Source organism: Collimonas antrihumi, assembly GCF_018304965.1.
Taxonomy (GTDB): domain Bacteria; phylum Pseudomonadota; class Gammaproteobacteria; order Burkholderiales; family Burkholderiaceae_D; genus Collimonas; species Collimonas antrihumi.
Genome location: NZ_JAGQED010000007.1, coordinates 115,344 through 173,014 on the forward strand (window position 1 = coordinate 115,344; position 57,671 = coordinate 173,014).

Annotated in this window: 53 protein-coding genes and 1 riboswitch (1 of these 54 only partly in view); of the genes, 31 read left to right on the forward strand and 22 right to left on the reverse strand. The window is 56.9% G+C overall.

Annotation, left to right across the window (positions count from 1 at the left end; genetic code table 11):
* The 3 genes from KHU29_RS09005 to gpmA form a co-directional block, all read right to left on the reverse strand.
* A protein-coding gene (locus KHU29_RS09005; protein ID WP_211452470.1) for a S41 family peptidase crosses the window boundary here: on the reverse strand, positions 1-1,429 show its 5' portion. It extends 83 nt beyond the left edge of the window; 1,429 of the gene's 1,512 nt are visible here — the first part of the coding sequence; it begins with the start codon at positions 1,427-1,429; its stop codon lies off the left edge, out of view.
* Positions 1,430-1,432: 3 nt separating this feature from the next.
* Complete coding sequence (locus KHU29_RS09010) at positions 1,433-2,881, reverse strand: murein hydrolase activator EnvC family protein (protein ID WP_211452530.1); 1,449 nt, start codon at positions 2,879-2,881, stop codon at positions 1,433-1,435.
* Between the two features lie 80 nt (positions 2,882-2,961).
* Positions 2,962-3,708 carry a 2,3-diphosphoglycerate-dependent phosphoglycerate mutase gene (gene gpmA / locus KHU29_RS09015; RefSeq protein WP_211452471.1) on the reverse strand — a complete coding sequence of 249 codons (747 nt, stop codon included), beginning with the start codon at positions 3,706-3,708 and terminating at the stop codon, positions 2,962-2,964.
* A 218-nt stretch (positions 3,709-3,926) separates the two neighbouring features.
* On the opposite strand from gpmA, the gene KHU29_RS09020 reads away from it, so the two are divergent.
* The 17 genes from KHU29_RS09020 (at position 3,927) to KHU29_RS09100 (ending at position 18,675) form a co-directional block, all read left to right on the forward strand.
* The gene (locus KHU29_RS09020; RefSeq protein ID WP_211452472.1) at positions 3,927-4,328 is read left to right on the forward strand and encodes a rhodanese-like domain-containing protein; all 402 of its coding nucleotides are present in this window, start codon (positions 3,927-3,929) and stop codon (positions 4,326-4,328) included.
* Between the two features lie 77 nt (positions 4,329-4,405).
* Entirely contained in the window at positions 4,406-4,669 is a 264-nt protein-coding gene (gene grxC / locus KHU29_RS09025) for a glutaredoxin 3 (RefSeq protein ID WP_211452473.1), read from the forward strand.
* 170 nt (positions 4,670-4,839) lie between these two features.
* Positions 4,840-5,349 (forward strand): protein-export chaperone SecB, encoded by a 510-nt coding sequence (secB, locus tag KHU29_RS09030; RefSeq protein WP_092433689.1) that lies wholly within the window; start codon positions 4,840-4,842, stop codon positions 5,347-5,349.
* Positions 5,350-5,469: 120 nt separating this feature from the next.
* Complete coding sequence (locus KHU29_RS09035; protein ID WP_211452474.1) at positions 5,470-5,928, forward strand: SH3 domain-containing protein; 459 nt, start codon at positions 5,470-5,472, stop codon at positions 5,926-5,928.
* A gap of 117 nt (positions 5,929-6,045) precedes the next feature.
* Positions 6,046-7,062: an NAD(P)H-dependent glycerol-3-phosphate dehydrogenase gene (locus KHU29_RS09040; RefSeq protein ID WP_211452531.1), complete on the forward strand. Its 1,017-nt coding sequence runs from the start codon at positions 6,046-6,048 to the stop codon at positions 7,060-7,062.
* Positions 7,063-7,337: 275 nt separating this feature from the next.
* The gene (gspG, locus tag KHU29_RS09045) at positions 7,338-7,802 is read left to right on the forward strand and encodes a type II secretion system major pseudopilin GspG (protein WP_246541732.1); all 465 of its coding nucleotides are present in this window, start codon (positions 7,338-7,340) and stop codon (positions 7,800-7,802) included.
* Between the two features lie 8 nt (positions 7,803-7,810).
* Entirely contained in the window at positions 7,811-8,326 is a 516-nt protein-coding gene (locus tag KHU29_RS09050; protein WP_211452533.1) for a GspH/FimT family pseudopilin, read from the forward strand.
* Positions 8,327-8,719: a type II secretion system minor pseudopilin GspI gene (gspI, locus tag KHU29_RS09055; protein ID WP_211452475.1), complete on the forward strand. Its 393-nt coding sequence runs from the start codon at positions 8,327-8,329 to the stop codon at positions 8,717-8,719. It begins immediately after the preceding gene.
* The gene (locus KHU29_RS09060; RefSeq protein ID WP_211452476.1) at positions 8,709-9,374 is read left to right on the forward strand and encodes a PulJ/GspJ family protein; all 666 of its coding nucleotides are present in this window, start codon (positions 8,709-8,711) and stop codon (positions 9,372-9,374) included. The genes gspI and KHU29_RS09060 overlap by 11 nt, the downstream gene beginning before the upstream one ends.
* On the forward strand, positions 9,371-10,354 hold the full coding sequence (gene gspK, locus KHU29_RS09065; RefSeq protein WP_246541734.1) for a type II secretion system minor pseudopilin GspK: 984 nt from the start codon (positions 9,371-9,373) through the stop codon (positions 10,352-10,354). The genes KHU29_RS09060 and gspK overlap by 4 nt, the downstream gene beginning before the upstream one ends.
* A 14-nt stretch (positions 10,355-10,368) precedes the next feature.
* The gene (gspL, locus tag KHU29_RS09070) at positions 10,369-11,679 is read left to right on the forward strand and encodes a type II secretion system protein GspL (protein WP_246541736.1); all 1,311 of its coding nucleotides are present in this window, start codon (positions 10,369-10,371) and stop codon (positions 11,677-11,679) included.
* Between the two features lie 8 nt (positions 11,680-11,687).
* On the forward strand, positions 11,688-12,227 hold the full coding sequence (gene gspM / locus KHU29_RS09075) for a type II secretion system protein GspM (protein ID WP_211452477.1): 540 nt from the start codon (positions 11,688-11,690) through the stop codon (positions 12,225-12,227).
* A gap of 81 nt (positions 12,228-12,308) precedes the next feature.
* Positions 12,309-13,088, forward strand: a complete 780-nt coding sequence (locus KHU29_RS09080; protein WP_425514460.1) for a type II secretion system protein N — start codon at positions 12,309-12,311, stop codon at positions 13,086-13,088.
* A complete protein-coding gene (gspD, locus tag KHU29_RS09085) occupies positions 13,085-15,397 on the forward strand; it encodes a type II secretion system secretin GspD (RefSeq protein ID WP_211452479.1) in 2,313 nt (770 codons plus the stop codon). Before KHU29_RS09080 ends, gspD begins: the two co-directional genes overlap by 4 nt.
* Positions 15,394-16,845: a type II secretion system ATPase GspE gene (gspE, locus tag KHU29_RS09090; RefSeq protein ID WP_211452480.1), complete on the forward strand. Its 1,452-nt coding sequence runs from the start codon at positions 15,394-15,396 to the stop codon at positions 16,843-16,845. The genes gspD and gspE overlap by 4 nt, the downstream gene beginning before the upstream one ends.
* 34 nt (positions 16,846-16,879) lie before the next feature.
* Complete coding sequence (gene gspF, locus KHU29_RS09095) at positions 16,880-18,100, forward strand: type II secretion system inner membrane protein GspF (RefSeq protein WP_211452481.1); 1,221 nt, start codon at positions 16,880-16,882, stop codon at positions 18,098-18,100.
* A gap of 20 nt (positions 18,101-18,120) precedes the next feature.
* On the forward strand, positions 18,121-18,675 hold the full coding sequence (locus tag KHU29_RS09100; RefSeq protein ID WP_211452482.1) for a type II secretion system protein N: 555 nt from the start codon (positions 18,121-18,123) through the stop codon (positions 18,673-18,675).
* Between the two features lie 111 nt (positions 18,676-18,786).
* Here KHU29_RS09100 and hslU read toward each other — a convergent pair whose 3' ends face one another.
* The 6 genes from hslU to dksA form a co-directional block, all read right to left on the reverse strand.
* Entirely contained in the window at positions 18,787-20,139 is a 1,353-nt protein-coding gene (gene hslU, locus KHU29_RS09105) for an ATP-dependent protease ATPase subunit HslU (protein WP_211452483.1), read from the reverse strand.
* A gap of 108 nt (positions 20,140-20,247) precedes the next feature.
* Positions 20,248-20,784, reverse strand: coding sequence for an ATP-dependent protease subunit HslV (gene hslV, locus KHU29_RS09110; protein WP_092433656.1), 537 nt, complete (start codon positions 20,782-20,784; stop codon positions 20,248-20,250).
* 271 nt (positions 20,785-21,055) lie between these two features.
* On the reverse strand, positions 21,056-22,447 hold the full coding sequence (locus tag KHU29_RS09115; protein ID WP_211452484.1) for an STAS domain-containing protein: 1,392 nt from the start codon (positions 22,445-22,447) through the stop codon (positions 21,056-21,058).
* Between the two features lie 462 nt (positions 22,448-22,909).
* Positions 22,910-24,937: a TonB-dependent receptor gene (locus KHU29_RS09120; protein WP_211452485.1), complete on the reverse strand. Its 2,028-nt coding sequence runs from the start codon at positions 24,935-24,937 to the stop codon at positions 22,910-22,912.
* A 201-nt stretch (positions 24,938-25,138) separates the two neighbouring features.
* Positions 25,139-25,519 (reverse strand): hypothetical protein, encoded by a 381-nt coding sequence (locus tag KHU29_RS09125; protein ID WP_211452486.1) that lies wholly within the window; start codon positions 25,517-25,519, stop codon positions 25,139-25,141.
* A gap of 174 nt (positions 25,520-25,693) precedes the next feature.
* Positions 25,694-26,098, reverse strand: a complete 405-nt coding sequence (dksA, locus tag KHU29_RS09130; protein ID WP_038497220.1) for an RNA polymerase-binding protein DksA — start codon at positions 26,096-26,098, stop codon at positions 25,694-25,696.
* 19 nt (positions 26,099-26,117) lie between these two features.
* Between dksA and KHU29_RS09135 the strand changes: the two genes are divergently transcribed.
* Entirely contained in the window at positions 26,118-26,702 is a 585-nt protein-coding gene (locus tag KHU29_RS09135) for a hypothetical protein (RefSeq protein ID WP_211452487.1), read from the forward strand.
* Positions 26,703-26,727: 25 nt separating this feature from the next.
* Here the strand turns inward: KHU29_RS09135 and KHU29_RS09140 are convergent, their stop codons facing one another.
* From KHU29_RS09140 to KHU29_RS09160, 5 genes are all read right to left on the reverse strand, one after another.
* Positions 26,728-27,780 carry a CobW family GTP-binding protein gene (locus KHU29_RS09140; RefSeq protein WP_211452488.1) on the reverse strand — a complete coding sequence of 351 codons (1,053 nt, stop codon included), beginning with the start codon at positions 27,778-27,780 and terminating at the stop codon, positions 26,728-26,730.
* Positions 27,781-27,876: 96 nt separating this feature from the next.
* Positions 27,877-28,473: a Fur family transcriptional regulator gene (locus KHU29_RS09145; RefSeq protein WP_211452489.1), complete on the reverse strand. Its 597-nt coding sequence runs from the start codon at positions 28,471-28,473 to the stop codon at positions 27,877-27,879.
* Between the two features lie 125 nt (positions 28,474-28,598).
* The gene (gene xerC / locus KHU29_RS09150; protein ID WP_211452490.1) at positions 28,599-29,582 is read right to left on the reverse strand and encodes a tyrosine recombinase XerC; all 984 of its coding nucleotides are present in this window, start codon (positions 29,580-29,582) and stop codon (positions 28,599-28,601) included.
* 19 nt (positions 29,583-29,601) lie between these two features.
* On the reverse strand, positions 29,602-30,276 hold the full coding sequence (locus KHU29_RS09155) for a DUF484 family protein (protein WP_211452491.1): 675 nt from the start codon (positions 30,274-30,276) through the stop codon (positions 29,602-29,604).
* 184 nt (positions 30,277-30,460) lie between these two features.
* Complete coding sequence (locus KHU29_RS09160) at positions 30,461-31,642, reverse strand: porin (RefSeq protein ID WP_211452492.1); 1,182 nt, start codon at positions 31,640-31,642, stop codon at positions 30,461-30,463.
* A gap of 655 nt (positions 31,643-32,297) precedes the next feature.
* Here KHU29_RS09160 and KHU29_RS09165 point away from each other — a divergent pair.
* Complete coding sequence (locus tag KHU29_RS09165; RefSeq protein WP_211452493.1) at positions 32,298-33,908, forward strand: tetratricopeptide repeat protein; 1,611 nt, start codon at positions 32,298-32,300, stop codon at positions 33,906-33,908.
* Between the two features lie 49 nt (positions 33,909-33,957).
* On the opposite strand, the gene dapF is transcribed toward KHU29_RS09165, so the two are convergent.
* From dapF to KHU29_RS09180, 3 genes are read right to left on the reverse strand one after another with little or no spacing between them, the layout of a single operon-like run.
* Complete coding sequence (dapF, locus tag KHU29_RS09170) at positions 33,958-34,812, reverse strand: diaminopimelate epimerase (protein ID WP_211452494.1); 855 nt, start codon at positions 34,810-34,812, stop codon at positions 33,958-33,960.
* Between the two features lie 24 nt (positions 34,813-34,836).
* Positions 34,837-35,745, reverse strand: a complete 909-nt coding sequence (locus KHU29_RS09175) for an LpxL/LpxP family acyltransferase (RefSeq protein ID WP_211452495.1) — start codon at positions 35,743-35,745, stop codon at positions 34,837-34,839.
* Positions 35,742-36,611, reverse strand: a complete 870-nt coding sequence (locus tag KHU29_RS09180) for a lysophospholipid acyltransferase family protein (protein ID WP_211452496.1) — start codon at positions 36,609-36,611, stop codon at positions 35,742-35,744. Before KHU29_RS09180 ends, KHU29_RS09175 begins: the two co-directional genes overlap by 4 nt.
* A 327-nt stretch (positions 36,612-36,938) precedes the next feature.
* Here KHU29_RS09180 and metK point away from each other — a divergent pair, with 327 nt between their 5' ends.
* The 5 genes from metK (at position 36,939) to metF (ending at position 42,359) form a co-directional block, all read left to right on the forward strand.
* Positions 36,939-38,099, forward strand: a complete 1,161-nt coding sequence (gene metK, locus KHU29_RS09185; RefSeq protein WP_092357785.1) for a methionine adenosyltransferase — start codon at positions 36,939-36,941, stop codon at positions 38,097-38,099.
* A 252-nt stretch (positions 38,100-38,351) separates the two neighbouring features.
* Complete coding sequence (locus KHU29_RS09190; protein ID WP_246541738.1) at positions 38,352-39,443, forward strand: AI-2E family transporter; 1,092 nt, start codon at positions 38,352-38,354, stop codon at positions 39,441-39,443.
* A gap of 88 nt (positions 39,444-39,531) precedes the next feature.
* Positions 39,532-39,606, forward strand: a riboswitch (S-adenosyl-L-homocysteine riboswitch).
* 26 nt (positions 39,607-39,632) lie between these two features.
* Positions 39,633-41,063: an adenosylhomocysteinase gene (gene ahcY, locus KHU29_RS09195; RefSeq protein WP_211452497.1), complete on the forward strand. Its 1,431-nt coding sequence runs from the start codon at positions 39,633-39,635 to the stop codon at positions 41,061-41,063.
* A gap of 84 nt (positions 41,064-41,147) precedes the next feature.
* On the forward strand, positions 41,148-41,492 hold the full coding sequence (locus KHU29_RS09200; RefSeq protein ID WP_041742591.1) for a phage holin family protein: 345 nt from the start codon (positions 41,148-41,150) through the stop codon (positions 41,490-41,492).
* Positions 41,493-41,516: 24 nt separating this feature from the next.
* On the forward strand, positions 41,517-42,359 hold the full coding sequence (gene metF, locus KHU29_RS09205; protein ID WP_211452498.1) for a methylenetetrahydrofolate reductase [NAD(P)H]: 843 nt from the start codon (positions 41,517-41,519) through the stop codon (positions 42,357-42,359).
* A 2-nt stretch (positions 42,360-42,361) separates the two neighbouring features.
* Here metF and KHU29_RS09210 read toward each other — a convergent pair whose 3' ends face one another.
* A complete protein-coding gene (locus tag KHU29_RS09210; RefSeq protein ID WP_343216042.1) occupies positions 42,362-42,973 on the reverse strand; it encodes a 5-formyltetrahydrofolate cyclo-ligase in 612 nt (203 codons plus the stop codon).
* Between the two features lie 31 nt (positions 42,974-43,004).
* On the opposite strand from KHU29_RS09210, the gene KHU29_RS09215 reads away from it, so the two are divergent.
* Genes KHU29_RS09215 through KHU29_RS09230 form a run of 4 tightly spaced genes read left to right on the forward strand, consistent with a single transcriptional unit; the run spans position 43,005 to position 47,723 of the window.
* On the forward strand, positions 43,005-44,993 hold the full coding sequence (locus KHU29_RS09215) for a lytic transglycosylase domain-containing protein (RefSeq protein ID WP_211452499.1): 1,989 nt from the start codon (positions 43,005-43,007) through the stop codon (positions 44,991-44,993).
* 32 nt (positions 44,994-45,025) lie between these two features.
* Entirely contained in the window at positions 45,026-45,721 is a 696-nt protein-coding gene (locus KHU29_RS09220; RefSeq protein WP_211452500.1) for a glutathione S-transferase family protein, read from the forward strand.
* 31 nt (positions 45,722-45,752) lie between these two features.
* Entirely contained in the window at positions 45,753-46,979 is a 1,227-nt protein-coding gene (locus KHU29_RS09225; RefSeq protein WP_211452501.1) for a multifunctional CCA addition/repair protein, read from the forward strand.
* A 33-nt stretch (positions 46,980-47,012) separates the two neighbouring features.
* A complete protein-coding gene (locus tag KHU29_RS09230) occupies positions 47,013-47,723 on the forward strand; it encodes a GNAT family N-acetyltransferase (protein ID WP_211452502.1) in 711 nt (236 codons plus the stop codon).
* A 39-nt stretch (positions 47,724-47,762) separates the two neighbouring features.
* Here the strand turns inward: KHU29_RS09230 and KHU29_RS09235 are convergent, their stop codons facing one another.
* Positions 47,763-48,287: an Lrp/AsnC family transcriptional regulator gene (locus tag KHU29_RS09235; protein ID WP_211452503.1), complete on the reverse strand. Its 525-nt coding sequence runs from the start codon at positions 48,285-48,287 to the stop codon at positions 47,763-47,765.
* A 143-nt stretch (positions 48,288-48,430) separates the two neighbouring features.
* On the opposite strand from KHU29_RS09235, the gene phhA reads away from it, so the two are divergent.
* Together phhA and KHU29_RS09245 are read left to right on the forward strand one after the other, a co-directional pair.
* On the forward strand, positions 48,431-49,351 hold the full coding sequence (gene phhA, locus KHU29_RS09240) for a phenylalanine 4-monooxygenase (protein ID WP_246541741.1): 921 nt from the start codon (positions 48,431-48,433) through the stop codon (positions 49,349-49,351).
* Between the two features lie 418 nt (positions 49,352-49,769).
* The gene (locus KHU29_RS09245) at positions 49,770-53,411 is read left to right on the forward strand and encodes an indolepyruvate ferredoxin oxidoreductase family protein (RefSeq protein WP_211452504.1); all 3,642 of its coding nucleotides are present in this window, start codon (positions 49,770-49,772) and stop codon (positions 53,409-53,411) included.
* A gap of 85 nt (positions 53,412-53,496) precedes the next feature.
* Here the strand turns inward: KHU29_RS09245 and queC are convergent, their stop codons facing one another.
* The 3 genes from queC to KHU29_RS09260 all read right to left on the reverse strand — a co-directional run bounded on the left by queC (position 53,497) and on the right by KHU29_RS09260 (position 56,237).
* A complete protein-coding gene (gene queC / locus KHU29_RS09250) occupies positions 53,497-54,207 on the reverse strand; it encodes a 7-cyano-7-deazaguanine synthase QueC (RefSeq protein ID WP_211452505.1) in 711 nt (236 codons plus the stop codon).
* A gap of 63 nt (positions 54,208-54,270) precedes the next feature.
* Positions 54,271-55,032: a DUF3108 domain-containing protein gene (locus KHU29_RS09255; protein ID WP_211452506.1), complete on the reverse strand. Its 762-nt coding sequence runs from the start codon at positions 55,030-55,032 to the stop codon at positions 54,271-54,273.
* 65 nt (positions 55,033-55,097) lie between these two features.
* A complete protein-coding gene (locus KHU29_RS09260) occupies positions 55,098-56,237 on the reverse strand; it encodes a DUF3108 domain-containing protein (RefSeq protein ID WP_211452507.1) in 1,140 nt (379 codons plus the stop codon).
* A gap of 114 nt (positions 56,238-56,351) precedes the next feature.
* Between KHU29_RS09260 and KHU29_RS09265 the strand changes: the two genes are divergently transcribed.
* The gene (locus tag KHU29_RS09265) at positions 56,352-57,647 is read left to right on the forward strand and encodes a branched-chain amino acid ABC transporter substrate-binding protein (protein WP_211452508.1); all 1,296 of its coding nucleotides are present in this window, start codon (positions 56,352-56,354) and stop codon (positions 57,645-57,647) included.
* Positions 57,648-57,671 lie beyond the last annotated feature (24 nt).

A 57,671-nucleotide genomic window follows, 5' to 3' on the forward strand; every position in this document is an offset into this window, starting at 1 on the left:
CGTCCTTGTCGGTTTCCGAGCGGATTTCCGGTTTCACCTTGGACACTTGCACCGGCAGGCCCTTCAACTGGTTCAGCGCCTGTGCCAGCTGGAAATCGTCCTTGCTACCGAATTCCAATGGCTTGCGCTTCTTTTCGGCTGCGGCAATGCGCTGCGCTTCTTCCAGTTCGTCGACCTTAGGCGTAGTCACTTCAGGGCGCTTGTCGGTATCGTTGCTCAGATGCTTGGTAAGGTCGGCTTCGCGCAGGCGCAGGCCGTTCAAGCCGTCACCGTCGGCATATTCATCCACCATCACATCCGGCACGATACCTCTGGCTTGAATCGAGCGGCCGTTCGGCGTGTAGTAACGGGCGGTGGTCAGCTTGACCGCGGTGTTGCGGTCCGGCGGCAAGGCGATTACCGACTGTACCGAGCCCTTGCCGAAGGTTTGCGTGCCCATGATGGTGGCGCGCTTATAGTCTTGCAAGGCGCCGGCCACGATTTCCGACGCCGAGGCGGAACCGGTGTTGACCAATACCACCATCGGTACTTTCTTCAACGCTTCAGGCAGGCGCGCCAGCGGGTCATTGCCGGGATTGGCGTAGTACTCGCGTTTGGCGTAGAACGAAGCCTTCGAGCTTGGCAACTGGCCGTTGGTGGTGACCACTACCGAATCCTTGGGCAGGAATGCGGCAGAAACGCCGATCGCGCCCGGCAATACGCCGCCCGGATCGTTACGCAGGTCCAGCACCAGACCCTTCAGGTTCGGTTCTTGCGCATAAATGGTGGCAATTTTCTTTGCCATGTCGTCGACCGTCGGTTCCTGAAACTGGGTCACGCGCAACCACGCGTAACCTGGTTCAATCACTTTCGCCTTCACGCTTTGGACGCGGATTTCCTGGCGCGTGATGCTGAAGATCAACGGCTTGTCTTCATTCTTGCGGGTGATGGTCAGGGTGATCTTGGTGTTAGGCTCGCCGCGCATGCGCTTGACCGCCTGGTCCAGCGTCAGGCCCTTGACCGGGGTAGCGTCGAGGCGGGTGATCAGATCGCCCGATTTGATGCCGGCGCGATAGGCCGGGGAATCCTCGATCGGCGTTACCACCTTGATGTAACCCTCTTCCATGCCGACTTCGATCCCCAAGCCTACAAATTTACCTTGGGTGCTTTCGCGCAACTCTTTGTAGGCCTTCTTGTCCAGATAGGCTGAATGCGGGTCGAGCGAGGCTACCATGCCGGAAATGGCTTCGGTCAGCAGTTTTTTGTCGTCGGCCGGTTCGACATAATCGGACTTGATCAGGCCGAAAACATCGGCCAGTTGCCGCAGTTCCTCCAGCGGCAATGGCGCCGCAGCGCTTTTTTGCGCAATCGCATCGAACTGGATGGAGGCGCCTATCCCTGCAATGACGCCTAAGCTGATTAGACCGATATTCTTGAGTTTACTGCCCATGTTTCACCTAGTAGTTACCCATCCGAGTGGGTCAAACGCACGGCCTTGATGCCGAATTTCAAAGTATAAACCTGATTGTTCATTGCCGCCGCTGTTGCCGGCGCTGGCAATCACGTCGCCGGTTTTGACCGCATCTCCGGGACGTTTCAATAATGCCTGATTATTACCGTAAATTGTCATGTACTGGTTGCCATGATCGACAATGATCAGGTTGCCGAAGCCGCGCAGCCAGTCGGCAAAGACTACCCGGCCGGCGGCAACCGCTTTCACTTCGCTACCTTCCGGGGTACGGATAAACAAGCCTTTCCAGCTCGGGCCGTCGCCTCGCTTGCTGCCAAAGCGTGCCATGACGTCGCCGCGCACCGGCAGCCTGAGCTGGCCGCGCAGGGAGTCGAACGGCTTGCCGTAGACGCTGTCGGCTTGCGGGGTCAGCTCGTTGCGGGCCAGCGGCGCCGGCGGCGTTGCTGCGGCCGGAGGCGGCTGATCGTCGTCGATTGCATCTGGATTCGGTACTTTCGGTGCGGCCGGGCCAGGTCCCGCCAGGTTAGGCTTCGCCTGGTTATCGGTGGCGGGTGGCTTCCTGGCTTGGGCCGCGCGTTGCTGCTCAAGCTGGCGCTGGCGTTCAAGCGCTGCCTGGGCCTTGGCTTGCGCCTGAGCCAGTTGCTGCTGACGCAATTTCTCGCGGGCCGCAGCCGCTGCTGCATCGGCTTTCTTTTGCGTTTCGATCAGTTGCGCCAGCTTGTCGACCAGGCCTGACAGGCGCTGATCGTCGCGTTGGATATTGCCGGCTTCCTTGCGCTGGCTGGCTAGTTTGCTGGAAAGCTGGGTCAGCAGGGTGGCGCGCTTGGCCTTTTCTTTTTCCAGCAGAGTCTTTTGATCGCGCTGCTCCTGGGCAATTTCGTCCAGGTCATCCTTGGCTTCCTGGGCCTCGGTCTGGTTGGCTTCCACTGCGGCAAGATTGGCACGTAGCGCTTCTAGCAGCTTGACTTGCGCCTGCGATACATAGCCCATGTATTGCAGATCGCGATTGATGCGATTCGGGTTGTCGCCCGACAGCAGCAGCTTGATGCGGTCTTCGTTGCCGGCAACGTATTGCTGGCGCAGCAAGTTAGCTAGCTGCGTTTGCTGCAAAGCCACGGTTTTGCTCAAGTCATCGTGCTGCTTCGCCAGTTTGGCCAGTCTGGCTTCGGTTTGCTGTTGTTCTGCGCCGAGATCGCGCAAAGAGCGGGTAGCCTTGGAGACCGCCGCTTCGGAGTCTGCCAAGGCGTCGCTGGCACTGTCTTTCTCGGTTTCAGTCTGGCTGATGTCGCGCTTGAGGTTGTCCAGTTTCTGGCGCAAGTCGGCGCGCTGCGCTTCGGCCGCTTGCTTTTGCTTGCTGCGTTCAGTGATTTTGGGGGCGGCGTTGGCGCCCGCCGGCAGCGCTGCAGCCAGCAAAAGCACCAGCGCCAACAGCCACGCTGATGGCGCTCGGCCAATGGCGTGACTGGATTTACTAAAGGTCAGGAGCTTCAGGAGCCTACCCAGCGAGATATTTATTTCGCTTTCCCCTGGCTGGCGACGGCGCTCATTGCCGCGGCTATCGCTGCCTGGTCGCCAAGGTAATAGCTCTTGATCGGCTTCAGATCGGCGTCCAGTTCATAGACCAGTGGCTGGCCGTTGGGAATGTTGAGGCCGACGATATCCTGGTCGCTGATGCCGTCCAGCATTTTGATCAGGGCGCGCAAGCTATTGCCGTGGGCCGAGATGATGATGCGCTTGCCGCTGCGGATGGCCGGTGCGATTTCATCATTCCAAAATGGCAACACGCGCGCCACCGTATCTTTCAGGCATTCGGTCAGCGGGATTTCTTCGCGCTTCAAGCCGGCATAGCGCGGATCGTTATAGGAAGTGCGCGGATCGTCTGCGTCCAGCGGCATCGGCGGCGTGTCGTAGCTGCGGCGCCACACCATGACCTGTTCATCACCATACTTGGCAGCGGTTTCCGCCTTGTTCAAGCCTTGCAGAGCGCCATAGTGGCGTTCGTTGAGGCGCCAGTGGTGCCGGACCGGCAGCCACATCAGGTCCATCTCGTCGAGCGTGCCCCACAGGGTGCGGATGGCACGCTTCAATACGGAAGTGTAAGCCAGGTCGAAAGTGAAGCCGGCTTGTTGCAGGAGCTGGCCGGCCTGACGGGCTTCGGCCACGCCTTTTTCGGTCAGGTCGACATCGACCCAGCCGGTGAAGCGGTTAGCCAGGTTCCAGGTGGATTCGCCGTGGCGCATTAGTACGATTTTGTACATGGTAAGTTTGCAATTTGCTAAGAGTGAGAAATCTGTTGTCCGCCATTGGAATTCAGCTAAGGGCTCCCCATTTACGCGACTCTGACGCGACTATAAGGTAAATGCGGGGCGCAAAGGTTTTAAAGGTTTTAAGTTTTTGTAAGGGACCTGATACGAATTGAATGGCGCCACAGCTTCTATTTTATAATGGCGGGATTAACTAATACCATTGGATCCCTGTGAAATTCTTGATTGATAACATTTTTCTGCTTGCAGTAGCAATTTTATCGGGTGGCGCGCTGCTGCTGCCTTTGTTGCAAAAGCGTGGTAACCGGGTCTCGACCTTGCAGGCTACCCAGCTGATTAACCAGGGTAAAACACTGGTGCTGGATGTCCGCGACAGCGCTGCTTTTGCCGCCGCTCACCTGATCGATGCCAAAAATATTCCCTTGAAAGACTTGCCGCAGCGCATGGCTGAGCTGGACAAGTTTAAAGCAAAGAACGTTTTGGTAGTGTGCCAGACCGGTAGCCAGTCGGCCAAAGCCGTTGCGCAACTGGGGCAGGCCGGCTTCACCCAGGCTTATAACCTGGAGGGCGGTATTGCCGCCTGGCAGACCCAGGGGTTGCCTACCGTCAAATGACGTAGCCGGGATCCATAGTCAAATAGTACAGCCGGGATCCATGGCAAGATCCGGCCAGTACAGTACAAGGAACAATCATGACCGCCCAAGTAGTAATGTATAGCACCGCTGTGTGCCCGTATTGCATTCGCGCCGAGCAATTGCTGAAGGCAAAAGGCGTGGAAAATATCGAAAAAATCCGGATTGATCTCGATCCGGCGCAGCGTGACACGATGATGCAAAAGACCGGACGCCGCACGGTGCCGCAAATTTATATCGGCGAAACCCATGTTGGCGGTTTTGACGACTTGCATGCGCTCGATCGTGATGGCAAGCTTGAGCCCCTGCTAGGAAGTGTCTGATAAGTGCCTGATTTTCGGCTGCCGGGTTTCCGCAACTAATCCTTGGCTACTGATTTTTGTCAATTCGCCCGCGATTCAGGTATTGTTGCAGACTGTCCTAGCGACCCTGAAAAACCGGCCAGATGGCAGTGTTTGTTATTTGGCTAATTTAAATTAACTGAAAGAGTGTCATGGCTGAAGAGAATCAACAAGTTGAACAACCACAACCGGTGTTCCAGATTCAACGCGTTTACCTGAAAGATTTGTCGCTTGAGCAACCGAATTCGCCGGCCATTTTCCTCGAGCAAGATGCTCCGCAAATCGAAGTAGCGGTTGATGTCGGCGCTGAAGCGCTGGCCGAAGGCATTTTCGAGTCGACCGTTACGGTTACCGTCACCGCCAAGGTGAAAGACAAGGTAGCGTTCCTGGTTGAAGGCAAGCAAGCCGGTATTTTCGAGTTGCGCAACATCCCGACCGAACAACTGGATCCATTGCTCGGCATCGGCTGCCCGAACATCGTTTATCCTTATCTGCGCGCCAATCTGGCAGACGCTATCACCCGTGCTGGTTTCCCGCCGATTCACCTGGCCGAAATCAACTTTGAAGTGTTCTACCAACAACGTCTGCAAGCACTGGCCGAGCAAGCGCAAAAGGGCAGTGGCGACAGCATCGCGGTTGACGGTACTACAGCGATTAATTAATTTCGCACAGCAAGCAGGGTGGATCGACGGTGTTTTGCCTTGCCTGGCGTCAAATAAATGGCGGCGGGCGTGAACGGCGCTGTCCACCCTGGACGTTTTACCGCAACTGGAGAGCAATAGATGAATTTTGCACGCGTAGCGGGTTCTACCGCTTTGTTGCTGGCAAGCTTGCTCGGTGTCGCCGGTTCTGCCCACGCACTTGACTTCAAGTCGGTCGGTGCGGCGCCGGTGGTGCTATACGATGCGCCATCTGAAAAAGGCCGGCGGGTAGCGGTTGCCCCGCGTGGCATGCCGGTCGAAGTAGTGTTGACTTACGGCGAATGGACCAAGGTGCGTGACGCCAGCGGCGATTTGTCGTGGTTGCAGTCCAAGGGCCTGGTCGCCAAGCGCAATCTGCAAGTCAGCGTCGCCAACGCCAAGATCCGGGCTAATCCGGACGATACATCTGCCGTCGCATTTACTGCCGACAAGGGTGTGTTGCTGGAACTGGTTGATCCGGTAGCATCGGGCTGGGCCAAGGTACGTCATCGCGATGGCCAGACCGGCTATGTGAAGGCGACCGAAGTATGGGGCGACTAAAAGGGCGACCAAGTTTTGCCTCGCCGATTTTTGTTTTACTCGTTTTTACACGTTTGATAGCCGCCTGTGCCCACTGAATCCACCGTCCCATCCATGCATTCATCCGTGCATCCAGCCATGAATGTCACCGTGCTCGGCGCCGGCGCCTGGGGTACCGCGCTGGCGATTGCATTGGCGCAGCGCCACAATGTGCTGCTATGGGGACGTAATCCGGAGACTATGGCAGCGGCAGCTGCGCAGCGCGAAAACGCTGCGTACCTCCCCGGTTTTGCCTTGCCCGACATGCTGACTGTCAGCGCCGATTTTGCGCAGGCAGTCGCACACGTGACTACCGAGGCCAAGGCGAGCCAGAGGGAAGCATTGCTGATTGTCGCTTCGTCAGTTGCGGGTTTGCGCGAACTGGCCCTGCAACTGAAGGCTTTCCCTATCCCGAATATCGTCTGGCTGTGCAAGGGTTTCGAAGAAAACACCCGTTTGCTGCCGCATCAGATTGTGCGCCAGGTGCTAGGCGATGCGATTCCGGCTGCGGCGTTGTCCGGTCCGTCTTTTGCGCAGGAGGTCGCGCGCGGCTTGCCTTGCGCCTTGTCGGTGGCCAGCGTTCACGCGGGACTGTGCGAGCAGGTGGTGGCAGCGGTTCACGGCGGTAATATCAGAGTTTATTCCACTGACGACCTGGTCGGCGTCGAAGTCGGCGGTGCGGTCAAGAATATCCTGGCGATTGCCACCGGCGTCGCCGACGGCCTTGGCCTCGGCTTGAATGCGCGGGCAGCCTTGATTACCCGCGGCCTGGCAGAAATTACCCGGCTTGGCGTCGCTCTCGGCGGCCGCAGCGAAACCTTCATGGGCTTATCCGGCGTCGGCGATTTGATCTTGACCTGTACCGGCGATCTGTCACGCAATCGCAGGGTAGGGTTAGGCCTGGCGCAAGGCAAACCGCTGGCCTCCATCGTGACTGAACTCGGCCATGTCGCCGAAGGAGTGCGTTGTGCCGCTGCCGTGCGCGCCTTGGCGCAGGAGTGCGGGGTTGAGATGCCGATCACTAACGCGGTGGCCGGGGTCTTGTTCGACGGTGATTCGCTGCGGACGGTGATGGAACTGCTGTTGTCGCGCAATCCGCGTGAAGAGGCTGTTTGAATCGGCTATCTGAATCATCCGATGGACCAACGCGGTCTGCAAGCTGTTTTATGCGTCGTTTGCAATCCATTCACGAATTAATCACGACGATGCAATGTTGTCTTACGTGTTTGAAGTAGTATCATTTCTTTGTGTCAAACCAGTGACAAAACCCGGATAAATACGCCAAACAGAATTAAGTGTGATTTTGTGTGTTTCTCATGCTTGTAAGCAAGGATTGCGGCATATAATCGCCCTTTCCAAAGATGCTCATGGTTTTTTTGATAAGGAAAGAAATGCATAGCCCAATGTTCCCTGCCGTTCGACGCCGCTCTGCGCTTGCCGTGCAACGCGGCTTCACGCTGATTGAAATCATGGTGGTGGTGGTGATCATGGGGATTCTGGCTGCTTTGGTAGTGCCCAAGCTGATGGGGCGTACCGACGATGCGCGGATTCAAGCGGCACGCCAGGACATCGGCACTCTGATGCAATCGCTCAAGCTCTACAAACTGGACAACCAGCGTTACCCGACCACCGAACAAGGTCTGCAAGCGCTGGTCACCAAACCGACCAGCGGCCCGGCCGCCAATGGCTGGAAAAGCGGTGGTTATATCGACAAACTGCCGAAAGATCCTTGGGGTAATCCATATCAATACCTGTCGCCCGGCATCAAGGGCGAAGTGGACGTATTCTCGTACGGTGCAGATGGTCAGCCGGGCGGTGAAGGCAACGACGCCGACATTGGCTCGTGGGATCTGTAATGTCTGCAATGGCGCATCGCAATTTGCTGCGCCAGCCCAGAGCCGCTGCCGTTGGTACCGTTACGCGCAATGGTTTTACCCTGCTGGAGTTGCTGGTAGTGATCGTCATCGCCGGCATCACCTTGGGTGTTGTCTCGCTCAACGCTTTTCATAGCGACCGCCAGGTAATACAGAACGACGCGCAACGGATCGCCTTGCTGCTGCAATTGACGCGCGAGGAAGCTATCTTGCGCAATCGTCCTACTGCTTTCGAAGCCGACGCCAATAGCTACCGTTTCCTGGTGCGTGAAGAAAACGGCTGGCAGCCTCTGGCCCAGGATGACATGTTGCGGCAGCGCGATTTCAAACGATCGCCGATGCAGCTTTCCATGAGTCCGGCACCGACCGAAACGGCAGCACCGAATACGCTGCGCATTACATTTGGCCGCGAGCCGGTCGACAAGCCATTTGCGTTGACCTTGGCCAGCGGCGACAACAGCGTCGTCATTCGTGCCGATGGCATCGGCCATTTCTCGGTCGAATAAATGCCTATCCTGCGCGTGCTTCCCCGTCGTCATAGTGCGGGTTTTACCTTGCTGGAAGTGCTGGTAGCGTTAGTTATCGTCGGCACTGCGCTGGGCGCCAGCTTGCGGGCGGTCGGCAGCCTGACGCAAAACAGCAGCGGCTTGCGCGCCGCCATGATGGCGAACTGGTCGGCAGAAAACCGGCTGACCCAAATCCGTCTCGGGCATGAATGGCCGACGATCGGCAATCGTTCCTTCGATTGCCCGCAAGGCGACTTGCCATTGCATTGCGAAGAACATGTCTCCGGTACGCCCAATCCTTACTTTCGGCGGGTTGAGGTATCGGTGTTCGATAATGCCAATTCGGAGCGACGCATAGTCAACCTGTCGCAGGTGGTGCCGAATGCGCGCTAGCAGCTTGTCGAAAAAAGATGCGTCCGGCTTCACTCTGGTCGAAATGATAATCGCGATCACCATCCTGGCGATGGTGGCGATACTTGGCTGGCGCGGGCTTGACGGCATTGTACGGTCGCGCGTCGCGTTGACTAATGAAATGGAACAAACGCGCGGCATGCAATTGACGTTTGCGCAACTGCAAAGCGATTGCGCGCAAATCGCGCCCGTCAGCCTGATGTCGGCACGTCCCACCCTGCTGGCATCATCGGGCCGTTTGTTGATGGTGCGGCTGGTGTTTGCGGAGCAGCAGCCGACGCGCGTCCAGATAGTCGATTACCGTTTGCGCAACGGCCAGCTAAGGCGGCAGGAATCGGCGCCGACGCGCGACTTGAATGTGCTCGACGCGATGTGGCAGAGCGCCCTCGATGACGCCGCTGACGGCAGCGGGAATAACCAGTCGGTGCTGTTGCAATCCGATATCGCCAGCATGCAGATGCAGTTGTGGGGCAGCGATGGCCGCGGCTGGCGGCCGTCAGCCGCGGCCAATGCCGGCAACCAGGACGCCAGCGGTGTCAACACCAGCGCCAACCATTGGACCGGCTTGCAAGTCGCCTTGCAACTGCGTGGCCACGACAACACCATGGCCAAGACTTTCCTGTTGGGGGCGTCATGAGCAAACCGCTACAGATGCGATGTGCGCAGCGCGGTGTCGCAGTGGTGACAGCCCTGTTGCTGACGACATTGGCGGTAACCATCGTCGCCAGTTTGTTTTGGCAACAGCAAGTGCAGGTGCGTTCGATTGAGAACCAGCGCCTGCAATTGCAGAAAGACTGGATCATGCGCGGCGCGCTGGATTGGGCCAGCATGATTTTGCGCGCCAGCGCCAGGCAGTTCAACTACGATCACCTGGGCCAGCCGTGGGCCACACCCCTGGCTGACACGCGCCTCGATCAATATGCAGAAGATGGCAAATCTGCCAGCGACGCCGGTGACGCCATTCTTTCCGGCAGCATTATCGATGCCCAGTCGCGCTATAACTTGAATAACCTGAGTCTCAACGGCAATCCGGTTGCGGATGAGGTGGCAGGGTTCAAACGCCTGCTAGGTTTTTTGCGGCTGCCGACTAGCCTGGCCACGGCCGCCGCACAAGCCATCGCAGACGGTCAACCCACCACGGCATCCACCACAGCGTCCACCGGGCCGCAGACTGTTGCCAAGCCCGGCAGCGGCACCTTGCCTATGCTGCAGGTGAACGACCTGCTGGCAGTACCTGGCTTCACGCCGGATATCGTACGTAAACTACAAGATTATGTCGTGGTCCTGCCTCCGGACGCCTCTGCTACCCCGATCAATGCCAATACAGCATCAGCGGAAGTGCTGGCGGCCTGTTTCGACAACTTATCGTTGGCTGAAGCCAATACGGTGGTGGAGATGCGGCGCACGGCGCCATTTCGGGACAATGTACAGGGGCGGATGGGAGAGCGGCTGAACAAAGCATTTTCGCCAACTGCAAAAATAGGGCCCGCCAGCAATTTTTTTTTGGTGTACGGCAAGATTCGCATGGGGCGCGCTGCACTTAATACCGTATCCTTGATACGTCGCCCTGCCAACAACCGCGCCGGCAGCGAAATCGTGTGGATTAGAGAACAATAAATGGAAGACGCGTTTTGAGTACCTTATTTATCCGCTTACCCGCCAGGGCCACGCTCGACAGCGCGGCGGCAGTTGCCATGCCCGATTGCCGCTTCGCGCTGGTAGCAGAGAGCGGCCGCATTGAACGGCAGGGAGTTGAACAATTATCCGGTCTGGCCGACGCCATCGCTGCCGCAGCGCGTGTGGTGTTGATACTGGCCGCTGCCGACGTTAATTTGTTGCAACTGCAAGTGCCGCCGCTATCCGACGCCAAGCTGAAAATGGCGTTGCCGAATCTGGTGGAAGAACAGTTGCTGGCCGATCCTTTCGACTGCGTGATCGTCGTCGGCCGCAAGCGCGACGGCGCTGCCGGCCTTGGCGCTGCGCAGGCGGCAAATAAGCTGCGCCTGATCGCTGTGGTGCAAAGAGACTGGCTGGAGTTGCTGGTCAAAACCTTGCTGGCGCTGGGCGCGCGCAATCTGCAAGCATGGCCGGCCCAACTGTGCCTACCCTTACGTGAAGCGGATACGGCAGTCGCCGCCATTACCGATCACGGCGGCGATATCGATGTCGCATTGCGCATCTCCGCAGAGCAGGGCATGGGCTGGTCCTTATCGCCGGCTTCGGGGCAGTCGGTAGCGCAGGAGGTGCTGGAGGGCATCGCGGCCATTCTGCCGCAGCAGCCAATCACCTTGTATGTACCGCAATCCAGCCTGGCGCTATATCAAAACCTTCTGGATCTTGAGCAAGGGCAAGGAATAATCACAGTGCTGGCTGACGACTGGCCGCACTGGATTGCCGGTGCACAGGAGCTGCCGCGTAGTGGCATGGATTTGATGAGCGGCCTGACGGCAAGCGCGGCTGGTACCGAGTTCAGCTGGCGCCGTTGGCGCTGGCCGTTGGGATTGGCGGCTGCTTTGTTATTGGTGAATATCGTCAGCTTGAATTACGACTGGTTGCGGATGCGGCACGAAGCCGCCAGCCTGCGGGCCGGCATGATGCAGAGTTATCGTGCGGCCTTTCCGAAAGAAACCGTGATCGTCGATCCGATCGCCCAGGCCAAGCAGAAAATCGCTGCCGCACAACGCGATGGCGGCCAGCTTGCGGCGGATGATTTCCTGGCGTTGTCAGCTGTCTTCGGCGCCGCCTGGGCCGGATCGCCGCAGAGTGCCGACAGCACGGCGATCAGCAGCCTGGAATATCGCGACCACCATTTGCTGGTGCGTTTGAAAAATGCCGCCGATGCCGACGGCGCGGAAGCGCAAGTCAAGAGTGCGCTGGAGAGCAGTCAACTAACGCTGAGCAAGCCGGCTACCGGCGTGTGGCAAATCGGAGGTCGTAAGTAATGAAAGTAATGTCGACAAGTAATCCGATACAGCAAACCTGGCAAAAAATCAGCACGCCAGCCAGCCTCTACTGGGCGCAGAGGAATCAACGCGAGCAGCGCTTGCTGGCTGCAGCCGGAGTATTGATTCTGATCACCGTGATTTATCTGCTCTTGCTGGATCCGGCGCTAAGCGGGCGTGCCCGCCTGCAAAAAGACTTGCCGGCACTGCGCCAGCAAGCCGCCGAATTGCAAGCCCTGACTGCCAAGGCAATTTCCTTGTCTGGCCAGCAGGCAGAGCGGCCAGCCTCGCAACTCAGCAAAGAGGCGGTTGAGACAGCATTGAAAAGCAAGGGTTTGAAACCGCAAAGCGTGGTGCTCAACGGCGATATGGTGAAGGTCCAGTTATCGGCGGTGGCGTTTGCCGGCTTGCTGGACTGGCTCGACGATGCGCAAAAAACCGCGCATTGGCAGGTCGTCGACGCCAATGTCACTGCACCGGGTGGAACCAATGCGCAACCGGGTATTGTCAATGCCACGGTCACCTTGTGGCAACAAAAGCATGAGTAATTGCTTCGCCAACGGCCTCGCCAACGGCCACGCGAATCGCCCCGCGCAGCAATCGCAACTTCGGGAAATTTGATGCGTGGTTTGAGCAGAGTGTTTATGTGGGCGGCAGCGGCGCTCTTGAGCGTGCTGATCACAATGTCGGCGTTTTTGCCGGCCGCGTGGCTGGCGCCGCTGGTGGAAAATCGTACCGGTGGCAGGCTCACGTTGGGCGATGCGCAAGGCTCGTTGTGGCGAGGTTCGGCCTTTATCGGGGCCGCGCCAAGCGGCAAAGATGCGGTGACGGCTTTGTTGCCGGGGCGGTTTGCCTGGCGGCTGTCGCCGCTGGTTTTATTAGGACGGGTCGAGGCGACACTGGAGAATGCGGAGGTGCTGTCGAACGCGGTCAGTATCCGCGGCAGCTGGCGTGCATGGACCATCAGTCCGTCCAGCATGGCTTTGCCGGCTGAGCGTTTGGCGGCGCTGGGTGCGCCTTTGAACACCGTGCAGCCGTCGGGCCAGATGAAGCTGGGCTGGCAGCAATTGACACTGGCTCGCAACAGTATCGGCGGCGTCGATTTAAACGGTGTCATGACACTCGACTTGCTAGCGATGGCATCGCGCTTGTCGCCGGTCAAGCCGCTCGGCAGTTATCGCATGCGGTTTGACTGGCAGGGCCGCCAGGCGAGCCTGACGCTGGCGACGCTGGACGGGGCGATGCTGTTAAACGGCAGCGGCAGATTGCAAGACGGTCATTTACAGTTTTCGGGTACCGCGGAAGCGGCAGCAGGGCAAGAGGAAAAGTTGGCGACTTTACTGAGTTTACTCGGGCAACGGCGCCAGATGAATGGCAGAAATGTTATCGGACTAGAGTTCAAATCATGAAAGATAAAATGTATTTCGCACCACTTTCAAGCACAAGCAACTGGCGCAGCGCTGCGGCGATCGCCCTGCTGACCTGCGCTACTGCCGCTGCGGGACAGCAAATGCAGCCGGTACAGCCAGTGCCGGGAAGCGGCACCAATGCCGCTGGCGGTGCGAGCGGCCAGGCCGTGATGAATTTCGTCGGCGCCGACATTGAGTCGGTGATCAAGGCTGTCGGCCAGTACACCAATACCACTTTCATCGTTGATCCGCGTGTCAAGGGCAGCATCAACCTGGTATCGGAAAAGCCGTTGAGTAAATCCCAGGCTTTCGATTTGCTGGCTTCGACGCTGCGTTTGCAAGGTTATGCGGTGGTACGCGGCGATGGTTTCGTCAAAGTAGTGCCGGAAGCGGATGCCAAATTGCAAGTGGCGCCGACCCGGCCGGCCAGCGTCAGGGGCGATCAGATTGCAACCCAGATCTTTTCGCTGAACTATGAGTCGGCGACCAATATCCTGCCGGTGCTGCGGCCGCTGATTTCGCCGAACAACACGATCAATGCCAACCCGGGCAATAACACGCTGGTGATCACCGATTACGCAGAAAACCTCCAACGCCTGGGGAAAATGATAGCAGCCCTCGATGTGCCGGCGATCAACGATCTGGACGTGATTCCAGTGCGTTACGCGGTCGCCAGCGATATCGCCGTGATGGCGAGCAAATTGCTGGATTCCGGTTCTGCCGCGCCCGGCGCCGGCGACAGCGCCCGCACCATGATCATGGCCGACTCCAGGACCAATTCGGTGATTGTCCGGGCGCCGTCCGCAGGCCGTGCAAACCTGGCCAAGTCACTGATCGCCAAGCTCGACCAGCCGACTGCCAATGCCGGCAATGTGCATGTGGTTTATCTGAAAAACGCCGATGCCGGCAAGCTGGCAAAAACCTTGCGCGCGATTGTTTCGCAGGATGCTTCGGCCTCAGTCTCCAGCCAATCCGGCAAGAGTTTCAGTGGCGGTTCCGGCAGCATGCTGCAAGGTTCCGGCACTGGCGGAGCGCTGAATTCCAGTAATTCGACGTCGCCCTCGTCACCGCCTTCATCATCGTCGTCTTCCGATACGTCGTCCCAGCTTTCCGGCGGCAGCGGTGGCGCCGGCTTTATCCAGGCTGACGACGCCACCAATACCTTGATCATTACCTCCAGCGAACCGGTTTACCGCAACATCCGCGGCGTCATCGACCAGCTCGATACCCGTCGCGCCCAGGTGTATGTGGAGGCCTTGATCGTCGAAGTCACGGATAGTGCGGCCAGCGAGATCGGCGTGCAGTGGCTGGCGTTGAGCGGCGATAAAAACAGCAATTACCGGGTCGGCGGCGGTACCGGATTTAATGGTACCAACACCGGTCTCGGTGGCACGAATCTGTTCAACGCGGCGATCGGCCAGGCTGTCAATACCGGAACCAGCACTACGGTGCCGACGGTCGGGAGTGGTTTGCAGCTCGGCATATTCCGCCAGATTGCCGGCAAAATCGGTTTGGGTGCCTTAGCCAGCGCCTTGAATTCCACTACCGGCAGCAATGTATTGTCGATGCCGAATCTGCTGACGCTGGACAATGAAGAGGCCAAGATCATCGTTGGGCAAAACGTGCCTTTTGTCACGGGTTCTACCCTGACCACCGGCGCCGGCACCAGCAGCCCGTTCACCACCATCGATCGCAAGGACGTTGGTACCGCATTGAAGATCAAGCCGCATATTTCAGAAGGCGGCACAGTGCGTCTGGAAATTTCGCAAGAGGTGTCGGCGGTGATTGCGAGTACGGCAGGCGCTGCCAACGGACCGACCACCACCAAACGTTCCCTGGATACGAATGTCTTGATTGACGACGGCGAGATCATCGCCTTGGGCGGCCTGATTGGCGACAACAACCAGAACGGCGTACAAAAAGTGCCGCTGCTGGGCGATTTGCCATTTATCGGTAATTTCTTTAAATATCAGTCTGGCTCCCGCGAGAAAACCAATTTGATGATATTTTTGCGCCCGGTTATTGTGCGCGACAAAGAGACCAGCAACCTGCTAGCCGTAGATCGCTATGACTACATGCGCAAACAACAAATCAAAGTGCAGCCTGGCAGCAGCATTCTGACCAATTTCGGTTCATCGGTGACATCCAAGCTCGAAGATGGCGGTCCGTTCGTCGATCTGCGCAAGCAGCAGGACGGATCAGACGGCCAAGGCACGCAACATCAGCCTGCGTCTGAACAATCGCAGTTGCCAATGCCGAAACCGGTGACCGCGCCGGCGCCAGGCTTTGTGAATGACAGAGCGCCATGAGCGACCCCCGAATGACTGACACGCGTCTGCTGCCTTACGCTTTCGCCCGCAATTTTTCATTGCTGGCGCAGCGTACCGAGGATGCCAACGGTGCCGACAATGCGGTGGAGCTGTGGATTTCCGAAGCCACCCAGCCTAGCGCCATTGCTGAAGTCAGCCGCCGTTTTGGCCGTGTCAAATTCCGCAAGCTGTCGCGCGATGAACTGGACGCGGCAATTGCCAAAGCCTATGCCGGCGCCGGCGGCGACGCCGCGCAAGTGGTGGACGAGTTTGAATCGGATCTCGATCTCGCCAAGCTGATGCAAGACATGCCGGCGATCGAGGATTTGCTGGAATCGTCCGATGATGCGCCGGTGATCCGCATGATCAACGTGTTGTTGACCCAGGCGTTGCGCGAGGGCGCTTCGGATATCCATATCGAACCGTTCGAGCAGATTTCGGTGGTGCGGTTTCGTATCGACGGCAGCTTGCGCGACGTGGTGCGGCCAAAGAAAGCCGTCCATGCCTCGCTGATCTCCCGTATCAAGATCATGGCGCAACTGGATATCGCCGAAAAGCGCCTGCCGCAAGATGGCCGCATCACGCTGCGCGTCGGCGGCAAACCGGTGGATGTGCGGGTCTCGACCTTGCCTACCGGTCATGGCGAACGCGCGGTGCTGCGCCTGCTGGACAAGGAAGCCGGCCGGCTCGACCTGCAGCATCTCGGCATGAGTCCCGCGATGTTGCCGCAATTCGATCGCCTGATCGCACAGCCGCATGGCATCGTGCTGGTCACCGGGCCGACCGGCTCCGGCAAGACCACCACGTTGTACGCCGCGCTGTCGCGCCTGAATACCAGCAGCACCAATATCCTGACGGTGGAAGATCCGATCGAGTACGAACTCGCCGGGGTCGGCCAGACCCAGGTCAATGCGCGTATCGACATGACATTTGCCAAAGCCTTGCGGGCAATCTTGCGGCAGGATCCGGATGTCATCATGATCGGTGAAATACGCGATCTGGAAACCGCCCAGATTGCAGTGCAGGCGTCGCTGACCGGCCATCTGGTGCTGGCGACCTTGCACACCAACGATTCTGCCGCCGCGGTGACCCGTTTGCTGGACATGGGCATCGAACCGTTCCTGTTGTCGTCTTCCCTGCTGGGCGTGGTGGCGCAGCGCCTGGTCCGGAAGCTGTGTACCCATTGCCGTCGTCACGACGGCCAGTTGTGGCATGCGGTCGGTTGCGAGCAATGCGGTCATACCGGCTATCAGGGGCGGGTCGGCATCTATGAGTTGTTGCTGACGACCGATGAAATTACTGCACAGATCCACAACCGGGCATCGGAAGCCGAGATACAGCAGGTGGCGCAGCGCAATGGCATGCTGACCATGCGCCAGGATGGCGAACGCTGGCTGGCGGATGGCATCACTACCCAGGCCGAACTGTTGCGGGTCACCAAAGAGTAATAACTGAAGAACAAGCGAAGAGTAGAGGAGCAGCGTGCCAGCATTTCGTTACGAAGCGGTAGATGCCGCCGGCAGCACCACCAAGGGCGTGGTGAATGCGGACAGCGCCAAGATGGCGCGTGCCGACCTGCGCGCCCAAGGTTTGCTGCCGCTGACGGTAGAAGCGATTGTGCAGCAGGTGGACGCTGCCGGCAACTTGAAACGGCGCGGCTTTGGCGAGCATTTGTCTACGGTAGAGATCGCTTTGTTTACGCGCCAGCTAGCCAGTCTGCTGGAGGCCAGCCTGCCGTTGGAGCAAGCCTTGACGGCGCTGCTGGAACAATCCGAACGCAGTTACCAGCGCGATTTGATCGCATCGATCCGATCCGATGTGATGGGCGGCGCCTCGCTATCCACTGCGCTGGCCGGGCATCCGCGCGATTTTGCCGAAATCTATCGGGCGCTGGTAGCTTCGGGCGAGCAGATCGGCCAGTTGTCGCGTGTGCTGTCGCGGCTGGCCGATTACATCGAACGGCGCAACTCGCTGGTGCAGAAGGTGAAGCTGGCCTTCACTTATCCGGCGATCGTCACCGTGGTGGCGTTTGTGATCGTCATTTTCCTGCTGACCTACGTGGTGCCGCAGATCGTTTCCGTGTTCGCCAACACCAAGCAGAAATTGCCGATGCTGACGGTAATGATGCTGGCTACTTCCGATTTTGTCCGCAACTATGGCTGGATAGTCCTGATCGCGGTGATCGCGTTATTCTACGCATGGCGCACGGCACTGAAAAATCCCGCTACCAAGATGCGCTGGCATACCTGGCTGCTGAGTGCGCCGTTGTACGGAAAATTCGAGCGCAGCTTGAATACCGCGCGCTTCGCCAGTACGCTGGCGATTACCACCGGCTCTGGCGTGCCGATTCTGAAAGCGCTGCAAACCAGTCGCGATACCTTGTCCAACGTCGCCATGCGGCAGCAGGTCGATACCGCAGCCACCAGCGTGCGCGAGGGTGTCGGGCTGGCGCGCGCATTGTCGGCCCACAAGCATTTTCCGCCGATGCTGATTCATATGATACGGGCCGGTGAAGTGACCGGTGAATTACCCGCCATGCTGGAACGTGCAGCCAGCGCCCAGGAACAGGATCTGGAGCGGCGCGCCATGACCATCGCCGGTTTGCTGGAACCGGCCTTGATTCTGGCGATGGGGGTGGTGGTGTTGCTGATTGTGCTGGCAGTGTTAATGCCGATTATTGAAATCAACCAGTTAGTGCGCTAGAACGAAGTCAGGAAAAAAACGTGAATTTACCATTAACTAAAAAACTGGGACGGCAAAGCAAGCGTCTGCCGGAATTTCTCAGCCTGCTGCTGTTCATGCTGTTGTGCGCCTGCACGGCATACTGGGTGATGCAGCTGATCAAGCCGCCAGTGCGTGCGGTGACAGCACCGCCGCAAGCAGAGCAGGCGCAGGTCGACGTTTCCCTGGCGGCAGGTTTGTTCGGCGGCCGCGGCACGGTTACCGTTGCCAGCAATTACCAGCTGTTGGGCGTGGTGGCGGCTAAGAAGGATGAGGACAGCGTGGCGATCCTGAGCGCCGACGGCAAGCCGGCGCAGGCGGTGCGGCAGGGTAAGGAATTACTACCGGGAACCAGCGTCAAGGAAGTGCATGCTACTTACGTCTTGCTGTCTGAAGGTGGGGTTTTAAAGCGTGTGATGCTGCCGGAAGATGCGCATTCCAAGCCGTCGGGAATGGCCAGCCTTGCGCCGATGCTTGCGCCGGGCCGGATAGCGCCGGTCGCTCCCAATCAGGATTTACCGCCGGAACAACCGGCGGTGCCGGTGCAAGATAAGTAGGGTGGGCACGCCTTTGTGCCCAGCACGCCTATTGAGGCCCCGCATCGGCCTGCTCTCCGGATATCGCAGTAACGCGTGGGCAAAAAAACTTGCCCACCCTACTTTCTAACCCTACAGTACGTAACGTGACAAATCTTCGTTGACGACCAGTGCACCCAGGCGCTCATCGACATAAGCAGCATCGATCACCATGGTTTTCTCCGTGGCGTTAGTCGCCGAAAACGAGATTTCTTCCAGCAGCTTTTCCATCACCGTGTACAGCCGGCGGGCGCCGATGTTCTCAGTTTTTTCATTGACCGAGAACGCGATTTCCGCGAGCCTCTGCACCCCTTCTTTGGCAAACTCCAGCGTTACCCCTTCGGTCGCCAGCAAAGCTTCATATTGCTTGGTCAGGCAGGCGTCGGTGCCGGTCATGATTCTTTCGAAATCGCTGATCGACAACGAGTCGAGTTCGACCCGGATCGGGAACCGGCCTTGCAATTCCGGAATCAGATCGGACGGTTTCGCCAGATGGAAGGCGCCGGATGCGATAAACAGGATGTGATCGGTCTTGATCATGCCGTACTTAGTGTTGACCGTGGTGCCCTCGACCAGCGGCAGCAAGTCGCGCTGCACGCCGGCGCGCGAAACATCGGCGCCGCCGTTCTGCGAACGGGTAGCGATCTTGTCTATCTCGTCAAGAAACACAATGCCGTTTTGCTCGACGTTGGTGATGGCTTTCTGCTTCAGCTCATCTTCGTTGACCAGTTTGGCGGCTTCCTCTTCGATCAGGACTTTCATTGCATCCTTGATCTTGATCTTGCGATTTTTCTTGCGGTTGCTGCCGATGCCGGAAAACATGGATTTGATCTGCTCGGTCATTTCTTCCATGCCGGGCGGTGCCATGATTTCCATTTGCGATGCCGCTTCCGACAATTCGATCTCGATTTCCTTATCGTCGAGCACGCCTTCGCGTAGCCGCTTGCGGAAAGTCTGGCGGGTATTGCTGCCTTTATCCGAATTGCTGTCAACGTCTCCGGAACTCTGCTCGGGATGGAAGCCGAAATCGCGCGCCGGCGGCACCAGGATGTCGATGATCCGGTCTTCGGCGGCATCTTCCGCACGGGTGCGGACTTTGCGCATTTCAGCTTCGCGGGTTTGCTTGATGCCGATGTCGATCAGGTCGCGGATGATGGTGTCGACGTCGCGCCCGACATAGCCGACCTCGGTGAATTTTGTGGCCTCGATCTTGATGAACGGCGCATCGGCCAGCTTGGCCAGGCGTCGTGCGATTTCAGTCTTGCCGACGCCGGTAGGTCCGATCATCAGGATATTCTTGGGCGTGATTTCGTGGCGCAGCGGTTCGGCCACCTGTTGCCGGCGCCAGCGGTTACGCAAGGCAATCGCCACCGCACGCTTGGCGCGATCCTGGCCGACTACATGTTTATCCAGTTCTGAAACAATTTCTTGGGGAGTCATGTTCATGTTTTTTTCCGCTTTTGATAGGTGAGCTCGCAAGCCATGCAGGGCCGGATTTTTTTGCAATCAGGCAAATGTCTGCCCAGGCTTGCCGGGCAGAGCTGCGGTGAAATCTTAGTCGAGGGTTTCGATAATGTGCGACTGGTTGGTATAGATGCAGAGATCGCCGGCAATCACCAGCGATTTCTTGACGATATCCGCCGGCGACAACTCGGTGTTTTCTTGCAGCGCCGTGGCTGCCGACTGGGCGAAAGTACCGCCCGAACCGATCGCACCGATGCCATTGGTAGGCTCCAGCACGTCGCCATTACCGGTGATGACCAGCGTGGTTTCGCGGTCGGCCGTCAACAGCATGGCTTCCAGGCGCCGCAACATGCGGTCGGTACGCCATTCCTTGGCCAGGTCGACCGAGGCCCGCATCAGATTGCCCTGATGTTTTTCCAGTTTTGACTCAAACAGATCGAGCAAGGTGAACGCATCGGCCGTGCCGCCGGCGAAGCCGACCAGTACCTTGCCCTGATATAGCTTGCGGACTTTGCGGGCAGTGCCCTTCATGACGACATTGCCGAGTGTTACCTGACCATCTCCACCCAAGGCGACGCTGTTGCCGCGTCGCACTGAAAGGATGGTGGTGCCGTGAAATTGTTCCATTTTTGCTAGCCTCAGAAAATGCGGACAGGATTATGAGTGACCGCTCATGCCGGGTGCCGGGCACCCTTGCTGCATGATGTGATTCGCTATCGAATAATAAATCGATACCGTCCCAAAAAAATGGGGACGGCTGACGTGATTACAAGCGCTGAATTACGTAGATTTAGCGTTGTTTTTTTGTTACTGCAGAGATTTGATTTTATTGAAACTTAATTTCTTAAGCCTAATTCTTTAAGTTTAATTTTTTAAACTTGGTATCTGAACTTGATTATTAATTCTTGCGCGGCACCACACGTACCACTTCTTGTATGCCTACGACCTTGAACAAGGCTGTCACAAGGTGGTTGACGCTATGGAATTCAATTGCATTGCCGTTGCTGACGAGCATCGACAAGCCATTCAACAGTTCGCCGGCTGCGCTGAAATCCACCCGGACCAGCCGCGAACAATCCATGATCGCAGGGTTGTAGGTATTGGCATGGGTTTGAATCTTGGTCAGCAACTCCTCGGTTCGGCCTTCGATCAGTATCGGCATGAGCAAGCTGTTGTTGCTGCTGCTGCCGGTACTTGCACTGAGGGTATTGTCTTCGGCAGCGGTAATGACCTTGGCGTGCGGTTTTACAAATGGCGGCGGCGAAACTTCAAATGTAATCGAATAATCTATGCTGGCGTCTTCGTAGGCTTGTTCGAGATTGAGCAGATGCAGGATTTCCAGCAGCAATAGCCATGGCGCGGCGGTTTCGTCGCGCCGTCCGACCAGCAGGATCTCGCGGATCTTGCCGGCCAGTTCATCGGCGCCGACCAGTACCAGGTCGAGCCCGGACTTTTGCAGTTTTTTTAACATGCGCAACAACAGGCCGCAGCCGATCGGGTCGACCGAGCTGACCCGGGTAAACTCCAGGCGCACCGCCGGATGGGTGGCGCTCAGCTTTTGCGCGCGTTCCAGTTGCTTGCCGATGTTGGCGTCGAGCTTGCCGGAGAAGGCTACCGCCGGCAGCGCGCCAGGTTTTTCCTGATTCTTTGCCTGCGGATCGAGCGTCATGATATCGATCCAGGTCGGCGGCGAAGTTTCAAATTTGTTAGCGAAATCGACCGACAGATTGTCGAATTCCTGTTGCTTGCCGGTGATCTGATACAGATCCAGCAGCATCCACCAGACAATATGCGTCGATGAGCCGAGATCGTTTTCAGCAATCGCATTCAACAACAGCGCTTCGGCGATGTCGCTCTGATCGCTGGCGAATAATACCGCTGCCTCTTCAATCACTTCCGGTGTATCTGACACGGACACTTCGATGCTGCCGCTTCTCGATTGATCGTCCAGATATTCGGTGGTTCTGCTCATCACCGGCAGCGTCATCTGGGTGGTGTTCGGGCCCTGCGCAGTCGTGATCGGCGACGCGCTGTTGGTATCGAGGGATGATTTGGAAGCGGGCGGCAGATGGACGAATTCGGACGACATCTCCGACTCGATCGCATCGATCTTCATGGACGTCGTAGCACGCGCCGTACCATCGCGCAGCGTGGTCGAGTTGGTCAGCCGCTCCTGGCTTTCGCCAAACAGAACCGGCGCTTGATCGTCTGCCGCGGCTGGTACTTTTTCATCCACCGGTGAAGCGCCGTTTGGACGATTATTTTTGCCGAAGAGCGAGAAAATCCCCACGTGTCAATCCCGAAAGTAAGTTGCTGTTAAAGCTGTATGAGTAGCTGTGATTCTTATTGAAAACCGGGTTGCGTAATACGGCGCAATACGGTTAACTGGCCGATACCTGTTCCGCAAGTTTTCAGATGCGCATTTATCATCGCTTTGCCATTGCTTTGCTATGTTTATGGCCACATTTTTGTTTTGATGCCGTTCTCGCTTTTGCGCACTTTTACATATTCTGAAGAGTAAAAAAGCACGATCAATCGATACCTCTAAAGGTAACACAAAGCAACACCGGAAGTATGTCTGGAACACCCTAAGTTATGACATAAATGTGTTGCGATATTTGCATGTCGAACATGGAAAATAGACATTTTGTTCATAAACATGCACTCGAAAGCAAACCGGAATTGCAACGCCCGCATGCTTTTGCATGCATGATTTCCTTGCTTTGCAATCCCGGTTTTCCAAGCCAGGAATTTAGAACCTGGTGCGTACGCCAAGGATCAAGCTGCGGCCAGGTTGTGGTGCAACATCTTTCAACACAGAAGTTGCCAGGCGGATGTCTTGATTCAACAAGTTCTTGGCCAAAGCAAACCAGGTGAGCTGGTGCGAACCGAGCTTCTGGGTATATGAAAGATTGGCGTCAATCTTGGTGTATGCCGGCGTCGCGCTGTTTTCAAAGGTTGCCAGCCGATCTTGTTGCAGCGCGCGCAAGATGCTGACACCGCTGCGCCATGGCCCCTGCGCATAACCAAGATCGATGCCGAAACGGCTAGCCGGCTGCAATGGCAGGTTACCCATTTGCTTGAGCTTGCCGCGGGCAGTGTCGGCAAAGCCGCGCATGGAAAATCCCTCGCCGCGCAAGTTGTAGCTGATCTCTGCTTCGGCGCCGCGGATGATGGCGTCGGCTTGCGACCAGAACCGCTCTGCGAAATCGCCGTGGTCGTGATCGTGGTCGCCTTCAACGGGTTCGACCATGCGGCCATAAACGAAGTTGTCCACATGGTTTTCGAACAAATTGGCTTTCCAACGTACCAAGCCTGTGGTTTTCTGCAATGTGAGCTCGATGTTGCGTGAGGTCTCTTTTTTCAAAGCAGGGTCGCCGATGTCGAAAGTGGCAGTCGCTTCATGCGGGCCATGCGAATACAACTCTTCTGCGGTAGGTGCGCGTTGTGCAATAGAGATTGTCGGGCCGAAACTGTAGCCGGAAGCGAAGCGCCACAAGCCGCCTACGGAGTAAGACGCCAGATTGAATTTGCGGTCAGGCAGCCTGGCTGTTTCATCGGGTTGACGTTTCAACGATTCTAAACGCAAGCCGGCGCTGGCGAGGATGGGGCCGAATTCACGCTCTTCGACTAAAAATGCGGCAAATGAGGTGGATTTTGTTTTAGGGACCGTGTCGGGTAAGCCGCTTGCCGCACCGAGCGAGGAGAAGCGCGTGTCTTCGGTTTGCATGCCGACAGTGCCGTGCCACCCGGCCACCGGTTTGTGCGCCAGTTCCCATCGGCTTTCAGTCGATTGATTAGAGAAAATCGTGTGCGGAGTGCCGTCTTCCTCTTTCTCGGTGTGTGTGTAGTCGGTATGGCCGAGCTTGAATGTGAATTTTTCGAAGCCGACGAAAGGATCATCGATCTGGCCAGCGATGTCGTAACGGTTTTGATGCAGATCGATGAACGATTTTTCCTCGGTGGGAATGCCGTAATGGTCAGCCAGGGTTGCCACCGATGCCCCTATATGACCCCAGGAAGCGATATACGAGGCACCGATGCCGGCTCCGGTTTCGTGGGTGAAAGAGTTAGGCAAGCGCCCTGACGCTGAACCAGGATCGTTCTGGGTGGCATGTCCCGGGATTTTGTAGTTGCCGGTATCGCGCCAATTGCCGTCCAGATGCATCCCTATCGGTCCGGTAGAGCCGTCCAGGGTCACGGATGTACTTCTGCCGTTGTCGCCGCTGCTATAGCGGGCCTCGGCTTCGCCGCTGAGCTCTTTTTGCAGCTGCGTCGGAATGCGGTCATTGACGACGTTGACCAGGCCGCCGATGGCACCGGAGCCATACAGCAATGCGGCCGGGCCGCGCAGAATTTCAATTTGACGCGCGGTTGCAGCTTCGGAGGCTACCGCGTGATCGTTGGACAGGCTGGAGACATCAGCCACCGACATGCCGTTTTGCAGAATCTTGACGCGCGGACCCTCCATGCCGCGAATGATGGGGCGGGAAGCGCCGGCGCCGAAGCCGGATGCCGATACGCCGAGTTCTTGCGACAAGGTGTCTCCTAGCGACGTGCCGGTCTTGTTGCGTAATTCTTCGCCGGACAATACTTTGGTCGGACTCAGGATCTGGGTGTCGACATGGGGATTGAGCGGGCTGGCGCTGACCACGATCTGTGGCAAAGGCTTAATCTGCTCCGCGGTGCCGGGTTGAACATCTACGGCAGATGCTGCGGATGAAAGAACGGTTAACGCGGACAGAACCGCGCTGGATAACAGCGTACGTTGGACAAGCATGATGATTCCTGGACAGGTAATGGCCGTCGCTGTCCGAGTCGATGCGGAATTGATGTGGTTTTGATGCGATATCGATGCAAAAGCTATGCAAAATCGATACGCAGCGCAATCAATCGCGCACGATCAAAGGCGACGGCAACAAATAATGATTTGTTTCGAATGATTTGCTTCGGAATGAGCGAAGCCGGTAACTGCGTCCTGTCAGGAGCGGGGTGGTGCGCGAGGTGAGAAATGGCAGGAGAAAGGGGCATCCCAGGAGGCGAATGCCTGCCACAGCGCCAGCACATGTTTGCCGGGCAGTGGCGGTAATGTCAGCGGCGTCGAGTAAATCGTCGCTGCCAGGGTGGCGTCGTCGAATGCCGCGCAAGAGTGATGTGCTTTGCCACTACCTTCGATGGTGCGTTCGATTACCGACGTCATGTGCGTCAGTCGGGTCGATTGCTTGTTTTCCCAGGCGGCATGGACGATGCTATGCGTCAGACCCAGCCATTGGGCGAACAGGATCGCACATATCAGCACCAACGCCAGCACTGGCGCATGCGCGGCGTGCTGGCGTCTTGAGCGGAGTACCTGGGCGGACATCAAGGAGTCTGGTAGCGTGGAAATAACAACGGCGCAACAACGGCGAAAGCGGGTAACGATCCAGGATCAAAGATCAAGGATCAAGATCGAGCTGAAGGCTACAGGAAAGCCAACCAAGGCTGCAATGCTACCTTGGCTTAAATTTTCCCACAGCCTCCTGGCCGTTATCGGTGATCAATCGCCGTAAAGCTTTTGTTTCAGTTCGCGGCGTTGTTGCGCTTCCAGCGACAAGGTTGCAGTCGGGCGTGCCAGCAAGCGTGGAATGCCGATCGGTTCACCGGTTTCTTCGCACCAGCCGTATTCGCCGGCGTCAATCGATGCGATCGATTGCTGTACTTTCTTCAGCAATTTGCGTTCGCGATCGCGGGTACGCAATTCCAGCGCATGTTCTTCTTCGATGGTGGCGCGGTCTGCTGGATCCGGCACCAGGACGGTTTCACGCAAATGCTCAGTGGTTTCTCCAGCGTTCTTGAGCAGGTCGATTTCTAACTGCTGCAAACGCGCTTTGAAGAAAGCCAGTTGCGCCTCATTCATGTAGTCCTTTTCGCTCATCTTGAGGATTTGCTCTTCGGTCAACAGAATGGATTCGGAGGTTGGTTTGGTTGTTTTAGTAGCCACTTCGCTTGCTTTCGATACGACGTTTTTTTCAATTTTATCCGTTAATCCGGCACTTGCGGGCTTGTCGCTGGTGCTGCTAGCGCCGGATCTGGCCGTTGGGGAACTCAGTTTCTTTGTAACAGAACTACTGGCTTTCACCGATGTATCTCGAGTTATATCTCGTGTTACCTCATTACGCGTTGCCTTCTCTGCCGCCGGAGCGGAGCTGGTAACAGATTTGGCCGTCGCCGTTTTCTTGGCTAAGGATTTTACAACAGGTTTGGGGCTGGGTTTGGCAACTTTGGACGCAGCCTTACTTGCGGTTGCAGCAGGGGACTCAGTCTTTAGTGGCGCCCTGGTGGAGATTTTTGCTGCTTTTTCAGCTATTTTTGCGCTGCTGGTTGCGCTTTTAACTGCGCTTTTAACTGCTTTACTGGCGGGAGCACTAGCCGGCCGGGTTTTCGGCGTCAATTTGCCTAGCGAGGCCGATGCCTTGTTGGCAACGGTCTTTTTAACGGTCAGGTTCATGGTCCTCTCCCTTAAATCAGCAGCCAAGCGACGATGCGATTGGCACGCTATCCAGTGATTTCCCAGCGCAAAACTGCCATAGTTTATACCAAACATTGCTCCAAACCGCGAATAAAGATGTCTTTCGGCAGATTCTTGCCAATGAAGACCATTTTGCTGCCGCGTGTCTCATTTGCATCCCATTTGCCGCCGACATCGCTGCCCATGATCTGATGCACGCCTTGAAACACAACTTTGCGGTCGGCGCCATCCATCAACAATACGCCTTTGTAGCGCAACATGCGCGGTCCGTATACTTGCACCAGGCCACCAAGGAATTCGTCCAGGCGTGCAGTATCGAAGGGCCTTTCACTTTTGAACACAAAAGCGGCTATTTCATCATCGTGATGTGCGTGGTGGTGGTCGTGATGGCTGTGGGCTTCGTGCGCGTGGGAAGGATGATCGCAATCGTCGCCGCTGTGCTCATGAGCGTGCTCTTCCGTTGCCAAAAAGTCAGGATCGATTTCGAGCTTGGCGTTGAGATTGAAACCGCGGATATCCAGGATTTCGTCTATCGGTGTGTGTTGCGGATCCAATGTAATGATCGGTGCGCGCGGATTGATGCGTTTCAGGCGGCTGGTCAAGGAAGCAATTTCTTCTGCGCTCACCAGGTCGGTTTTGGAGAGCAGCAATTTGTCGGCAAAACCTACCTGGCGTTGCGCTTCTTCCTGTTGGTCGAGCTGCGACATGGCATGTTTTGCATCGACCACGGTAACAATCGCGTCCAGCATGAAGTGCATCGCCACTTCATCGTCGACAAAGAAGGTTTGCGCTACCGGCCCCGGATTGGCCATGCCGGTGGTTTCGATAATCACCCGGTCAAAATTCAGTTCACCGGCGGCACGGCGCCGCGCCAGCGTGGTCAGGGCAACGATCAGGTCGCCGCGCACGGTACAGCAGATGCAACCGTTGTTCATTTCGACGATTTGTTCGGTACTGTCCTGAACCAGGATTTCATTATCGATATTTTCCTGGCCGAATTCATTTTCAATCACGGCGATTTTATGGCCATGCTGCTGTTGCAGGATACGGTTGAGCAGAGTGGTTTTGCCGGCGCCGAGGAAGCCGGTCAGGATCGTGGTGGGGATGAGTGCCATAGTGGGATTCGGAAAAATATAAACTAAAAAGGATAGAAAACCAGGTGGAAATTCAGCTTAGCAAGCTATGGCTATGAACGCTGCGGATGCCATGGGCTAATGCGCGCAATCGGCGCACCAGCCTTTGATGGTCAATTCGATCTCATGACCTTGAAAGCCCTTGCCCAGCGTGTCTTGTAAAGCTTGTTGCAGTTGTTTGTGCAGCTTGGCCGGTGTAGTTGTGCCGGCATGGCTGTCGCCAAGCGCCAGTATGCTGTCCAGGAAGCCGGCGTCGCCGCTGCCGTCCAGGCAAAATACCTTGGCGCAGCGGGTGCATTTGAAATGCCCGTGCTGGTGTTGGGCATGATGCGTTGCGCCGCCGTGGGGGCTGGAATCGCCGTGCTCGGCGCCGGCGCTATAGCGGAACACACGATCGTCGCCGGCAATCTTGTGCGCCAGGCCGGCATCGGTCAGGCAATCGAGGGCGCGATACAAGGTTACCCGGTCCATCTCGGTAAACTGGTCCTGCATGTCCTGATGTGAAAAAGCGCAACGCGCCTCCAGCAGGGTCGCCAATACCTTGATGCGTGCCGGTGTGATGCGCAGTGCAACGTCGCGCAACTGCGCCTCGGCCAATGCCGCCGCATGCTGATGGGTGTTGCCCTTGGCGGTTGCGGCGGTAGCGGCAGATTTCAATTTTGGGCCTGGGTTCATAATGCAGTATGGGTGGGTGAGATTTCAATTATGCCTGAAATGCAATTCAGTTGCATATTTGATGTGATGGTGGTTCGAACTAACCAGTCCAAAAGATTACATTTACCTGTCTGTGCATCTGGGGATCATGTATCCGAGATTTTCTTGGCGCGCGGGTGGGCGGCATCATAAACCTGCGCCAGGCGCTGGAAATCAAGCGAGGTGTAGACCTGGGTAGCGGCGATCGACGCATGCCCCAGCAATTCTTGTACCGCGCGCAGATCACCGGAGCCCTGCAACATGTGCGAGGCGAATGAATGACGTAGCACATGAGGATGGACATTGCTGGCGATGCCAAGCGATTGCGCATGATGCTTCAGGCGCAACTGGATCACTCGCGGCGATACGCGGGTGCCGCGTTCGCTCAGGAACAGGGCAACGGCATGCCCGTCTTTGTCAATCTGATCATTTTTCAGTAGCGCCTGGCGTTGCGGCAGCCACGCCGCAACCGCTTGTATTGCCGGTTGGCCAACCGGCACGCTGCGTTTCTTGTCGCCTTTACCCGTGACGGTCACTTCGGCCGCGTCGAGGTCGATCCAGCCGGCCGATTCATAACCTGCTTGCTTGCAATAGCGCAGGTCCAGCCCTGCCAGTTCCGAGACTCGCAGTCCGCTGGAATACAGCAGTTCAAACATCGCGTGATTGCATAACGCCATGCTGGATCCGGCGTCGGCCAACGGGTTGCCGCTAGCGACCAGATGAATCGCGTCATCGGCGGCCATGGCTTTCGGCAGCGGTTTGGCGCGCTTTGGCGCTTTCACGCCTTCGACCGGATTGCTGGCGAGCGTGGTCTGTTCTGCCAGCCATTCGAAAAAGCCGCGCCAGGCCGACAGCTTGCGCGCAATCGAACTTGGATTCAAACCGCGGGAGTGCAATTGCGCGGCAAATTTACGGATGTGAAAGTGCGTGACGGCGGCGAACTCCCAGCCGTCGCCGAGTGCCTGCGTCAGGCTCGCCAGTTCCTTCAAGTCGCGCGCATAGTTGCTGATCGTATGCGCTGACAGCTGGCGCTGACCTGCCAGGCTATCAAGGTAGCCGCTGAGGCAGGTCTGGTTGGCGTCGTCGCTCACGATGGGAGGGATGAGTTGTTTACTCGAGCAGACAGGCTAGCGCAGCGCTTGCGGTTTCGCCAATTTGCACCAGGAAATCAGTCGCCATGTCGGCGCTAAAGCGTTGTGGATCGGGAGAGCCCAGCACCAGCAGGCCGAAGGTTGCCGAGGCGGTGGCGCTGCTGCTGGTGCTACGCAAGGGCAGCATGGCGACGGACTGGATATCCTGCTCAAGCCAGGCGGCAGCTTCGAAATCATTATTGCTGCCGCAAAACGGCAAACTCAAGCCGTTGGCGAAAATCTTGGCGTCCTCGGAGGCCGCTGCCGCAAACCAGGTGTGTGAATATTCCTCGGCGACGCCCCACAACCGCAAGGTGGCCTGAGGTACCGCAAAACCGGTGCGCAAGCCATCGACCAGCGTGTGCGGCAGGTCGACGTCGTTGCGGGCCAGCAGCAAGCTGCGGGTCCAGCTGTGCAGTTTGTGCGCGCTTGCATCATTTTCCTGGGCATTGCGAATCATGTCGGCCAGGCGCAAATCCTGCAGTTTGATTTTTTCGCGGAGTACTTCCATTTGCCGCTCTTGTAGCGACACAGCCCGGCCTAACAGAGGGCTGGTGAGACGGATCTTGGCCAGCAGTTCGGCATGTTCTTCGAAAAAATGCGGGGAGTCGATCAGATATTGGGCGATAGTATCGGGATCAAGTTGAAGGGTCATGTGTGTCTGTGATGAATAAAAGGAATGATCAAGAGTACACCGCTATGTCGGTGCGTGACAACTTTGGAGTCTTACGCTAATCGCCGGGCAATAAAAAAGGCCCACATGGCAAGCCATGTGGGCCTTTTACATCTCTAGTCAAGCAACCTTGCCCGCTTGTTGCTGCGGGTTCGGTCAGCTTAAATTAGAACTTGTGGCGGATACCAACAGCAACTGCTGTCTGGTTGCCAGTGTTGCCGAGGCTGTCGCCGAACACGCCTGGATTGACAGCATCCTTAGCGCGCAGGTTCGACACGAATGCGTACAGGTCAGTACGCTTCGACAGGAAGTAGTCAGTACCCAGGTTGATTTGGGTCAGCTTGCCCTTGGCGGAACCTGCATCAGCAAATGTCAGCTTGTTGTATTGAACGCTAGCCAACAGGTGCAGAGGTGCAGTAACAGCGTAGTTCACGCCCAGTTCGAAGATGTCAGCCTTGGTGTTGTTGAAGCTGCCAACTGTGAAGCTGCCTGGTTGCAGAACGCCAGTAGTGCCCAGAGTCGACGAGAATGCCAGAGGTTGCTTGGTACGCGACCAGTTACCGTACAGACGCGCAGGACCGGCTTGGTAGCTAGCGCCCAGGCTGAATGTCTTCAGAGCTGTGTCGCCGGCAGCGCCGTGACCAGCGAACGATGTGTTGCCCAGGATCGAAGTGTCGCTGGCGTTAGTGCCGCCAGGAGTGCCCAGTTTCGATTGGTAGTAAGCAGCGAACAGACCCAGTGGGCCGTTAGCGTACTGACCGCCCAGACCGAACGATTGACCGTTCGAAGTTTGGCCAGCTGCTTCGCCGAAACCGTAGATTGCGCTAGCTGTGAAGCCGGACAGATCTGGTGTGTTGTAACGGATCGAATTGTTGGTACGTGTACCTTCCAAACGATTGAAGTTGTGGCCAACGGAACCAGTTACGCCACCGAAATCTTGAACCGAAGTCCATTGGCTGACGTCGTCCAGGACGTCAGTTTGACGACCCAGCAGAACGGAACCGAAGTTGCCGCCCAGACCGACTACCGATTTACGACGGAACAGGTTAGTTGTGCCCTTGTCTTGGCCGTTCAATGCGCCAGTGTCGTTGTTGAAACCAGCTTCCAATTGGAACAGAGCCTTCAGACCGCCGCCCAGATCTTCAACGCCTTTGAAACCCAGACGCGAACCTTGGATGATGCCGGAGTTAACGCTGAATTTGCTGCCTGTGCCGCCAGCTGGCGAGATAGCTTTGCTTGTGTAAACGAGGCCAGTATCAACGATACCGTAGATGGTTACGGAGCTTTGAGCTTGTGCTGCACCTGCGATTGCGCCGAGTACGGCCAGTGCGATTAGTGATTTCTTCATTTGACGTCCTTTATTTAGAAAACTGTCTTAAGGATCCGTACATCTTGCCGGATGGATGAACATTAAGGGGTCTCGCTGGCAATGCTGGCGGTTTGGTTTCCTGTGACGCTATAAATTGGTCGAAATTGAAGAAGATTGTTAATTGTGTTGTATTTTTGTGACAGGCAGGGAAGGGCTTTGGCTGTGCTTGCAGCGGCCCGGATTTGCGCAAACAGATGTATTGCGGCGTGTGCAATTTGGCACTTGCACATATTACGTAACTAATTACGTAACTAATATTAGGCTTATTGCGAGGGCTAGTGAAGGGTTCCGGTTTGTATTTACCGCTCTTGTCTATTGCAAAAACAGGATATGGGTTGCAGTGCAGGTGGCACAGCCAGCCGAATAGCTGTTACACGCATCGAAGACTTCATTTTTTAAAGAGCAGAGTGGCGTTAGTTGGCTGAAATTAAGCGATTTTGATAATTTTTGGCCGATTTTTCGTGATTTCTTTGTTGGTCTTCGAGAGCGGCACCGCACAACGCTGTCATCGCATAAGTTTTTTTGTCGGCCGGGAGTTGATGTTGCGTAAAAGATCCACATATCGTAAAAACCAAGCAAAAATAAAATTCCATCCATTTATCGAGCATAATTTACGTTTTGGTAATGAGTACTTATGGCTAAACGTGAAGACTTGGCGATTATTCGCGCAGCGCGCGCCGGGCAGGCGGCTGCGCAGTTAGCCCTGGGCAAGCGCTATTTATTCGGCGGTAACGGCTTGCCGCAAAGTTTGTCGACGGCGCTGCATTGGCTGGATCGGGCCGCGCAACAACAGGAATCCGAAGCCTGGATGCTGATTGGCAGCCATATTCCGCTTGAAGTGGCGCAAGCTGCCAGCGACCCGCTGGCACTTTGCGTTTGGTATGAGCGTGCTTTTGATGCGGGCCTGATGCAGGCCGGCCTGGTGTTGGCGCAACTGGTATTGCGCCGCGAAGGCAGCGATCCGAATGTGTTGCAAGGGCTGCGTGGCAAAGTCATCAAAGTACTGGAGACCGCTGCCAATGCCGGCATCGCCGAGGCGCAATGGTTATTGGCGCAGCATGCCGACAGCGTGCCGGCTCAAGCTTCCAATCGCGCGGTCGTGTCGAACGAGCAATTGGCCGGGATCCGGCGTGCCCCCATGCCTGAACAGGACGCAACATTAAAGTGGACCGCGCGTGCCGCCGATGCCGGCGTGATGCAGGCACAGCAATCGCTGGCGCAACTGGCCTGGGAAAATGCCGACTGGCCGGTTTTCCTGGAACGGGCGCTGCCGCTGGCCAGGGCGCTTTCCGAGCAGTATGTAGACATACTGGCGCAACTGAATGTGCCGTCGGAAACCCTGGCGCGACAACTGGGTGAAGAAAACCTGTCTTTGCTGGTGCGGTGTGCCCAGGTGCTGCAGGCCAGCGATACCTTCGATGCCGCCGAAGTGCAGCAGTTTCTTGAATTGGCCGCGTATGGCGATGACAAAGCCGCGCAGCTGGCGCTGGGCCTGTGGCATGCCCGCATGAACAGCGACGGCGAGCGCTTGCTGGTAGGGAGCGGTTCGGCCAACTACAAAAAAGCCATCCGCTGGCTGACGCTGGCAGGCGAGGCCGGCTTGGCGGATGCCTGGTATGCCTTGTCGCGGATTTATCTGAAATCCGAGTTTTCCCAGCGCAATCTGGTGGATATGCAGCGCCATCTGGAGCATGCCGCTGAAATGGGGCATTGCGCGGCGCAACTGGAGTGCGGCCTGAGTGCCTGGCGCACCCGGAGGGAGAAGCAGGCTAACGACGTGCGTGCGGTGTATTGGCTGCAAAAGGCCGCTGCCCAAGGCAGTAACGAGGCGGCGGGATTGCTGGCGAAAATTGCCGATAGCGCGCAGGTGGCGCCATGGGCCGAGGCGGCCAGGCAGCAATTGACGCGCGAACAAGTCACGGCGCATCCGTTTCTGGCGGCGCGGATCGAACTGGCGACCTTATTCGGCTTGAGCCGGCCGGAAGCGCTGTTGCTGGATTTGAACCTGGCCGATTGCGGGCACTGCCTGGTGGTCGATATCCGCACCCAGTACGCGCGCAGCAAGCGGCGCCTGATCCAGATCCAGACCGGCGACGAGCGTCAGGCGCTGAGCCGGATTGCACGCTTGTTCGAAGATGTCGATTGCGGCCCGGACGGACCGGAAGGAAATTACCGGCAACGCCTTTACCGCTTCAAAACCGCGGTGCCGGCAGCGGCGCAGGAAGCCGAGACTGAGACCGGCTGATAAAATCAGTTGAGACTACTTTGCTTCAGCGCATTAGCCGATTTCTGATTCAGTCGATTTCAATCTCACCCTCGAATACCGACACTGCAGGACCAGTCATCAATACCGGCTGGCCGTTCCCAGTCCAGGCAATCGATAATTCACCGCCGTGGGTTTGCACCTTGACCGGGGTGTCCAGCAAGCCGCGTCGAATGCCAGCCACGACCGCCGCGCAGGCGCCGGTGCCGCAAGCCAGGGTTTCACCGGCGCCGCGCTCGAATACACGCAACTTGATATGGTGGCGATCGATTACTTGCATGAAGCCTGCATTCACCCGTCTTGGAAAGCGGGGATGATGTTCTATCAACGGGCCGTCGATCAAGACCGGCACCGCTTCACTGTCTTCAACCACTTGCACTGCGTGCGGATTGCCCATCGACACCACTGAAATCCAGACTTGTTTGCCTTGGATATCCAACGGCCAGAGCGCATCCTCGCCCATCGTCTGGCTGCTCAGATTACTGGCATCAAACGGCACTGCGGCGGGCGCCAGGATCGGCGCGCCCATATCGACCGTAATGCGACCGTCGTCTTCCAGCCTCGGCTCAATGATGCCGGACATGGTTTCTACCCTGATCGTGCGCTTGCCGGTCAGGCCTTTGTCGGTCACGAATTTGACGAAGGCGCGGGCACCGTTGCCGCATTGTTCGACTTCGCCGCCGTCGGCGTTATAAATCCGATAGCGAAAATCGACGCCCTCCGCCTGCGATTTTTCAACCACCAGCATTTGATCTGCGCCCACGCCAAAGCGGCGGTCGCCCAATTGTTGCCATTGCGCTGCAGTGAAATCGATCCGTTGGTGAATCGCGTCAATCACGACGAAATCATTGCCGGCGCCGTGCATTTTTGTGAATTTGAGTTTCATAAGAACATTATGCTGGAAACAGTGTTAGCGCGCAGCACTGTCGGTATGGTCTGGCACTGGTGGCGAATAAACATCAGCCTGCCCCGGCGGCCGTGTCTTGAAGCGTTTGTGGGCCCAAAAATATTCAGCCGGTGCTTCCAGGATACGGTCTTCGATAAATGCGTTCATGCGGCGGGTTGCCTCTGTCATATCGTCGCCCGGATAATTTTCCCAGGCCGGATAAAAGGTGACCTTCCAGCCTTTGTAACCGGGCAAAAAGGTCGCGATCATCGGCACCACCTTGGCTTTGGTGGCAGCGGCAATCCGCGCGGTGGCGGTGAGAGTCGCGGCCTGGATGCCAAAAAACGATACGAATTCGGCGTCCTTCATGCCGAAGTCCATATCCGGCAACATGATAAAGGGAAACCCTTCGCGCATTGCCCGGATGATAGGTTTGACACCCTGTTCGCGGGTAAACAGTTTGACCGGGCGAAAACGCGAGCGCCCCTTCAGCAGCGCAGCATCGATCACGCCATCTTGCTGGCGTGTATAGATAGTGCAAATCGAAGTCGACGAATTCAGCACCAAGGCAATGCCAGGGATTTCCAGGCAGACGAAATGCGGGCACAGCAGAATGGTCGGGCCAGCCGCCAAGGTGCTGAGCGGCAGATCCGATTCAATCTTGATCAGGCGCCGCAAACGGTTTTCCGAAGCCCACCACAACACACTGCGTTCGAGCACGCTGCGCGAGTAAGCCTGGAAGTGGCGGCGCGCCAGCACCACGCGCTCAGCTTCCGGCATGTCAGGAAAGCAAAGCCGTAGATTGGTCAGCGTAATATGCCGCCGTGGTTTCATGATGATAAACAACAATGAGCCCAAGGCTTCGCCAACCGGGCCCAGGATCCACAGCGGTAAAAAATGCGCTAGCCACAACAATCCGAGCAACGCCCTCATGCCTGCGGCTCCCGGGCGGATGGGGCGGGAGCCGACGGTGCGGCGACTCCGGGCGGGGTCTTGTAACGGTTGTAGCTCCAGATATATTGCGCCGGACAGCGTGCGATCAGCTTCTCCATGGCCAGGTTGATTGCCAGCGTGCGTTGTTCCGTGGTGTGACCCGGGGTTTCATCGAATGGCACAAAGCGGATCACGTAACCGCGGCCGTACGGCAAGCGTTCGGCGTACGACAGGATAATCGGCGCGCCGCTCATTTGTTGCAACTTGGCCGGCAAGGTCATGGTATAGGCCGGACGCCCAAAAAAATCTGCCCATATCCCTTCGCCGTTTTGCGGTACCTGATCCGGCAGCAAGCCGATTGCCTGGCCCTTCTTGAGTGCCTTGAAGAGGGTGCGGACACCCGCCAGGTTAGCGGGCGCCAACAGCAGGTTGTGGCGGCTTCGCGCACCTTCGATCAAGGGCTTGAGAGCGGCTTTGCGAGGCGGCCGATAGAGCGCGGTAAGAGGGGTCTTGGTGGCGATAGCCTGGGCGATGATTTCAAAACAGCCCAGATGCGGGGTCAGGAAAATCACGCCGGTCTTGGCGTCCAGCGCTGCCTGCGCCAGTTCCCAGTTTTCGATAGTGGCGGTACGCAGCACACGCTGCGGCTCCGCGCACCAGATAAATGGCAGCTCGAACATGCTTTTGCCGGATTCACTGATGGCTTGCGGCAAAGCCGTTTGATAACCGGCCCGGAACAGGTTGTCTTTTAATTTGTTGCGATACGCGCCAGAGGCCAGGTACACCAGCCAGCCGCCCAGCGTCCCTATTGCGTGTAGGAAAAATAGAGGTAGTGCCGAGAGCAGGCGAAAGAGCGTTACAAGCATTAGCAGAGCTCGAAAAGAGCTAAAAGAGGTTAGGTTTTGCCGATTTTTTTCAAGAGGCGTAAAATAGCACAATAGTCTGAAAACCGAACGGCGTTGTAAAACGCTTTTGGAAGGCAGGCAGATTGCCGGTAGGAATCGTTGAAATTATCGGAATCATCATAATCGAATTATCTTAATATATTTAATATATAGTAATTGTAGCAATCAGCATCATCCGCCGAGTTAATAGACAACTTGCGAGGCGGCATACAAATTTCGCTAAAGCGTCGCAGGCTCAACAGGTTTGACTGCGACATGGTCACCACTTGTTTTTTGTTGGAGCTTGCAATGGCACATGAATACCTCTTTACCTCGGAATCCGTTTCCGAAGGTCACCCCGATAAAGTCGCTGATCAAATTTCCGACGCGATTCTCGACGCGATTTTCACCCAGGACCCGCAAGCCCGGGTCGCTGCCGAAACCCTGTGCAATACCGGCCTGGTGGTACTGGCAGGTGAAGTCACTACCTTTGCCAACGTCGATTACATCGCCGTTGCACGCGAAACCATCAAGCGTATCGGCTACGACAATGCCGACTACGGCATCGACTACAAAAGTTGCTCGGTGCTGGTCGGCTACGACAAGCAATCGCCGGATATCGCCCAAGGCGTGGATGAAGGCAAGGGCCTCGATCTCGATCAAGGCGCGGGCGACCAGGGATTGATGTTCGGTTACGCCTGCGATGAAACGCCGGAACTGATGCCGGCTGCAATTTATTACGCCCACAGAATCGTCGAGCGCCAGTCGCAATTGCGCAAAGACGGCCGCCTGCCATGGCTGCGTCCGGACGCCAAATCGCAAGTTACGCTGAAATACGTCGATGGCGTGCCGGTGGCGATAGATACCGTGGTGTTGTCGACCCAGCATGCGCCGGAAATGCAGCACAAAGCGATTGAAGAAGCGGCGATCGAAGAAATCATCAAACCGGTAGTGCCGAAGGAATGGCTGCAAAATACCCGTTACCTGGTCAATCCGACCGGCCGTTTCGTCATCGGTGGTCCGCAAGGCGATTGCGGCCTGACCGGGCGCAAGATCATTGTCGATACCTACGGCGGTGCTGCCCCCCACGGTGGTGGCGCATTCTCCGGCAAGGATCCATCCAAGGTCGACCGTTCGGCGGCCTATGCCGGCCGTTATGTGGCAAAGAATATCGTTGCTGCAGGCTTGGCCTCGCGCTGCCAGATCCAGATATCGTATGCAATCGGCATCGCCAAGCCGACCTCGGTGATGGTGACCACTTTCGGCACCGGCAAGATCAGCGACGAAAAACTGGCGCAGCTGGTGCTCGAACATTTCGACCTGCGTCCGAAGGGTATTGTGCAAATGCTCGACTTGCTGCGTCCGATTTACCAAAAGACTGCCGCCTACGGCCATTTCGGCCGCGAAGAGCCGGAGTTCACCTGGGAACGCACCGACAAGGCTGCAGCCCTGAAAGCTGCTGCGCTGTAATTGCTCGCTGTAATTGCTCGCTGTAACTGCTCGCTGTAACTGCTCGCTGTAACTGCTCGCTGTAACTGCTGTATAGGTCAGGCAGGGATATCCTTCCCTGCCTGGCCAAATCAAGCCAAATCACCGGCGATGCCAGAATCGTGCTTTTCACGATGGTAACGACTTGCTACACTGACCACTTCAGTGACTCCCTAAAAGAATGATCCGGCAGCAGCACTTGATGTATTGCGCTTGATTTAACCAAGTCCCCACATGGCCTCCGCCCCCAAACCTGCCCCTGAATTCGCTGTTGAGTCCGCTACCGAAGCGCCATCCGATCCTGGTCAGTTGCGGCCGGTGATCACCGCTTTGCCACGCTTTCGCCTGGCAGCCTGGCTGGTGGCGTTAGCCGCACTGTTCCTGGTGATGAGTCTGCACATGCTGACGGCGCTGCTGGCCGGTTTGCTGGTGTATGAACTGGTTCGCACCTTGACGCCATTCGTTCAGCGTCGTCTCACCAGCCAACGAGCCCATTTGATTTCCGTGGTGTTTCTGTCGGCGATTATTATCGGACTGCTGACGCTTATCATTTTCGGATTGGTAGCCTTCTTCCACGGCGGTCCCGATCGCCTGCAAGTGCTGCAATCCAAATTATTGGTGGTGGTGGACCAGGCGCGTACCCAACTGCCGGCCTGGCTGCAGGAATACCTGCCGGACGACGTCGAAGATATCCGGCAAATCGTCAGCGACTGGCTGCAATCCCATAGCGGAGAAGTGCAACTGGCAGGCAAGGAAGCGGTACAGGTATTCGTGCATGTGCTGGTAGGCATGGTGCTGGGCGCCATGGTGGCCCTGAATGCGGCGCACCCGATGCCGTTGCTGCAACCGCTGGCCGGCGAATTGCTGGGACGGGCGCAGTTGCTGGCAGACGCTTTTCATCGCGTGGTGTTCGCCCAGATCAAGATTTCCCTGTTGAATACGACACTGACGGCGATTTTCCTGCTGGTGGTGCTGCGGCTCGGCGGCGTCCACCTGCCATTGACCAAGACCATGATCATCGTCACTTTCCTGGCGGGTTTGCTGCCGGTGATCGGAAACCTGATTTCCAACACGCTGATCGTCATGGTGGCCCTGTCGGTATCGGTCTATGTGGCATTGGCGGCGCTGGTGTTCCTGGTGGTGATCCACAAGCTGGAATATTTTCTCAATGCGCGGATTGTCGGTTCGCAAATCAACGCCCGCAGTTGGGAGTTGCTGCTGGTCATGGTCCTGGCCGAGGCGGCATTCGGTTTGCCAGGGTTGGTAGCCGCGCCGATTTACTATGCTTATATCAAGAGCGAGTTGCATGAAATGGGCTGGGTCTGAGGGTGAGCTGGTTATTTGCTAACCCGGATAGCCGGAATATCTACTTCAGCTAGCCGAAACCCTGCCGTTTTGCTTTAAAATAGCGGCTCGTATCCAAGGAGCGTTGCGACAGACATGGTCTGCCAGGCTTGGTACAGTCATTTTGCAACTGCGCTCACGTTACTTTTTTTCTAACGAAAGGAGGGCGTGATGAACGCCGCAGTCATGAACGCACCTACAAATTCCTCTACCCACGATTACGTGGTTGCCGATATCAGCTTGTCCGCCTGGGGCGACAAGGAAATCAAGATCGCCGAAACCGAAATGCCGGGCCTGATGGCGATCCGCGAAGAATTCGCCGCTGCACAACCGCTCAAAGGCGCACGCATTACCGGTTCGATCCACATGACGATCCAGACCGCCGTGCTGATCCAGACGCTGGAAGCATTGGGCGCCAAGGTACGCTGGGCATCTTGCAATATCTATTCGACCCAGGACCACGCCGCCGCAGCGATCGCCGCTGCCGGCACGCCAGTGTTTGCCTTCAAGGGCGAATCGCTGGATGACTACTGGGACTTCACGCACCGCATTTTCGAATGGCCGGGCGAACAGCAAGCCAACATGATCCTGGATGACGGCGGTGATGCAACACTGTTGCTGCACCTCGGCACCCGCGCAGAAAAAGACATTTCGGTCTTGAACAATCCAGGCTCCGAAGAAGAGATCTGCCTGTTCAACGCGATCAAGAAAAAGCTGGCGACTGCGCCAAACTGGTATTCGACGCGCCTGGCCCAGATCAAAGGCGTGACCGAAGAAACCACTACCGGCGTGCACCGCCTGTACCAGATGCACAAGGAAGGCAAGCTGGCGTTCCCGGCAATTAACGTCAATGACTCCGTCACCAAATCCAAGTTCGACAATCTGTACGGTTGCCGCGAATCGCTGGTCGATGGCATCAAGCGTGCCACTGACGTCATGATCGCCGGCAAGGTTGCCGTGATCGCTGGTTATGGCGACGTCGGCAAGGGTTCGGCGCAAGCCATGCGCGCATTGTCGGCGCAAGTCTGGGTAACCGAAGTCGATCCGATCTGCGCCTTGCAGGCGGCGATGGAAGGTTATCGGGTCGTGACCATGGAATACGCTGCTGAACATGGCGATATCTTCGTCACCTGCACCGGCAACTACCATGTGATCACCCACGCCCACATGCAAAAAATGAAAGACCAGGCAATTGTCTGCAACATCGGTCACTTCGATAACGAAATCGAAGTCGCCGCGCTGAAGCAATACACCTGGGAAAACATCAAGCCGCAAGTCGATCACATCATTTTCCCGGACGGCAAACGCATCATCCTGTTGGCAGAAGGCCGCCTGGTTAACCTGGGTTGCGGTACCGGCCATCCTTCGTACGTGATGAGTTCTTCGTTTGCTAACCAGACCATCGCCCAGATCGAATTGTTCGTGAACACGAAAGCCTATCCGGTCGGCGTGTACACCTTGCCAAAACACCTGGACGAAAAAGTCGCGCGCCTGCAGTTGAAAAAACTGAATGCGCAACTGTCTGTATTGACCGAAGAGCAAGCCGCTTATATCGGCGTCAAGCAAACCGGTCCGTATAAGCCGGAACACTACCGCTATTAATCGCGTTAATCGCGAGACTGCTATCGGCGCGTATGCATATGTATGTGCCGACCGCAGTTCTTTCATCACCAAGAGGAACACACGATGCGTTTACTGATTACCTGGCTGATTAATACCCTGGCCTTGCTGGCGGTGCCGTATTTGATGCACTCGGTGCAATTTGCCAGTTTCGGTGCGGCGCTGATCGCGGCGCTGGTGCTGGGTTTCGTCAATACCCTGATTCGTCCGATCCTGTTGCTGCTGACTTTACCGGCAACTTTGCTGACGCTGGGCTTGTTCATCTTCATCATCAACGGCTTGATGTTCTGGCTGGTGTCGCATCTGGTGAGCGGATTCTACGTGGCCAGTTTCTGGTCGGCGGTTGGCGGTGCCATCTTGTACAGCATTGTTTCGTGGGCACTCTCGACGCTGCTGTTGAAGAAAAATTGAATAAATGATTGAATGATGCAAAAAATGGCAAAAAAGAATTTCAGCATTGAATTTTTCCCGCCCAAGACCCCTGAAGGCGCAGAAAAATTACGGGTAACGCGTGCCAAACTGGCCGAGTTGCACCCCAAGTATTTTTCGGTCACCTTCGGCGCCGGCGGTTCGACCCAGAAGGGTACGCTGGATACTGTGCTCGACATCCGTAGTGAAGGCCTTGAGGCGGCGCCGCATCTGTCGTGCCTGGGCAGCTCGCGCGAATCGTTGCGCTCGATTCTGACGCAATACAAGGATAACGGCATCAAGCATCTGGTTGCGTTGCGGGGTGACTTGCCAAGCGGTTACGGCGCGATGGATATTTCTTCCGGCGAATTCCGCTATGCCAATGAACTGGTGGAATTCATTCGCGCTGAAACCGGCGACTGGTTTCATATCGAAGTCGCGGCCTACCCTGAAATGCATCCGCAAGCCAAGTCGCCGCAAGACGACGTGCAGCGTTATGTCAGCAAGGTGAAAGCCGGCGCCGACGGCGCCATTACGCAATATTTCTACAATGCGGATGCTTATTTCCGCTTTGTAGAAGAGGCGCAAAAGCTGGGCGCGACGATACCGGTAATTGCCGGCATCATGCCGATCACCAATTATTCGCAGCTGATGCGTTTTTCAGATATGTGCGGTACCGAGATCCCGCGCTGGATTCGTCTCAAGCTCGCCAGCTACGGCGACGACACGGATTCGATCCGCGCCTTCGGCCTGGATGTGGTGACCCAGCTTTGTGAACGTCTGCTGGCAGGCGGTGCGCCCGGTTTGCATTTCTACACGCTGAATCAATCGGCTGCGACTATCGCGATCTGGCAGCGGCTTAAGTTATAAATTCACGCATTTATAACAATTGTTTCGGTGATGATTGCATCCAGCGCCACATCATGCGCAGCGCCGTCAAATTCGGCCAGTCCGCAGGCATAGGCAATGCCAATTGCCTGCGGGCGCGGCAATGACGACGGCGCCAGCGTCCGGTCATAAAAACCACCGCCGTAACCCAGCCGTATTTTGTGCCGGTTGAAGCCCACGCAGGGAATCAACAAGGCCTGTGGCGCTACCGTTACGTCGCTTGCCGGTATGGCAACGCCGAATCCGTCCTTGGCCATGGCTTCACCCGGAGTCCAGCTGACAAACCGCAATGGACTATCGCTGCCGACCACCACGGGCAATGCCAGCCGCATGCCGCACGCCGCCAGTTCGGTATAGGCCGGGCGCAAATCCGGTTCGCCGCGGATCGGCCAATAGACGCCGAGCGTGCCGCCCGGATGCGTATCAGTCCACAGCGTGGCCCAGGCGATTACCCGCCGCCCAAGTTCTGCGTCCCAATCCTGGCGGCAGGCCGGGCTGATCGACTTGCGTGTCGCCAGCAAACTACGCCGCAGCAGCGTTTTGTCCGCGCCCGGTGTTGCATCACTGGCATCACATGCTATGCTAGACATCATCATCCGCATTCGTAAAATTAAGGTTGGCAGTTATATGTTTAAAAAGAAATGGCTTGCTGTGATCGCCGTCGCCGTGGCTTCTTCCGCTGTGATAACAGGCGCGGCTTACGCGCAAAAACGCTCTGCAAATGGCAACACCGCTGCTGCCAGCTATGCCAGTCAGGACGACAACTTCCTGGCTCTGCGCGATGCTTCACGTGCGAACAATGCAGATAAGGCAGAGCTGCTGGCTTCTACTTTAAGTGATTATGACATTCCTTCGTATGTCGATTATTACCGCTTGAAGCCGTTGATCAAAGACCTGGTTGCTCCGCAATCCCAAATTCGCGAGTACCTGGCGCGTTACGATGGCAGCGCCATTGCCGACCGCTTGCGCAACGACTGGCTGCTGGAGTTGGGCAAGGCCGGCGACTGGACCACTTTCGATGAACAATATCCGAAATTCGTACTCGACGACGATACGCAATTGAAATGCTACGCGCTGACCTCGGCTGCGTTGAAAGGCACGAATGTCGCCGCCGAGGCGCGCGCCTTGCTGACCACGCCGAAGGATTTCGGCCAGGGTTGCACCGATCTGATCGGTACGCTGGCGCAAAATGGCCAATTCACCGCAGATGATGTCTGGTTCCAGATCCGGCAAGCGGTAGAGGCCGGGTTTGGCGGCGTTGCACGCCGCATGACGCCGTATATCGACGCCGACGATTCCCAGGTGGTGCAAGCCATCGACAAGTCGCCGCTGGTTATTGCGCGTGGCGCGGGGACAGACCGGGTCAGCCATGAATTATTCATTCTCGCCTTGGGGCGGGTAGCCAAAACCGATACTGGCAGGGCGGCTGCAGCGTTGAATGCATCCTCGGATCAATTGACATCCTCCGAACGATCCCTGGCATGGGCGCAGATAGCGCTGCAGTCGGCGCTCAAGCTGGAACCGCAGGCCGTTGATTATTGGCGCCAAGTTAAAGATAATGCGGGCAACGCCGCATTGTCGATGGATGCTTATCAGTGGCGAGTCCGTTCCGCTTTACGTGCCGGCGACTGGAAGCTGGTTCGTAGCGGTATCGTGGCAATGCCGGCGGCGTTACGCAGCGATCCGACCTGGATCTACTGGATGGGCCGGGCAGATCAGTTGGAAGGAAAATCTGGGCAAGCGCAGCAGCAATTCCAGTCGATCGCCGACCAGACCAATTTCTACGGTCAACTGGCGCTGGAAGAGTTGGGGCAGAAGATCATTGCGGTTTCCTCCACGCAGGCATTCAGCCCGGCGGAAATGGCGCCGATGGCAAATAATCAGGGCTTCCGTCGCGCGCTGCGGTTTTTTGACATGAATCTGCGCTTTGAAGGGGTGCGCGAATGGAACTGGGAATTGCGTTCGATGACCGATCGCCAATTGCTGGCGGCGGCAGAATTCGCACGCCAAAACAACGTTCTGGACCGCATGGTGAATACTTCGGACCGCACCAAGGTCGAAGTCGATTTCAACCAGCGCTTCCCATCGCCCCACCGCGATGTCATGACCACCAATACCCAAAGCCTGGGACTCGACATGGCTTGGGTCTACGGCGTGATCCGGCAAGAATCGCGTTTTGTCAGAAGTGCGCGCTCGCACGTCGGCGCCAGCGGCTTGATGCAGGTGATGCCGACGACAGCGCGCTGGGTCGCAAAGAAAATCGGCTTGAACGGTTTTACCAACGACCAGATATCCGATGTGAATACCAATATCCTGCTGGGTACCAATTATCTGAGCATGGTGTTATCCGATCTGGACGGTTCGCAAGCGCTGGCCTCGGCCGCCTACAACGCCGGCCCTGGCCGGCCGCGTGCCTGGCGCTCGACCTTGCCTGGCACGGTTGAAGGCGCGGTTTTTGCGGAGTCGATTCCGTTCAGCGAAACCCGCGGCTATGTAAAAAATGTATTGTCCAACGCAACCTATTACGCCGCCTTGTTTGACGGTAAGCCGCAGTCCTTGAAGGCGCGGCTGGGCACAGTCGCTCCCAAGGGTTTCGTCGAATCGGCACTGCCTTGAGTTGAATAGGCGAACCCATGCTAGGCACACCCATGCAAACCACAGAACTTGATCCCAGTCTTTCCGCTGCTCTGCAAAAAGCCGGGGCAGATGGCTTGGTACTGGTGATCGCCAACAAGAATTATTCTTCCTGGTCGATGCGGCCGTGGGTGGCGATGACGGCATTCGGGATTCCGTTCAAGGAGCACAAGATCTTGCTGCGGCAAGCGGATACCGCGAACCAGATCGGGCGCTATTCCGCCAGCGGCCGGGTACCGATTCTGTTGGTAGGCGACAGGCCGGTCTGGGATTCGTTGGCCATCTGCGAATATCTGGCAGAGCAATTCCCCGATCTCGGCATGTGGCCGCAAGACTCCATGGCGCGCGCCACTGCCCGTTCGATATGCGCTGAAATGCATTCCGGCTTCGCCTCCCTGCGTTCGGCGATGCCGATGGATATCCGCGCAAACAAACCGGGCCAGGGCCGCACTGCCGGCGCCCAGGCCGACATCGCCAGGGTGATCGAAATCTGGGAAAGCTGTTTATCCGAATTCGGCCATCATCAATTCTTGTTTGGCGCGTTTTCGATTGCCGATGCTTATTTTGCGCCGGTGGTGATGCGCTTCCACAGTTATGGCGTGTCGCTGGCGCCGGCATTGGAAGCCTATGCCGAGCGGGTCCGGGCGCATCCCGCGGTGGCACGCTGGGTACGCGAGGCGCTGGCGGAAACTGAAGTGTTGCCAGACTAAATTGCCAGACTAACCAGGTTCAATCACAGCCATGAAAGTTTTTGAGGTGGGCGGCGCGGTACGCGACGAGTTGCTCGGGTTGCCCGTAAAAGACCGCGATTACGTGGTGGTCGGCGCTACGCCGGAAGACATGCTGGCCAAAGGTTTCCGGCCGGTCGGCAAAGACTTCCCGGTATTCCTGCATCCTGATACGCACGAAGAATATGCGCTGGCGCGCACCGAACGCAAAACTGCGCCCGGCTACAAAGGCTTTGTATTTCATACCGATCCGGATGTCACTCTGGAACAAGATCTGGTGCGCCGCGACTTAACCATCAACGCCATCGCGCGCGCTGAAGACGGCACCGTGGCCGATCCGTTTAACGGCCGGCAAGATTTGCAGGGCCGCGTATTTCGCCATGTCTCCGATGCTTTCGCCGAAGACCCGGTACGCATCTTGCGCGTCGCCCGGTTTGCCGCGCGTTTTACCGACTTCACGGTAGCGCCGCCGACCAATGCCCTGATGCAGCGCATGGTCGCCGCCGGCGAAGTCGATGCGCTGGTGCCGGAGCGGGTATGGCAGGAATTGGCGCGCGGCTTGATGGAAGCACAGCCGTCGCGCATGTTCGACGTCTTGCGTGCCTGCGGAGCGCTGGCGCGCATCCTGCCTGAGGTGGATGTCTTATGGGGCATACCGCAACCGGAAAAATATCATCCGGAAATCGATACCGGCGTACACGTGATGATGGTGGTGGATACCGCCGCACGTGAAAGCCATACCTTGCCGGTGCGCTTCGCGGCACTGATGCATGATCTGGGCAAGGGCGTCACGCCGGCCGCCGGCTGGCCTAGCCATCACGGGCACGAAGGGTTTGGAGTGGAGCTGGTGGAGCGGGTTTGCCAGCGTCTTAAAGTGCCGGGCGAGGCGCGCGATCTGGCGCTCATGACCGCACGTGAACACGGCAATGTCGGCCGCGCATTCGAGCTACGTGCGAACACCATCGTGAATTTGCTGGGGCGTTGCGATGCCTTTCGCAAACCACAGCGATTTATCGATATGCTGCGCGCCACCGAGTGCGATTATCGCGGCAGGACCGGATATGAGGAGCGTCCGTTTCCGCAATTCGCTTATCTGCAGGCAGCGTTGCAGGCAGCGCAATCGGTCAACGCCGGCGTAATCGCCGGCATGTTCCAGCAGCAGCCGGAACGGATACCCGAAGCCATCCATGCGGCGCGTGTCGAAATGGTTGAGCAGATGATGCAAGCGCAACGACCATGATCCGAGGTAAGCTTATCCGACAGGAGAGCCGGGATGACAGCGACAGATGCAAAGGTGGGTTCCGCAAACGAGGTGCCGGGCAAAACCGGCGGCGTCGGCTCGGATAAAACCAAGGCATCGCGGCCCGCAATTTTCGTCAAGGAATTGTCCCGCCGTGCCCGCAAACGCTTGCTGCGGCACTTCCTGGCGTTAAGCAGCGGCGATCGCCTGCTGCGCTTCGGCTCGGTGTTGTCGGATGATCTGGTCAGCCGCTATGTCGAAAATATCGATTTCACGCGTGATACGGTATTCGGTGTCTACGACCGCAAGTTGCGCTTGCTCGGTGTCGGTCACTTGGCATTTGCGCCACGCGAGGCACTGCCATCGGTGAGCGCTTCTACAACCAAGGAACGGGTGGCTGAATTCGGTGTCTCTGTCGCCGCTTCCGCGCGAGGCTTGGGAGTCGGCACGCATTTGTTTGAGCGCGCCGCGATACGCTGCCGCAACGTCGATATCGACACCTTGTACATGCATTGCCTGTCCTCAAACAAGGTGATGATGCACATCGCCAAGAAAGCCGGCATGGCGATCCATCGCGATTACGGTGAAGCGGATGCTTATCTGAAGTTGCCGCCGGCCAATCCGGCCAGCGTACTGCAAGAAGCAGTCCAGGAGCAGGTGGCGACATTGGATTACACCATCAAGGCGAATCTGCGGGCTGCGCTTAAATGGCTGGGCAGTTTGCCGGGCATCAAGCGTGACTAATTAAGCGCGACTTATCAAGCGCGACTTATCAAGCCAGCCCTAGCCCTGGAGCAAAGGCAGCGCCGTCGTATCTTTAACCCGCTGCAAGGCAAAACTTGATTTGACGTCAAGCACCGCCGGATGGCGCAGCAGGGTCTCCATCATGAAGCGCGAAAAATGCGCCATGTCTTCCACGTGCACCCGCAGCAGAAAATCCATCTCACCCGTCATCGCATAACAGGCAACCACCTCTTGCCATTGTTCAACCGCCGCTGAAAATGAAGCGCGCGGAGACATTGCCTGATGCTGTGCTGCAGCCTTGGTGCCGCTCAGGTACTGCGGATCGCTATGCTTTTCCAGGCGCACATTGATGTAAGCCAGCAGGCCCAGTCCGATTTTGTCCGGCTCCAGCAGCGCCACGTATTGCCGGATCACGCCAGCCTGTTCCAGGTGCTTGATGCGGCGCAGGCACGGCGACGGCGACAGGTTGACTCTTTCTGCCACTTCCTGATTGCTGAGGCGGCCATCCTCCTGCAAGATTGCCAGAATTTTACGGTCTGTTGCATCCATTGCAATTGTTGGCATAAATCACCTTAAAGAAACTAATTTTTATTATATTATTGCGCAGATTTTTATTTGCGGGGCGAATTTTGCAATTAACTGCTGCCAACTCGGCCCTATACTGTAGGTGCCAGAGAAGCAAACGCGTTTAGTCCAGGACAGAGAAAATGAATGCAAAAGTGATGGAAGCAAGCTTGAGGTCGGACTTAAACTCCGCCGATTCGAACACCGACGATTTTTTTGCCGCCGTCGCCGAGAAATCGGATGGTACCGTATTGCGTGGCGATTACAGCAAGATCGACGCCCGATACGTGGTCAAGCAGGACTGGGATGCTTATACGCCGGAGCAGCACGCCTTGTGGCGCCGCCTGTATCAACGGCAAGCCAAGCTGATCCCGGGGCGCGCTTGCGATGTGTTCATCGAGAGCCTGGAAATGCTGAACATCGGGGATGGCATTCCTCGCTTCGAGGAGTGTTCGGCCTTGCTGTCCAAGGCTACCGGCTGGACGCTGGTGGCGGTGCCTGGCCTGGTGCCGGATCAAATTTTCTTTGAACATCTGGCAAACCGCCGCTTCCCGGTCACCGTCTGGTTGCGCGATCCGGAAGAGTTCGACTACATTGTCGAGCCCGATGTGTTCCATGACTTTTTCGGTCATGTTCCGCTACTGTTCAACCCGATCTTTGCAGACCATTTGCAAGACTACGGCAAGGGCGGCTTGAAGGCGATGAAACTGGATGGCCTGAGCATGCTGGCCCGCTTGTATTGGTACACCGTTGAATTCGGCCTGATCCAGAGCCCGGTAGGTTTGCGCGTATATGGCGCCGGGATCTTGTCTTCCGGTGGTGAAATCGAACATTGCCTGACCAGTCCGGCATCGCTACGGTTGCCGTTCGATGTCGAGCGCGTGATGCGCACTTTGTACAAGATCGATTCTTACCAGGAAACTTATTTCGTGATTAACGATTTCCAGCAACTGTTCAATGACACTGCGCCGGATTTCACGCCGCTATACGAACGACTGAAAGCGCTTGAACCGTTGCCGGCGAACACCTTGTTGCCTGGCGAAACAAACTTGCCGCTGAAGTAAAAGACAATAAAAAAGCGGATTCTGCCGGGGAGAGCAGAATCCGCAAACTAGTGATAATGGGAACACTAGAGGGAGGAATGCCCGACATGGCTGGTCCAGGGGAGGTATTCAGCCACATCAGACAAGTTGCCATTACACGCCTAGTTGATTCCCATTCCTATTCGATTTACCAGTTGTTACAGTTGTTACGTCCGCCACGCCGCGGCCAATTGCTGCGGCGTGCATTGAGTCAGCTACCTGCATGTGATAATGTGGCGCTGCTTTCGTTGCGACGAATAGTGGTAAAAATAGCAGTGAAAATAGTAGTGAGAATAGTAGTACAACACAGGACGATTTGCCCACAAGGCAAAGACGTTTTACCGCGTAGGTAACCCCCACGCAGTGCAAGCAAAAACATAATTTTTGGCACGGAGACTGAATGAACGCACCACTCAAATCGGCGCAAGCCTTGCTGCCCACAGAAACGGCGCAAGCGTCTGAAGCTGATGGCATTTCCCTGGATGACAAATATACACTGGAGCGTGGCCGTGCTTTCATGACGGGCACACAGGCCATTATTCGCTTGCCGATGTTGCAACGGCAACGTGATGCCTTGGCAGGTTTGAATACCGCCGGTTTCGTTACCGGTTATCGCGGTTCACCGCTAGGCAGCGTCGATATGACTGCTGCCAAGGCAAAAAAATATCTTGACGCGCATCACGTCAAGTTTCACCCCGGCATGAACGAAGACCTGGCCGCTACCAGTGTGTGGGGTACGCAGCAGGTCAACTTGTTCCCGGGCGCCCAATACGACGGCGTATTCGGCATGTGGTACGGCAAAGGCCCCGGCGTCGACCGTTGCGGCGATGTCTTCAAGCACGCCAATATGGCTGGCACCTCGAAGAATGGCGGCGTACTGGTGCTGGCCGGCGACGATCACGCGGCAAAATCGTCGACTACCGCCCATCAAAGCGAACATATCCTGAAAGCCTGCGGCATCCCGGTGCTGTATCCGTCCTCGGTGCAGGAATATCTCGATTACGGCATGCATGGCTGGGCCATGAGCCGCTATACCGGTCTATGGGTATCGATGAAATGCGTTACCGACCTGGTTGAATCCGGCGCCTCGGTCGATCTCGATCCGGACCGCGTCAAGATCGTTTTGCCGACCGATTTCGAACTGCCGCCGGATGGCCAGGGCTTAAACATCCGCTTGCCGGACACCGTGCTGGGCCAGGAAGCGCGGATGAACAATTACAAATGGTATGCGGCGCTGGCCTATGCGCGCGTGAACAAGCTGAACCAGATCATCTGGGACAGCCCACGCGCCAAGATCGGCATTATCACCGCCGGCAAATCGTATCTGGATACCCGTCAGGCTTTGGCCGACCTGGGTATCGATGAAACCGTAGCGCGCGATATCGGCATCCGCCTGTACAAGATCGGCATGACCTGGCCGCTGGAAGCGGAAGGCGTGCGCGAATTTGCCCAAGGCCTGGAAGAAATCCTGGTGGTCGAAGAGAAGCGCCAGATCCTGGAATACCAGGTCAAGGAAGAGCTGTATAACTGGCGCGACGACGTGCGCCCACGCGTGGTCGGCAAGTTCGACGACACCGGCGAGTGGAGCAACCGATGCGGCGAAGGCCATGGCGACTGGCTGCTGCCGGCGACTTATGAATTGAATCCGGCACAGATCGCCAGAGCGATTGCGACCCGCATTTCGAAATACTTTGCCGGCCATCCGGTGGCGCAGCGGGTGCAGCAACGCGTGGCCTACCTGGAAGCCAAGGAAGCGTTGCTGAATATCAGCAGCAAGCCTGATCCAAACAAAGACCGCGTGCCGCATTTCTGCTCCGGCTGTCCGCACAACACATCGACCAAGCTGCCGGATGGCAGCCGTGGCCTGGCAGGCATCGGTTGCCATTACATGGTGTTGTGGATGGATCGGGAATCGTCGACGTTTACGCATATGGGCGGCGAAGGCGTGACCTGGGTGGGCCAGGCGCCATTCACTTCGGAAAAACACGTGTTTGCCAACCTCGGCGACGGTACTTATTTCCATTCCGGCCTGTTGGCGATTCGTGCCTCGGTCGCGGCCAAGGTGAACATCACTTACAAGATTCTGTTTAACGATGCGGTGGCCATGACTGGCGGCCAAGCTTTTGACGGCCCGCTGGATCCCGCCATGATTTCGCGCCAGATTGCGGCCGAAGGCGTGACGCCGATTATTGTGGTGACTGACGAACCCGAAAAATATGGCTCCGACATCAACTGGGCACCGGGCGTAACGATCCGTCATCGCAGCGAACTGGATGCCGTGCAGCGTGAACTGCGTGAGATCGAAGGCACATCGGCCATGATTTACGATCAGACCTGCGCCTCGGAAAAACGTCGCCGCCGGAAACGCAATGAATATCCGGACCCGGCCAAACGCGCCGTGATTAACGAAGCGGTGTGTGAAGGTTGTGGCGATTGCAGCGTGCAATCGAATTGCTTGTCGGTGGAACCGCTGGAAACCGAATTCGGCCGCAAACGGCAGATCAATCAATCGTCATGCAACAAGGACTTTTCTTGCGTGACCGGTTTTTGCCCGAGTTTCGTTACGGTCGAAGGCGGCAGTTTGAAAAAGCCGGCGAAAGTGGTGGCAACGCCAGCTACCGCCGCAGCACCGATTGCAAGCTTGCCGTCGCCTGTCTTGCCAAATACGATAAAACCGTTTGGCATCCTGGTTACGGGTATCGGCGGCACCGGTGTGGTGACTATTGGCCAGATCCTGGCGATGGCAGCGCACGTCGAAGGTAAAGGCTGTTCAGTGCTGGACATGAGCGGCCTGGCGCAAAAGGGCGGGCCGGTGATGTCGCATGTGCGATTGGCCGATCATCCCGACGATATCTATTCCACTCGTGTCGGCACCGGCGATGCGGACCTGGTGATCGGTTGCGACTCCATTGTGAGCGCCAACCGCGATGCCTTGTCACGCATGGGCGAAGGACGCACTTACGCAGCGATCAATTCAACCCGCACGCCCACTGCCGCTTTCGTCAAGAATCCGGATTGGCAATTCCCCGATGCAGGGGCTGAGCAGGATATACGCGCAGCTTGCGGCAGCGATCGCGTGGAATTCATCGATGCCGGCCGTATCGCCACTGCTTTGATGGGCGACGCCATCGCAACCAATATGTTCATGCTCGGTTACGCCTGGCAAAAGGGTTGGGTGCCATTGCAAGAGGCATCGCTGATGCGGGCGATCGAATTGAATGCCTTGCAGGTCGCCTTCAACAAGCAGGCTTTCGTCTGGGGCCGCACTGCTGCTTGCGATTTGGCTGGACTGGAAAAGCGTACCCGCCTCAGCGATACGCCGGCGCAGGTGATCGAGTTCAAGCGCGCACCTGATCTGGATGAGTTGATCAAGCGTCGCGTCGCCATCCTGACTTCTTATCAGGATGCAGCATATGCGGAGCAATATCGCACCTTTGTCGAGCAGGTACAGGCAGCCGAAGCGCAATTGCCACATACAGAAAGCGGACGCACAGCGCATCGGCTGAGCATGGCGGTTGCTACCTATCTGTTCAAGCTGATGGCCTACAAGGATGAGTACGAAGTCGCACGCTTATATACCGACGGTGCTTTCAAGGCCAAGATTGCGGGTATGTTTGAAGGCGACTACAAGCTTAAATTCCATCTGGCGCCACCGCTGCTTGCCAAGCACGACGCGCATGGCCATCTGATCAAACAGGAGTTCGGTCCTTGGATGATGCGTGCTTTCGGTCTGCTGGCGAAACTGAAATTCCTGCGCGGCAGCGCTTTGGACATTTTCGGTTATACCACCGAGCGCAAGGAAGAACGCGGACTGATCGTGCATTACAAGGAAACCATCGCCTCCTTGTTATCGCAATTGACTGCCGATAATCTGGCCACTGCAGTGGCAATCGCCAGCCTCCCTGAGGAAATTCGCGGTTATGGCCATGTCAAGGAACGGCATCTGGCTGCAGCCCGCATCAAGGAAACGCAACTGCTCAATCAGTTCAAGCATCCCCCGAAAGAACGCAAGGCGGAGTTGCCAGGATCGATCGCAGCTTAATTGATCGCGATAAAAAACGGCCGGTAGATGAATGTCTACCGGCCGTTTTTGTTTGTGTGTCGCTTGTGTGTCGATTAAGCCTTCATCAAACACCTGCCGTTTGCTTGAATTGCTGGTATCCCCGCGCGCGCAACGCACAAGCAGGGCAAGTGCCGCAGCCATAACCCCAGTCATGCAGCGCGCCGCGCTCACCGAGATAGCAGGTATGGGTATCTGCCCGGATCAGGTCGACCAAAGCATCGCCACCTAAATCCTGCGCCAGTTTCCAGGTCTCTGACTTGTCTATCCACATCAATGGCGTTTCCAGTTTGAGCTGGGTCGCCATCCCCAGGTTCAACGCCACTTGCAAGGCTTTCATGGTGTCGTCGCGGCAATCTGGATAGCCGGAAAAGTCGGTTTCGCACATGCCGCCCACCAGCACATTCAAGCCGCGTCGATAGGCGACCGTTGCCGCTACCGTCATGAACAGCAGGTTGCGGCCTGGCACAAAGGTGTTCGGCAAGCCGTTTTCCTGCATCACGATTTCAACGTCTTCTGTCATCGCGGTCGACGATATTTTCGAAATCAGCGACAGGTCGATCATATGGTCTTCGCCCAGCTTGCCGGCCCATTGTGGAAATTGGGCGCGGATCTTCTGTAGCAAGACCGGGCGCACCGTCAGTTCTACCGCGTGCCGCTGGCCGTAATCGAAGCCGATCGTCTCAACCCGTTCGTAGCGTGACAAAGCCCATGCCAGGCAAGTTGTAGAGTCCTGGCCGCCGCTAAACAGGACGATGGCGCCGTTTGGTGTAGTCATATGATTTACTGTTCAGAGATTCAAGAAGAGATTGTATGCCTTGGTTGCTACTTAGTTGCCACCCTATTTGCTGGCCTTATTATTTACCTGTTGCAGGGTTTGCTCCACAAAATCCTTGTTCGGATCGGTAAACCGCAAGCGCACCGGATACCATTCCAGAGAAGGCGCCAGCCAGATATCGAGCTGCTGATCCTTGGCGTCCGGCGGCGGCGCCTTGAAAATATGGACAACATCCAGATCGCCCATTGGCGTCTTGATTTTTTCCGTCTTGATGACCTTGAACGTCCACGGCTCCGCATCATGCATGCCGGCCACAAAGAAGGTCCAGTCCGAACCCGGCTTGAACAGCTGCGGCGCTGCACGCGCCACCGAAATCAGCTGCCAGATGATGCTGGTGCGATCCTGCTCGCCGCCTTTCAAAGGATAACTGTTGCCGGATTCGGAAAAGCCGATGGTGCCGCTATCGCGATGGAACGTGGTGGTGGTGGCTTCCTTGCGGAAGCGCTTGTTGATGAATTGGGTAGGCGCCAGGCCGAAACTGTCGATGGCGCCTTCACTCGTAGACTCAAGGATTTTTCCAAACAGCATGGCGCGGGTTTCCGACTTGACGCTGAAGTGCTTATCCTCCACCAGCCATTTGACGCTGCCCTCGCCACCGAGCGTGATGCCGCTCTGTTTGGCCTGGATTGCATAGCTCAGGTCGGCCGAGGGCGGCAGGTCTATCTTGTACTTGGTCGCAGGGTGATCGGTGGTGGCTGCAGATGCTGTCAGCATGCTGCAGCAAAGTGCGGCGGCCATGGATAGGCGGAGTAAAGATAATTTCATGGTTTTCCAAAAAAATGATGCTGTTTTCAAAAAGCTTGATTCAGTGGTTCAGTAATACAGGAAGATCAATTTGCCGCTGCCGTATTCAATCGTTTCATCTTGGACAGCGCCATATCCAGATAGTCGCCGTCGGTTTCGGTAAACCGTAGTTTGACGGGATACCATTCCTGTTGTGGCGCCAGCCAGATATCCAGCCGCTGCTCGTGAGAACCTGCCTGCGGCACGCGAATAACGTGCCAGGTATCGAGATCGTCGCCGCCAACCGAGATCTTTTCCTGCCCGATTACTTGCATGCGCCAGGTTTCGGCATCCAGCGGGCCTGCGACAAACAGGTCGATTACCGCGCCCGGAGAAAACTGCTTGCTATCACCTCGACCGATGCTGGCCAGCTGCCAGACTACGCTGGCGCGGTCTTGTTCGCCGCCGCTGCGCGGATAGCTATTCGGCGAGGATGAGAAGACGATGGCATTGCGCTCGCGATGGAAAGTGGTCTGGGTGGCGGGCTTGCGGAAACGTTTTTGGGTATAGGTCACCGGTGCCACGCCAAAGTCGTTGATTTCACCTTCGCTCTTGAAATCGAGAACGGTAATGAACAAAGCACCGGCCTCGCCGTTGATGGTGTAACTGCCGCCATCGGTTTGCCAGGTGATTTTACCGCTGCCATGATAATTCTGGCCTTTTTGCAAGGCTTCCACATCGTACTTCAGCTCGGCCGACGGTGGCGGATTGGTCTGGTAGTGCTTGCCGGCAGGAGGCGTCGCGTCCGCCTGCGCCACCGGCGGTGTTGCTGCTGTTGCCGGGTTTGTGGCAGCGTCGGCCGCAGCTGTGCTGGTCGCGGGAGGGCCGGCCGGCCCGTTGTCGTCCAGCGGTGTAACAGTCTCCCTGATAGGTGTGTCCGGGACTTCCACGGCAGGCGCCGGCGCCGGCCGCGGCTTCGGCGTCGCCTTGGGGCGCGCCTGGGTATCAGGTTTCGGTTTGGGGGCTTGCGGTAGCAGTACGGGCTTTTCAACTGGCGGCAGCGGCACGATAGTGGCCATGATCGCGTGGTCAGGCCGATTGACCGGCGCCGGTGCCTTGAATTGGCGGCTACCCCAGCTAAACAGGAGTATATGCAGCAACACGGTAAGCAGCAGCGCCCACAGCCACCGACGGCGGCTGGAGAAGGTATAGCGCGAAATTGAAGGCGGGACGGAGGAAGACAACATCCGCATAGTGTAAACGCATCTGCCACGTGTTTGCCGGGATTAGGCTTGGCAAGAGTGGCGGCGGCGATAAACCACGTAAAATATTGCATTTACATCAAACAAGAATAGTCGCCGATGCAGCATCGATACCATCACGTCGTCAGCATTGCGCTGGCATGCACGTTGACCATAAGCGCCTTGGCGCCGGCAGCATTTGCTGCACCTGCCGCGGCTAATTCAGCGCCGATCCGGCTTGGCATGATCGAGGGCATGTCGGGTCCCTTCGCCAATGCGGGTGAAGCCGTGGAACGCAATATCCGGTTTGCGGTGGAGCAGGTCAATGCGCGCGGCGGTGTGCGCTTACCGGATGGCAAGCACCCCCTGAGCCTGAGCGTATTCGACAACAAACAGGGCGTAGAGGACGCGCTATTGCAGCTTAAGCAATTGACTGACCGGAAAATCCCGTTTGTGCTGGAAGGCAATAGCTCCGCAGTTGCCGGCGCGCTGGTCGATGCCATCAACAAACACAATGCCAGGACCCCGGACAATCGGGTCTTGTTCTTGAACTATTCTGCAGTCGATCCGGTATTGACCAATGAAAAGTGCAGTTTCTGGCATTTTCGTTTTGACGCCAATGCTGACATGCGCATGCGCGCGCTGGTGGATGTTATCAAAAACGACAGCAGGGCTAAAAGTGTTTACCTGATCGGCCAGGACTACAGTTTCGGCCAGCAGGTTGCCAAGGCTGCGCGCCAGCAGTTGCAGGCGGCACGGCCGGATATCAGGATTGTCGGCGACGAATTGCATCCGATCGGCAAGGTCAAGGATTTTGCCCCCTACATTGCCAAGATTCGTGCCAGCGGCGCCGATACGGTAATCACCGGCAACTGGGGCAACGACCTGACGTTGCTGGTGAAAGCCGCCAAAGAGGCTGGCCTGCATCTCAAGTTCTATACTTTTTATGCCAATAGCCTGGGCGCGCCGGCGGCCATTGGCGACGCTGGCGTAGGCACGGTGCGTGCGGTCGCCGAGTGGCATCCGAACGCGGTCGATGGCAATGCCGCCAGCGATGCGTTTTACCAGAGTTTCCGTCAACGTTATCCGCAGCCGAAAGATGACTATCTGTTTCTGCGTATGGATGTCATGATCGACATGTTGGTGACCGCTATCGAGAAGGCGCAAACGACCGACGCCGTAGCCGTCGCGCGCGCGTTGGAAGGCGCGCAATACAAGAGCAAGTTTCACGAAGCAAGCATGCGCGCCAGCGATCATCAGCTGATACAACCGTTGTACGTGGCAGTAATGCAAAAGCTTGCCGATGGCGGTATCCGGTTTGATAATGAAGGCAGTGGCTATGGCTTCAAGACCGAGCGTTATCTAGCGCCGGCGGCGACGGCTTTAGCTAGCACGTGCAAGATGCAACGCCCCTGACGCCGGAGATTTTATTCTGTCACG

Excerpts from the sequence above, each read along its gene's own strand:
- gspM (WP_211452477.1), top strand. The coding sequence starts at position 11,688 with ATGTCGACAAGTAATCCGATACAGCAAACCTGGCAAAAAATCAGCACG.
- KHU29_RS09235 (WP_211452503.1), bottom strand. The coding sequence starts at position 48,287 with ATGCCAACAATTGCAATGGATGCAACAGACCGTAAAATTCTGGCAATC.
- phhA (WP_246541741.1), top strand. The coding sequence starts at position 48,431 with ATGAATGCAAAAGTGATGGAAGCAAGCTTGAGGTCGGACTTAAACTCC.
- KHU29_RS09050 (WP_211452533.1), top strand. The coding sequence starts at position 7,811 with ATGGCGCATCGCAATTTGCTGCGCCAGCCCAGAGCCGCTGCCGTTGGT.
- KHU29_RS09125 (WP_211452486.1), bottom strand. The coding sequence starts at position 25,519 with ATGTCCGCCCAGGTACTCCGCTCAAGACGCCAGCACGCCGCGCATGCG.
- KHU29_RS09140 (WP_211452488.1), bottom strand. The coding sequence starts at position 27,780 with ATGGCACTCATCCCCACCACGATCCTGACCGGCTTCCTCGGCGCCGGC.
- KHU29_RS09180 (WP_211452496.1), bottom strand. The coding sequence starts at position 36,611 with ATGCTTGTAACGCTCTTTCGCCTGCTCTCGGCACTACCTCTATTTTTC.
- KHU29_RS09155 (WP_211452491.1), bottom strand. The coding sequence starts at position 30,276 with ATGACCCTTCAACTTGATCCCGATACTATCGCCCAATATCTGATCGAC.
- KHU29_RS09160 (WP_211452492.1), bottom strand. The coding sequence starts at position 31,642 with ATGAAGAAATCACTAATCGCACTGGCCGTACTCGGCGCAATCGCAGGT.
- hslV (WP_092433656.1), bottom strand. The coding sequence starts at position 20,784 with ATGGAACAATTTCACGGCACCACCATCCTTTCAGTGCGACGCGGCAAC.
- KHU29_RS09040 (WP_211452531.1), top strand. The coding sequence starts at position 6,046 with ATGAATGTCACCGTGCTCGGCGCCGGCGCCTGGGGTACCGCGCTGGCG.
- dapF (WP_211452494.1), bottom strand. The coding sequence starts at position 34,812 with ATGAAACTCAAATTCACAAAAATGCACGGCGCCGGCAATGATTTCGTC.
- secB (WP_092433689.1), top strand. The coding sequence starts at position 4,840 with ATGGCTGAAGAGAATCAACAAGTTGAACAACCACAACCGGTGTTCCAG.
- KHU29_RS09260 (WP_211452507.1), bottom strand. The coding sequence starts at position 56,237 with ATGTTGTCTTCCTCCGTCCCGCCTTCAATTTCGCGCTATACCTTCTCC.
- KHU29_RS09220 (WP_211452500.1), top strand. The coding sequence starts at position 45,026 with ATGCAAACCACAGAACTTGATCCCAGTCTTTCCGCTGCTCTGCAAAAA.
- KHU29_RS09175 (WP_211452495.1), bottom strand. The coding sequence starts at position 35,745 with ATGAGGGCGTTGCTCGGATTGTTGTGGCTAGCGCATTTTTTACCGCTG.
- ahcY (WP_211452497.1), top strand. The coding sequence starts at position 39,633 with ATGAACGCCGCAGTCATGAACGCACCTACAAATTCCTCTACCCACGAT.
- hslU (WP_211452483.1), bottom strand. The coding sequence starts at position 20,139 with ATGAACATGACTCCCCAAGAAATTGTTTCAGAACTGGATAAACATGTA.
- gspE (WP_211452480.1), top strand. The coding sequence starts at position 15,394 with ATGAGCGACCCCCGAATGACTGACACGCGTCTGCTGCCTTACGCTTTC.
- KHU29_RS09225 (WP_211452501.1), top strand. The coding sequence starts at position 45,753 with ATGAAAGTTTTTGAGGTGGGCGGCGCGGTACGCGACGAGTTGCTCGGG.
- queC (WP_211452505.1), bottom strand. The coding sequence starts at position 54,207 with ATGACTACACCAAACGGCGCCATCGTCCTGTTTAGCGGCGGCCAGGAC.
- gspD (WP_211452479.1), top strand. The coding sequence starts at position 13,085 with ATGAAAGATAAAATGTATTTCGCACCACTTTCAAGCACAAGCAACTGG.
- KHU29_RS09165 (WP_211452493.1), top strand. The coding sequence starts at position 32,298 with ATGGCTAAACGTGAAGACTTGGCGATTATTCGCGCAGCGCGCGCCGGG.
- KHU29_RS09060 (WP_211452476.1), top strand. The coding sequence starts at position 8,709 with ATGCGCGCTAGCAGCTTGTCGAAAAAAGATGCGTCCGGCTTCACTCTG.
- metK (WP_092357785.1), top strand. The coding sequence starts at position 36,939 with ATGGCACATGAATACCTCTTTACCTCGGAATCCGTTTCCGAAGGTCAC.
- grxC (WP_211452473.1), top strand. The coding sequence starts at position 4,406 with ATGACCGCCCAAGTAGTAATGTATAGCACCGCTGTGTGCCCGTATTGC.
- KHU29_RS09145 (WP_211452489.1), bottom strand. The coding sequence starts at position 28,473 with ATGAACCCAGGCCCAAAATTGAAATCTGCCGCTACCGCCGCAACCGCC.
- KHU29_RS09265 (WP_211452508.1), top strand. The coding sequence starts at position 56,352 with ATGCAGCATCGATACCATCACGTCGTCAGCATTGCGCTGGCATGCACG.
- metF (WP_211452498.1), top strand. The coding sequence starts at position 41,517 with ATGGCAAAAAAGAATTTCAGCATTGAATTTTTCCCGCCCAAGACCCCT.
- gspI (WP_211452475.1), top strand. The coding sequence starts at position 8,327 with ATGCCTATCCTGCGCGTGCTTCCCCGTCGTCATAGTGCGGGTTTTACC.
- KHU29_RS09210 (WP_343216042.1), bottom strand. The coding sequence starts at position 42,973 with ATGATGATGTCTAGCATAGCATGTGATGCCAGTGATGCAACACCGGGC.
- KHU29_RS09190 (WP_246541738.1), top strand. The coding sequence starts at position 38,352 with ATGGCCTCCGCCCCCAAACCTGCCCCTGAATTCGCTGTTGAGTCCGCT.
- KHU29_RS09255 (WP_211452506.1), bottom strand. The coding sequence starts at position 55,032 with ATGAAATTATCTTTACTCCGCCTATCCATGGCCGCCGCACTTTGCTGC.
- KHU29_RS09230 (WP_211452502.1), top strand. The coding sequence starts at position 47,013 with ATGACAGCGACAGATGCAAAGGTGGGTTCCGCAAACGAGGTGCCGGGC.
- gspG (WP_246541732.1), top strand. The coding sequence starts at position 7,338 with ATGCATAGCCCAATGTTCCCTGCCGTTCGACGCCGCTCTGCGCTTGCC.
- gspK (WP_246541734.1), top strand. The coding sequence starts at position 9,371 with ATGAGCAAACCGCTACAGATGCGATGTGCGCAGCGCGGTGTCGCAGTG.
- KHU29_RS09035 (WP_211452474.1), top strand. The coding sequence starts at position 5,470 with ATGAATTTTGCACGCGTAGCGGGTTCTACCGCTTTGTTGCTGGCAAGC.
- KHU29_RS09120 (WP_211452485.1), bottom strand. The coding sequence starts at position 24,937 with ATGCTTGTCCAACGTACGCTGTTATCCAGCGCGGTTCTGTCCGCGTTA.
- gpmA (WP_211452471.1), bottom strand. The coding sequence starts at position 3,708 with ATGTACAAAATCGTACTAATGCGCCACGGCGAATCCACCTGGAACCTG.
- KHU29_RS09215 (WP_211452499.1), top strand. The coding sequence starts at position 43,005 with ATGTTTAAAAAGAAATGGCTTGCTGTGATCGCCGTCGCCGTGGCTTCT.
- KHU29_RS09200 (WP_041742591.1), top strand. The coding sequence starts at position 41,148 with ATGCGTTTACTGATTACCTGGCTGATTAATACCCTGGCCTTGCTGGCG.
- KHU29_RS09245 (WP_211452504.1), top strand. The coding sequence starts at position 49,770 with ATGAACGCACCACTCAAATCGGCGCAAGCCTTGCTGCCCACAGAAACG.